Annotated in this window: 39 protein-coding genes and 2 pseudogenes; 12 read left to right on the top strand and 29 right to left on the bottom strand. The window is 61.3% G+C overall.

Features of this window, described 5'->3' with window-relative positions:
* Window positions 1-1,749, top strand: a 1,749-nt coding sequence (locus FE851_RS24990; protein ID WP_145206874.1) for a Tn3 family transposase, incomplete at its 5' end; no start/stop codon positions are given.
* A 247-nt stretch (window positions 1,750-1,996) separates the two neighbouring features.
* On the opposite strand, the gene FE851_RS24985 is transcribed toward FE851_RS24990, so the two are convergent.
* From FE851_RS24985 to FE851_RS24925, 13 genes are all read right to left on the bottom strand, one after another.
* Window positions 1,997-2,746, bottom strand: coding sequence for an HAD-IIB family hydrolase (locus tag FE851_RS24985; RefSeq protein ID WP_145206873.1), 750 nt, complete (start codon window positions 2,744-2,746; stop codon window positions 1,997-1,999).
* Window positions 2,743-5,244 (bottom strand): heavy metal translocating P-type ATPase, encoded by a 2,502-nt coding sequence (locus tag FE851_RS24980; RefSeq protein ID WP_004212886.1) that lies wholly within the window; start codon window positions 5,242-5,244, stop codon window positions 2,743-2,745. Before FE851_RS24980 ends, FE851_RS24985 begins: the two co-directional genes overlap by 4 nt.
* On the bottom strand, window positions 5,241-5,849 hold the full coding sequence (locus FE851_RS24975; protein WP_004212885.1) for a cation transporter: 609 nt from the start codon (window positions 5,847-5,849) through the stop codon (window positions 5,241-5,243). The genes FE851_RS24980 and FE851_RS24975 overlap by 4 nt, the downstream gene beginning before the upstream one ends.
* Entirely contained in the window at window positions 5,846-6,532 is a 687-nt protein-coding gene (locus FE851_RS24970) for a ZIP family metal transporter (protein ID WP_004212882.1), read from the bottom strand. The genes FE851_RS24975 and FE851_RS24970 overlap by 4 nt, the downstream gene beginning before the upstream one ends.
* A 3-nt stretch (window positions 6,533-6,535) precedes the next feature.
* On the bottom strand, window positions 6,536-6,949 hold the full coding sequence (locus FE851_RS24965) for a hypothetical protein (RefSeq protein ID WP_017183574.1): 414 nt from the start codon (window positions 6,947-6,949) through the stop codon (window positions 6,536-6,538).
* A 47-nt stretch (window positions 6,950-6,996) separates the two neighbouring features.
* Window positions 6,997-7,374, bottom strand: coding sequence for a hypothetical protein (locus tag FE851_RS24960; protein ID WP_145206872.1), 378 nt, complete (start codon window positions 7,372-7,374; stop codon window positions 6,997-6,999).
* Window positions 7,371-7,859 carry an SRPBCC domain-containing protein gene (locus FE851_RS24955; protein WP_004212879.1) on the bottom strand — a complete coding sequence of 163 codons (489 nt, stop codon included), beginning with the start codon at window positions 7,857-7,859 and terminating at the stop codon, window positions 7,371-7,373. The genes FE851_RS24960 and FE851_RS24955 overlap by 4 nt, the downstream gene beginning before the upstream one ends.
* Window positions 7,860-7,912: 53 nt before the next feature.
* Complete coding sequence (locus FE851_RS24950; protein WP_004212878.1) at window positions 7,913-11,158, bottom strand: efflux RND transporter permease subunit; 3,246 nt, start codon at window positions 11,156-11,158, stop codon at window positions 7,913-7,915.
* A gap of 3 nt (window positions 11,159-11,161) precedes the next feature.
* Window positions 11,162-12,340, bottom strand: coding sequence for an efflux RND transporter periplasmic adaptor subunit (locus FE851_RS24945; protein ID WP_004212877.1), 1,179 nt, complete (start codon window positions 12,338-12,340; stop codon window positions 11,162-11,164).
* On the bottom strand, window positions 12,340-13,617 hold the full coding sequence (locus tag FE851_RS24940; protein WP_013039111.1) for a TolC family protein: 1,278 nt from the start codon (window positions 13,615-13,617) through the stop codon (window positions 12,340-12,342). The genes FE851_RS24945 and FE851_RS24940 overlap by 1 nt, the downstream gene beginning before the upstream one ends.
* Before the next feature lie 60 nt (window positions 13,618-13,677).
* Entirely contained in the window at window positions 13,678-13,974 is a 297-nt protein-coding gene (locus FE851_RS24935; RefSeq protein WP_007406840.1) for a hypothetical protein, read from the bottom strand.
* A 73-nt stretch (window positions 13,975-14,047) separates the two neighbouring features.
* On the bottom strand, window positions 14,048-16,015 hold the full coding sequence (locus tag FE851_RS24930) for a cytochrome c/FTR1 family iron permease (protein WP_145206871.1): 1,968 nt from the start codon (window positions 16,013-16,015) through the stop codon (window positions 14,048-14,050).
* Window positions 16,015-16,641, bottom strand: coding sequence for a cation transporter (locus FE851_RS24925; RefSeq protein ID WP_004212870.1), 627 nt, complete (start codon window positions 16,639-16,641; stop codon window positions 16,015-16,017). The genes FE851_RS24930 and FE851_RS24925 overlap by 1 nt, the downstream gene beginning before the upstream one ends.
* A gap of 75 nt (window positions 16,642-16,716) precedes the next feature.
* Here FE851_RS24925 and FE851_RS24920 point away from each other — a divergent pair, with 75 nt between their 5' ends.
* A complete protein-coding gene (locus FE851_RS24920) occupies window positions 16,717-17,136 on the top strand; it encodes a MerR family transcriptional regulator (RefSeq protein ID WP_007406847.1) in 420 nt (139 codons plus the stop codon).
* Here FE851_RS24920 and FE851_RS24915 read toward each other — a convergent pair.
* On the bottom strand, window positions 17,130-18,332 hold the full coding sequence (locus tag FE851_RS24915) for an aspartyl protease family protein (protein WP_013039112.1): 1,203 nt from the start codon (window positions 18,330-18,332) through the stop codon (window positions 17,130-17,132). The genes FE851_RS24920 and FE851_RS24915 overlap by 7 nt on opposite strands.
* Before the next feature lie 289 nt (window positions 18,333-18,621).
* A complete protein-coding gene (locus FE851_RS24910) occupies window positions 18,622-19,194 on the bottom strand; it encodes a recombinase family protein (RefSeq protein WP_009824027.1) in 573 nt (190 codons plus the stop codon).
* Between the two features lie 191 nt (window positions 19,195-19,385).
* Here FE851_RS24910 and FE851_RS24905 point away from each other — a divergent pair, with 191 nt between their 5' ends.
* Together FE851_RS24905 and FE851_RS24900 are read left to right on the top strand one after the other, a co-directional pair.
* Entirely contained in the window at window positions 19,386-20,786 is a 1,401-nt protein-coding gene (locus FE851_RS24905) for a Mu transposase C-terminal domain-containing protein (RefSeq protein ID WP_004212864.1), read from the top strand.
* Window positions 20,713-21,591 (top strand): AAA family ATPase, encoded by an 879-nt coding sequence (locus FE851_RS24900; protein WP_009824028.1) that lies wholly within the window; start codon window positions 20,713-20,715, stop codon window positions 21,589-21,591. The genes FE851_RS24905 and FE851_RS24900 overlap by 74 nt, the downstream gene beginning before the upstream one ends.
* Window positions 21,592-21,811: 220 nt before the next feature.
* On the opposite strand, the gene FE851_RS24895 is transcribed toward FE851_RS24900, so the two are convergent.
* The 9 genes from FE851_RS24895 to FE851_RS24855 form a co-directional block, all read right to left on the bottom strand.
* Window positions 21,812-23,299 (bottom strand): efflux transporter outer membrane subunit, encoded by a 1,488-nt coding sequence (locus FE851_RS24895; protein ID WP_050763085.1) that lies wholly within the window; start codon window positions 23,297-23,299, stop codon window positions 21,812-21,814.
* Between the two features lie 7 nt (window positions 23,300-23,306).
* Window positions 23,307-24,812 (bottom strand): MDR family MFS transporter, encoded by a 1,506-nt coding sequence (locus FE851_RS24890; protein ID WP_009824031.1) that lies wholly within the window; start codon window positions 24,810-24,812, stop codon window positions 23,307-23,309.
* 53 nt (window positions 24,813-24,865) lie between these two features.
* Window positions 24,866-26,014, bottom strand: a complete 1,149-nt coding sequence (locus FE851_RS24885) for an HlyD family secretion protein (protein ID WP_009824032.1) — start codon at window positions 26,012-26,014, stop codon at window positions 24,866-24,868.
* A 568-nt stretch (window positions 26,015-26,582) separates the two neighbouring features.
* On the bottom strand, window positions 26,583-27,056 hold the full coding sequence (locus FE851_RS24880; protein WP_009824033.1) for a hypothetical protein: 474 nt from the start codon (window positions 27,054-27,056) through the stop codon (window positions 26,583-26,585).
* A gap of 149 nt (window positions 27,057-27,205) precedes the next feature.
* Window positions 27,206-27,784, bottom strand: coding sequence for a DUF4142 domain-containing protein (locus FE851_RS24875; RefSeq protein WP_225870697.1), 579 nt, complete (start codon window positions 27,782-27,784; stop codon window positions 27,206-27,208).
* A 399-nt stretch (window positions 27,785-28,183) separates the two neighbouring features.
* A complete protein-coding gene (locus FE851_RS24870) occupies window positions 28,184-28,768 on the bottom strand; it encodes an ABC-type transport auxiliary lipoprotein family protein (RefSeq protein ID WP_186378984.1) in 585 nt (194 codons plus the stop codon).
* Between the two features lie 110 nt (window positions 28,769-28,878).
* On the bottom strand, window positions 28,879-29,808 hold the full coding sequence (locus FE851_RS24865) for an MlaD family protein (RefSeq protein WP_009824036.1): 930 nt from the start codon (window positions 29,806-29,808) through the stop codon (window positions 28,879-28,881).
* Window positions 29,808-30,596, bottom strand: coding sequence for an ABC transporter ATP-binding protein (locus FE851_RS24860; protein WP_009824037.1), 789 nt, complete (start codon window positions 30,594-30,596; stop codon window positions 29,808-29,810). The genes FE851_RS24865 and FE851_RS24860 overlap by 1 nt, the downstream gene beginning before the upstream one ends.
* Complete coding sequence (locus FE851_RS24855; protein ID WP_031291247.1) at window positions 30,593-31,702, bottom strand: ABC transporter permease; 1,110 nt, start codon at window positions 31,700-31,702, stop codon at window positions 30,593-30,595. Before FE851_RS24855 ends, FE851_RS24860 begins: the two co-directional genes overlap by 4 nt.
* Before the next feature lie 243 nt (window positions 31,703-31,945).
* Here FE851_RS24855 and FE851_RS24850 point away from each other — a divergent pair, with 243 nt between their 5' ends.
* The 5 genes from FE851_RS24850 to FE851_RS24830 all read left to right on the top strand — a co-directional run bounded on the left by FE851_RS24850 (window position 31,946) and on the right by FE851_RS24830 (window position 37,050).
* Window positions 31,946-32,419 carry a MarR family winged helix-turn-helix transcriptional regulator gene (locus FE851_RS24850; RefSeq protein WP_176482898.1) on the top strand — a complete coding sequence of 158 codons (474 nt, stop codon included), beginning with the start codon at window positions 31,946-31,948 and terminating at the stop codon, window positions 32,417-32,419.
* Window positions 32,412-34,025, top strand: coding sequence for an ABC1 kinase family protein (locus FE851_RS24845; protein WP_009824041.1), 1,614 nt, complete (start codon window positions 32,412-32,414; stop codon window positions 34,023-34,025). Before FE851_RS24850 ends, FE851_RS24845 begins: the two co-directional genes overlap by 8 nt.
* 70 nt (window positions 34,026-34,095) lie before the next feature.
* The gene (locus FE851_RS24840) at window positions 34,096-35,037 is read left to right on the top strand and encodes an MlaD family protein (RefSeq protein ID WP_009824042.1); all 942 of its coding nucleotides are present in this window, start codon (window positions 34,096-34,098) and stop codon (window positions 35,035-35,037) included.
* A 215-nt stretch (window positions 35,038-35,252) separates the two neighbouring features.
* Window positions 35,253-36,125, top strand: coding sequence for an alpha/beta fold hydrolase (locus tag FE851_RS24835; protein ID WP_021245287.1), 873 nt, complete (start codon window positions 35,253-35,255; stop codon window positions 36,123-36,125).
* A 160-nt stretch (window positions 36,126-36,285) separates the two neighbouring features.
* Entirely contained in the window at window positions 36,286-37,050 is a 765-nt protein-coding gene (locus FE851_RS24830; RefSeq protein WP_021245286.1) for a class I SAM-dependent methyltransferase, read from the top strand.
* A 744-nt stretch (window positions 37,051-37,794) separates the two neighbouring features.
* On the opposite strand, the gene FE851_RS24820 is transcribed toward FE851_RS24830, so the two are convergent.
* The 4 genes and pseudogenes from FE851_RS24820 to FE851_RS24805 all read right to left on the bottom strand — a co-directional run bounded on the left by FE851_RS24820 (window position 37,795) and on the right by FE851_RS24805 (window position 45,188).
* On the bottom strand, window positions 37,795-38,967 hold the full coding sequence (locus FE851_RS24820) for a site-specific integrase (protein ID WP_315850639.1): 1,173 nt from the start codon (window positions 38,965-38,967) through the stop codon (window positions 37,795-37,797).
* Entirely contained in the window at window positions 38,945-39,811 is an 867-nt protein-coding gene (locus FE851_RS24815) for a recombinase family protein (protein ID WP_006953933.1), read from the bottom strand. The genes FE851_RS24820 and FE851_RS24815 overlap by 23 nt, the downstream gene beginning before the upstream one ends.
* Window positions 39,812-39,953: 142 nt before the next feature.
* A pseudogene (locus FE851_RS24810) lies at window positions 39,954-42,158 on the bottom strand (Tn3 family transposase); the annotation flags it as partial.
* Window positions 42,159-42,227: 69 nt separating this feature from the next.
* Window positions 42,228-45,188 (bottom strand): Tn3 family transposase, encoded by a 2,961-nt coding sequence (locus FE851_RS24805; RefSeq protein WP_145206870.1) that lies wholly within the window; start codon window positions 45,186-45,188, stop codon window positions 42,228-42,230.
* A gap of 144 nt (window positions 45,189-45,332) precedes the next feature.
* On the opposite strand from FE851_RS24805, the gene FE851_RS24800 reads away from it, so the two are divergent.
* From FE851_RS24800 to FE851_RS24790, 3 genes are all read left to right on the top strand, one after another.
* Window positions 45,333-45,902 (top strand): recombinase family protein, encoded by a 570-nt coding sequence (locus tag FE851_RS24800; protein ID WP_145206869.1) that lies wholly within the window; start codon window positions 45,333-45,335, stop codon window positions 45,900-45,902.
* Window positions 45,903-45,979: 77 nt separating this feature from the next.
* Window positions 45,980-46,246: an antitoxin gene (locus FE851_RS24795; protein WP_145206868.1), complete on the top strand. Its 267-nt coding sequence runs from the start codon at window positions 45,980-45,982 to the stop codon at window positions 46,244-46,246.
* A 14-nt stretch (window positions 46,247-46,260) separates the two neighbouring features.
* A complete protein-coding gene (locus tag FE851_RS24790; protein WP_145206867.1) occupies window positions 46,261-46,650 on the top strand; it encodes a type II toxin-antitoxin system VapC family toxin in 390 nt (129 codons plus the stop codon).
* Here FE851_RS24790 and FE851_RS24785 read toward each other — a convergent pair.
* Window positions 46,625-47,060: pseudogene (locus tag FE851_RS24785) on the bottom strand (hypothetical protein); the annotation flags it as partial. The gene FE851_RS24790 and the pseudogene FE851_RS24785 overlap by 26 nt on opposite strands.

The raw sequence follows: 47,060 nt of genomic DNA, 5'->3' as shown, positions 1-47,060 counted from the left end.
GCCACGGCCTCCGCGCTGACCAACGTGCTCGCGGCCGACCCGCTCAGCCGTGTGCTGGACGGCTATCACCGTTTCCGCCTCTACGCGCCCAGGATGCTGCGCCTGCTCGACATGCAGGCGGCGCCGATCGCCACGCCTCTTCTGGCGGCCGTTGCGATGCTGCGTAACGGGATCAAGGTCGATCCGCCGGTGGATTTTCTACGTCCCAACTCGAAATGGCATCGTCATCTTTGCGCTGAGCCCAGCGGCGACCACCGGCTTTGGGAAATCGCGGTGCTGTTCCACATCCGCGACGCCTTCCGGTCCGGTGACATATGGTTGGCGGGATCGCGCCGCTATGGCGACCTCAAGCAGCTTCTGGTCCCGCCACAGGCGATAGAGCAGACCGCGCGGCTCGCCGTGCCGCTGCGACCCGGCGAATGGCTGGCCGAGCGCAGGGCTCGACTGGATACACGGCTGAAGGAGTTTGGCCGCGCGGCGCGAACCGGCACGATCCCAGGCGGCATCATCGAGAACGGCAAGCTGCACATCGACAAGCTGAGGGCCGACACGCCCGAAGGGGCCGAGGATCTCGTGCTCGATCTCTATCAACAGCTCCCGCCCGCGAGGATCACCGATCTGTTGCTGGAAGTCGATGAGCGAACCGGATTTTCCGAGGCGTTCACGCATCTGCGCACCGGCGCGCCCTGCAGCGACCGGATCGGCCTGATGAACGTGTTGCTGGCGGAAGGCGTCAATCTCGGTTTGCGCAAGATGGCGGCGGCGACCAACACGCACAGCTTCTGGGAATTGCTGCGGATCGCGCGCTGGCATGTCGAAGGCAGCGCCTATGATCGGGCGCTCGCCATGATCGTGGAGGCCCACGCCGCCCTGCCCATGGCCGCCTTCTGGGGACAAGGGCAATCGGCATCCAGCGACGGGCAGTTCTTCCTTGCTACCGAGCAGGGCGAGGCGATGAATCTGATCAACGCGAAATATGGCAACGTCCCGGGCCTCAAGGGATACAGCCATGTGTCCGATCAATATGCGCCGTTCGCAACCCAGGTGATCCCGGCAACGGTCAGCGAGGCTCCCTATATCCTGGACGGGCTGCTCATGAATGACGCGGGCCGCCGCGTTCGCCAGCATTTTGCCGACACGGGCGGCTTCACCGATCATGTGTTCGCCGCCTGCGCCTTGCTCGGCTACAGGTTCGCCCCCCGTATCCGCGATCTCCCTCAGAAAAGACTCTATGCCTTCACGCCCAACGCGACGCCGGCCAATGTGCGAGCGCTGGTCGGAGGTAAGATCAATGAACCGCTCATCGAGCGCAACTGGCCCGACATCCTGCGCATCATGGCGACGATCGCAGCGGGGATCGTCGCCCCCAGCCAGATTCTTCGCAAGCTCGCCTCTTACCCGCGCCAGAATGAGCTGGCCCTCGCATTGCGAGAGGTGGGCCGCATCGAGCGAACCCTGTTCATGATCGACTGGATTCTTGATGCCGGCCTCCAGCGCCAGGCTCAGATCGGCCTCAACAAGGGTGAGGCCCACCACGCCCTAAAGCGCGCCATCAGCTTCCACCGCCGAGGTGAAATCCGGGATCGATCCGGCGAAGGCCAGCACTATCGCATCGCCGGAATGAACCTGCTCGCCGCCATCATCATATTCTGGAACACCATGAAGCTCGGCGAGGTCGTCAATACCCGGGCCGCCAGCGGTACCCATATCGCGCCTGATCTACTCGCCCACGTCTCGCCGTTGGGATAGGAACACATCAATCTAACCGGGGAATATCGCTGGCCCAAATCCTTAGCGTAGGATTCCGCCCCCTCCCGCAAACGCCCCCTACGATTGAGAAGCGCGGCGGCATCTCTTAGATTGATCGCTGGAGGCTTTGTTCGCGGAGACGCGCACATTGCCTTCTTTTCGTTTTAGGAAGCGCTGCCCTAAGCGACAGAAGCCAGAGCTTTGACAATGCGGCATTCCGCGATGGAGCCGACCATGTATCTTGATCCTATCGGTGCAGACACGCGATGATGGCGGTCACGACGGCGGTGGTTTCCGCGACGTCGCGCACCCTCACTGTGTCGAGGCCGATTTCAGCAGCGGGATAGTCATTCCCACCGGGGAATATCGCATCCCCAATGAACAGCATCCCGTCGAGCGGGACACCGCTCTCGGCACTCAGGCGCTTCAGGCCATAGCCCTTGTCGATCCCTGCTCTGGTCACGTCGATCGATGTCGTGCCACCGAGATTGATCGAGAGCTCCGGCAGCTTCGCGCGCAACGTGGCCTGCAACGCGGTCCTCTTCTTTCGGTCAGGATCCCACGCTTCCTTTTCCTTCAGCGGCGCTGCCTGCCCCAGGCCCGAAAAGGTGATCTGGCTGCCCCGGTCCTCGATCCGTTCGCCCCAGATACGTTCGTCGGCGAGACCGGCATCGGTCAGCGCCTGATCGAAGGCCGTGCGGATCTTCGCCTTCTCCGCGTCGTCGAACAGTTCGGCATAGACCGCGCGCCAAGCGCCATTGATGAACCGATAGAGTTTCGTGCCTGTGGTCGGCATCAACCAGAGACGGTCGAGCGCGACGCCGGCAGGAAGGCGCGAGGCGATCTGCTTTTCGAACTGCGGCCAGTCCCCGCCCGAGATCACCGCCACATCCGTGATGGCGAGCAATCGGGCGAGGATTGCGGCCATATCCTCCGATAACGGCTGCTTGCTCTCGGCAAGCGTGCCGTCGAGGTCGAAGGCGATCAGCCACTTCATGCCGCCTTCCCTGCCGGATCGCGGTAGGCGAGCAGCCTGAGCGCATTGATGACGACGAGCAGCGTCGATCCCTCATGAACCGCCACCGCTGGCCCAATGCCGAGGCCGAGGATGGTAGCAGGCACCAGGAAGGCGACGACACCCAGGCTGACGAAGACGTTCTGCCGGATGATTCCACGGGTATGGCGGCTAAGACCGACTGCGAATGGCAGGTGCGCCAGATCGTCGGCCATCAGCGCCACGTCGGCTGTCTCCAGCGCAACGTCCGACCCCGCCGCGCCCATCGCGATGCCGACCGTGGCGCTTGCCATCGCCGGCGCATCGTTCACGCCGTCGCCCACCATCGCGACCTTGTCTTCGCCGGCGAGCTTCTTGATCGCGGCAACCTTGTCTTCGGGCATGAGGTCGCCCCACGCTTCGTCGATCCCGACTTCGTCGGCGATCGCTTCGGCGACTTTCTGGTGATCGCCGGAGATCATTATCATCCGCGACACGCCCATCTCGTGCAGCCGACGCAACGCGGTCTTGGCAGCTTCGCGAGGCGTGTCCATCAGGCCGATCGCGCCCAGGTCGCGGTCCCCCTTGCGGACCACCATTGTCGTGCGGCCGTTCTCGCGCAGCTTCGCGATTGCGTCCTGCGCGCCCTGCCCCAGCGCCGGAATGCCCTCACTTCCGAACATCTCGGCCTTGCCGATCCACACCGTCTCGCCATCCACGCTCGCGGTGACGCCCCGACCGGTCAGGCTCTTGAGGTCGCCGGCAGTCGGCACGGCACGATCGTTCAGACGTTCGCGGCCGTCCTTGACGATCGCTTGGGCCAGGGGATGGTCGCTCAACGCTTCGACGGCGACAGCCAGCGCCAGCAACTCGCCTTCATCGGCGCCATCGACGGGCACGACATCAGTGATGCGCGGACGACCTTCGGTCAGCGTGCCCGTCTTGTCGAAAGCGATCGCTTTGAGCGACCCGAGGTTTTCGAGCGGTGCACCGCCCTTCACGAGCACGCCGCCCCGCGCTGCACGGGCAACGCCCGACAGGACCGCGCTCGGCGTTGCGATCGCGAGCGCGCACGGGCTTGCCGCCACCAGCACCGCCATCGCGCGATAGAAGCTGTCGCGGAACGGCTCGTCGACGACCACCCATGCGAACAGCAGGAGCACTGACAGGACCAGGACGGCGGGCACGAAGATCCGTTCGAACCGGTCGGTGAAGCGCTGCGTCGGCGACTTCTGCGTCTCCGCTTCGCTCACCATCTTCACGACCTTGGCAAGCGCGCTTTCATTGGAACGGCGTGTCACCTCGATCTCGATCGCGCCGCCGCCGTTGATCGTACCAGCAAAAACCCGGCTTTCCGCGTCGACTGCATCGGGCTTGGCGCGTGCCGCTGCGGCATCTGCGACCGGCACCTTGTCGACCGGGATGCTTTCACCCGTGACCGGGGCCTGGTTGATCGCGCTGGTGCCCTTGATGACGAAGCCGTCGGCAGGCAGGCGCTCGTTCGGGCGGACGATGGCAATGTCCCCGACGACCATCTGCTCGACCGGGATTTCGCTGGTCTGCCCGCCGCGTCGCACGGTCGCGGTTTCGGGCGCGAGCTTCGCCAGCGCCTCGATCGCCTTCTTGGCGCGGCCCATTGCATAATGCTCAAGCGCATGGCCGAGGCTGAACAGGAACAGCAGCAGCGCACCTTCGGCCCATGCGCCCAGCGCAGCGGCGCCGGCCGCAGCGACCAACATCAGCGTGTCGATCTCGAACTTCTTCATCCGGAGGTTGTCGATCGCCTCGCGCAGCGTGAAGAATCCGCCGAAGAAATAGGCTGCGATATAGCAGGCGGTCGGCAGCCATTCGGGCGCGCCAGCGACCAGCCTCTCGATCGCGTAGCCGATCCCCAGCAGCGCGCCACAGGCGAGCGCGAAGATCAGCTCGGTATTGGGGCCGAGAAATTCGGCGTGGCTATGGTCGTGGCCATCGCCGGGGCCGTGCTTCTCTTCGCCCGCGCCGTGGCCCCCGGGGCCGTGGTCGTGGCCGGCATGTTCATCGGCAGCGACCCGCTTGCCCACCCTCACCTTCAGCTTGCGAAGCGCAGCGCGCACCTCCTCTTCGGTGGTTTCGCGGCGATCATATTCGACCCGGACAGACCCGCTGGTGCTGGCGCTTGCCTGGACCACGCCGGGCAAGGCGCACAGCGCATCGCTGACCGTGCGCGCCCGACGTTCGTGGTTGATCCCCGTCACCTGCCAGATCGCATGGCCGTAGCGCTCGGTGATTTCGGCACCTGCGGCGCGCACCATTTCGCGCAACCGTGGCAGCGGCAGCTTGGCGGCATCGAAATGGATGCACAGCGCCGCTGGCGTGTTGCCGTCGAGACAGATCACATGCGCCCGCTCGACACCTTCGCGCTTTGACAGGGTTGATACGAGACGGTCCAGGCAGGCATCGGCCGCGTCAGGAAGGTCCGGCAACAACACTGGAATGTCGAGTTCGAGCTTGTCGTTCATGACGACCTCCTTTCGCTTTTCTTGGTTTCGGCGCGCGCGTCGCGCAGGATTTCGACACCGCCCTTGATGGCGATGATGGCGGTGGCGAAGCCGACCAGCAGGTCCGGCCAATTGGTACCCAACCACAGCACCAGCACGCCGGCGATCAGGATGCCGCCGTTGGAAATGAAGTCGTTGAAGCTGAAGGTGGTTGCGGCCCGGAGATTGACGTCCGGATCCTTGAGGCGCTGGAGCAGCCGCAGGCAGAGGTAATTCACGACGCCGGCGATCGCGGACATGACCATCATGGTAGGTCCGATGGGCTCGCTGCCCTGCACGTAGCGCCGTCCGACATCGATCAAGATGCCGCCCGCGAAGATCAGCAGCATGACGCCCGAAGCGACCGCGGCGCGTGTCTTCCATGTCTGGCCCCGGGTGAGCGCCACAAGGCTCAGCGCATACACAGCCGTATCGGACAGGTTGTCGACGCCGTTGGCGATCAGCGCGCTCGAGTCCGCGAAGAAGCCGGAAACGAAGAAGCCCGCAGCGATCGCCGCGTTCAGCAGCAGGACGATCCACAGTGTGCGGCGCTCCTGCCCGCCATTGTTGTCGTTGCCCGGGATCATCCCATCATCTCCTCAAGTGTCAGCAGGGCCAGGAAGCCGACGAAAAACATCGAGCTGATGAGCGGGGTGTCGGGTTTCTCGTGCGCCTCGACCAGCAACTCCTCCGTGACGAGGTAGAGCAGCGCCATCAGCCCGAAGCTGAGGAAGCCGGCGATCATCACCGGCGACAGCGCGGCGACCGGCACGGCAGCGAGCGCGCCGATCGGCAGCAGCAGGGCCAATGCCGAGACGATCACGATGATGCGCAAGCGCGAGCGATAGGTTTCCGCCAGCTCGTCGGTCAGCGTCAGTCCCAGAAATAACACTTCCAGAGTGAGCGCGATCGTCAGCAGGAGACCTGCCTTCTCGCCCGCCACGAAAGCGAGGCCGAGCACCAGGCCGTCCACCAGAATGTCGATGCCGATCGCGGCGAGTAGCGCCATCGGCCCCTTGAAGCGGGCCTCAAGAGCCTTGAGCCCCAGCATGGTCGCGACGCCCGCCGCCCCGCCGATCAACGTCGCGCTGGGCGATGCCTCATGCTTGACCTGCGGCAGGATTTCGGTCGCTGCCGCCGCGAACACGACGCCGGCAGCGAGATGCTGTAGGCCCGCCACGAGGCCAGGTTTCAACTTGGTGCGGCTCGCGACAATCGCGCCGAGCACGACCGCCAGCACAGGCGCAAGCGTATAGAGCAGTGCCTGCATTTCCTAGGACTCCTCCGGGGTTCGGTGGCAGACGCGGATCTTCCCGCGTCGCGTGAACGCGATCGATCCGCCCGCCACGACAGCCCGCGAATGGTCGCCGCGAAACTCGTCACCGGTTCGCTGCGCGCGCAGGATCTCGGTCCTGCCCTTCGGCAGCCAGGTGACGGCCATTTTCAAGCCTTCATCGATGAAGTCGACATCGGCGCGTGTGCCGTCGTCGCAGTACATGATGCGCTGCGCGATTAGTTTCGACGTCAGATGCTTTTCATGCGCCGGCTCGGTAGGCTGGGTCGGCGCTGGATTACACGCCCCTATAACCGCCCCGGAGACGAGAACGACGCCGAGGCGCGCGATCGCCAGACCGGCCCGATTCAGGCCGCACAAGGTTGTCACATTTGAAATCGACGTGTCAGACATCGGTCTCTTCCGACGAAGCGCCCTGTGGCGTTCGAAGGCAGGGCAGTTCATCGCGTGCCTTCCTGCTCGCAGATCCGGGTACGGCCATCGCCTTCCACGATGGAGAGCTGCGACCCCTTGAAGGTCGCGGTGGCTGTTTCGCCGACATATTGCAGGCCCTGCGCTGGCGCGGTCAGCATCATCGGCGGTCCCCCGTTGGAGCGCCGCAAATCGATCTGCAGGCCGTTGTCCTTGTAATCGACGAACAGCGGTTCCCCGTCGGAACAGCGATATCTATGCCGCCCCATTTCCCCGGTCGTCACGGCGCTGTCGGACGAATGGATCTGCTGCTCCGTTGGCGGGGCTGGCGGCTTTCTTTCCGAGCACGCCGCGAGCCCGACAACGAGGATGACGGCGGGCAGCACCCGCTTACAGTGCATCATCATCGCGCCTTCCTCCTGTAGCGGAAGGGGACGCGCTGACGATTGATAGCCCGGGCAGGCTGACCTACCCGCCAGCGGAGATAGGTTGCGAGGCGATCGTCAGATTCGACCATCAGGGATCGCAGGCGGCGCAACATCATCGCCGCGAACGGCAGGGAGAGCGCCCCGCGCAGCGTGCAGCTATGCGTTAGCCTGGTGCCGCCATCGTCCCCCGCCAGCTCGTACCGCTCTTCGAGCGTGAACAGATAGGGGATGCCGCAGGACCAAGCGAAGGCGTGCGGTTTATCGAATCGATCAATCCGTGCTGGCGTCCGAATTGGCCGGGTGATGCCCTGGATCGCAAAGGTGCATTCTGTGTCGCCGAGCCGGGACGGATCATCGAGAAATACGAGCGGACTCCACGCCCGGCGATGATCCGGATCGGTGAGTGCCGACCAGATGCGCAGTGGCCCGCCGTGAAGCATCGAGCTGGTTATGGTGCGAGGCATATCCCCATCTCCCAGAGATGGGCGGGGCGATCGCGGATCGCCCCGCCCATCCATCAGGCCAAGTTGTTCACGAAGGTCTGACCGTGGTCGTCCCCTTCATGCTCCTCATTGTAGTGCTCGGGTTTCTCGATCACTTTCTGCCCGAACCGGGCATAGAGTGTCGGCAGCACGAACAGCGTAAGAAGCGTCGCCGAGATCAGACCGCCGATGACGACCGTCGCCAAAGGCTTTTGAACCTCTGCGCCGGCGCCTTCGCCCAGCGCCATCGGCACGAAGCCGAGGCTGGCGACTAGCGCGGTCATGATGACGGGTCGCAGACGCTGCATCGCGCCAACATGCGCGGCTTCCTCGCGGCTCATCCCTGATCGGATCAGATCTTGGATCGAGCTGACCATGACGAGGCCGTTGAGGACCGCGATGCCCGAGAGGGCGATGAAGCCCACTGCCGCCGAGATCGAGAAGTCCATGCCCCGCAGGAACAGCAACAGGACGCCGCCCACCAGCGCGAAAGGCACGCCGGTGAACACGATCGCGGCGTCGCGGACCGATCCCAACGCCCCGTAGAGGAGCAGCAGGATCAAGATGAAGCAAGCCGGAATGACCAGCTTCAGCCGTTCGCTTGCCGATTGGAGGTTCTCGAACTGGCCGCCCCATTCGAGATAGGTGCCGGCAGGCAGCCGGAGTTGGCTGCCGATCGCCGCCTGCGCATCCGCCACGACGGATCCGACGTCGCGGCCACGCACGTTGGCTTGCACCACCACGCGCCGCTTGCCGTTCTCGCGGCTGATCTGGTTCGGACCATCGACCACCTTGATCTCGGCGACGCTGGACAGCGGTACATAGCCGCCGCCTGCCACCGGCACCTGCACCTGTTGGAGCAGGCCGATGTCGGCACGCTGCGCCTCCGACAGGCGGATCACCACGGGGAAGCGACGGTCGCCCTCGAAGATCTGGCCCGATGTTCGCCCGCCGATCGTCGCAGTCACGGTGTCCTGCACATCCTGAGCCGTAACGCCCAACCGCGCCATCGCGTCGCGGTTGACGCGAATGTCGAGCATGGGAAGACCGGTCGTCTGCTCCACCTTCACGTCCGCTGCGCCTTGCGTTCTGCGCAGCACCGCCGCGATTTGCTCGGCCGTCCGGTTCATCTGGTTGAAGTCGTCCCCGAACACCTTCACCGCGATGTCGCCGCGCACGCCGGCGATCAGCTCGTTGAAGCGCATCTGGATGGGCTGGGTGATCTCGTAGGCATTTCCCGGAATCTTCGCGAGATTACCCTCGATCCGGCTGACCAGCTCCTCCTTGGGAAGCTCAGGATCCGGCCAATCCTTGCGCGGCTTCAGGATGACGAACATGTCGGTCGCGTTCGGCGGCATCGGGTCGGCCGCCAGCTCGGCGGTGCCCGTCTTGGAATAGACGAATTGCACCTCCGGCTGCTTCGACATCATCCGCTCGATCGGCACCTGCATCGCCTGGCTCTGCTGGACCGACGTTGCCGGAATGCGGAGCGACTGGATCAGCAAATCGCCTTCGTCGAGCTGCGGCAGGAACACCGAGCCGAGCGTAGTGAAAGCAAGCGCCGCCACCACAAGGCTTCCCACACCCGCACCGATCGTCAGCGTCGGGCGCTTCATGGCCCGGTCGAGACCGGGTTCGTAGCGCTTCTTCAGCCACGTGATGATGCGGCCGTCCTTCTCCTCGACCTTCTTCGACAGCCAGATCGCAATCATCGCCGGCACGAAGGTGAGAGAGAGGATGAAGGCGAAGGCGAGCGCGATGATGACGGTCAGCGCCATCGGTCCGAACGTTTTACCCTCCACGCCGGTCAGCGTGAGCAGCGGTACGTAGACGAGGATGATGATTGCCTGCCCGTACACAGAGGGACGGATCATCTCACGCGCAGCGGCTGCCACGGTCGCGAGCCGTTCCTTGACGCTGAGCAATCGGCCTTCATGATGCTGTTGCTCGGCAAGCCGGCGCAGCGCGTTTTCGACAATGATGACGGCGCCGTCGACGATCAGACCGAAGTCCAAAGCCCCAAGGCTCATCAGATTGGCCGAGACCCCAGCGCGCAGCATACCAAAGCCTGTCAGCATCATGGTGATCGGGATGACCAACGCCGCGATCAGGGCCGCACGGAAGTTGCCGAGCAGCAGGAAGAGCACGACGATGACCAGCACCGCGCCTTCGGACAGGTTTTTCGCGACCGTCTTGATCGTCGAATTGACCAGCTCGGTGCGGTTCAGCACCGGCTGAATTACGACGTCAGGAGGCAGCGAAGCGTTGATCGTCTTCAGTTTCTCAGCGACCGCGGTCGACACGATGCGGCTGTTCTCGCCGATCCGCATGATCGCCGTGCCGACGACGACTTCGGTACCGTTCTCCGATGCCGAACCCATGCGGATCGCCTGACCCGTCTTCACAGTCGCAACTTGTTCGACCGTGATCGGCACGCCGTTACGTGTCGCGATCACGGTCCTGGCCAACTCGCTGGCATTGCGAACGAGCGCATCCGAGCGAACAGCCAGACCTTCGCCATTGCGATTGACGAAGCCACCGCCGACGCTGGTGTTATTGCGCTCCAGCGCATTTCCCAGGTCCGTCAGCGTGATGCCGAGCGAGGCCAGCTTCTGCACGTCGGGCACGACGAGGAACTGCTTGGCGTAACCGCCAATCGAGTCGACACCGGCGAGGCCCGGTGTGGTCTTCAGAAGCGGCGTCACGATCCAGTCCTGCGCGGTGCGCAGGTAGGTCGCCTTGTCCTCTTCGGTCGTCAGTCGCTCGCCCTCTGGCGTGATGTAGCTGCCATCGGGCTGTTGGCCCGGTTCACCGGGCTTGTGCTTGTCGTCCTCGCGATGATCGAGACGAACGGTGTACATGTACACCTCGCCCAGGCCTGTCGCGATCGGACCCATTTCAGGGTTCACGCCGTCGGGCAGATTCTCTTGCACGCCCCGCAGACGCTCGCCCACCTGCTGGCGGGCGAAATAGATGTCCGTCGCGTCCGAAAAGACCGCCGTGATCTGCGCGAAGCCGTTGCGGCTCAACGAGCGCGTATATTCCAGGCCGGGGGTGCCGGCGAGCGCGGTTTCGATTGGAAACGACACCTGCTTCTCGACCAGCTCGGGCGAGAGGGCAGGCGCGCGGACGTTGATCTGGACCTGATTGTTGGTGATGTCCGGCACCGCGTCGATCGGTAGCCGGTAGAGGGAAAAGGCGCCGATGGCGGCGACGATGACGGTGAGGAGCAGGACTAGCCAGCGCTTCTCGACCGCCCAGGTTACGATACGGGCGATCATGGCTTAATCCTCGTGGCTCGCTTCGCCCTTGCCGATCTCGGCCTTGAGCGTGAAACTTCCGGTGGTGGCGATCTGTTCGTTGCCGGTCAGGCCCGACCGGACGATCACCGTGTCGCCCGACGCATCGCCGAGCTGGACCGGGGTCGCCTTGAAGCCGGTGGGCGTGCGCACGAACACGACCGACTTGCCCTCGAAACTCTGGACCGCCGTCGTCGGCACGCGGACCGCCCCGCTCCCGCCGCTGCCCGTGAGCTGCACGGCTGCCGTCACAGGCTCGCCGACCCGCCATTCGCCACCGCGATTGTCGAGGGTGGCGAGCGCAGGCACGAGCCGCGTCTGCGGATCAAGCGCCGGCGACACGAAGGTCACGCGGGCGGTCGCCTGACGGCCTGCCGCCTTCACCAGCACCGTATTGCCGGGACGCACCCGGCCCGCATCCTCGGGCTTGAGATTAAGCGCGATCGACACCTGGCTCAGGTTGGCGATGCGATAGAGTTCGGCATCCGCCGCGACCGTTTGTCCCAGCGTCACGGGGCGCGCAATGATCTGGCCCGAGATCGGCGCGGCAATGCCGAGCCGGTTGAGCCCGCCGCCGCCGACACCCGCCGCCGAAACCATGCTCTGCGCCTGCGTCAGGGCGATCCGCGCCTCCGTCGCCGCTGTGCGGGCGGCGATCAGATCCTGTTCAGGGGAGACTCTCTGCGCGAACAGCCGCTGTTCGCGCGCGAGGTTCGAATTAGCGAGCTGAAGCCGCGCCCGCGCCGCCTCGACCTCGCCCTTGATCTGCGCCGCCTCGCGGCTTTCGATGACCGCAATGGTCTGGCCGCGTCCGACCGATTGGCCGAGGTTACGGGTGAGCGCGACCACGCGTCCCGCAATTGCGGCCGAGACGACCTGCGTTCCCTGTGGGTCGCCCTCGATGATCGCGGGCAGCTCGATCGTCCCGGCCCCGCCGATGATCGGCCGTCCGACCTGGACGCCCGCTGTGGCGATCTGGTCGGCACCCAATGTGACGACGCCTTCACCGGCATGACCGCCTTCAGCACCGCCCTTTTCCGTGCCCGCTGCCGTCTCATTGGCAGCTGCGCCTTCGGCAGTTGCCTCGTTTCCGCCATCCTTGCCGCCGCAGGCAGCCAAGAGCAGGGCGAGCGACGCCGCGCCCGCGAGATAAAAGCTCTTCATCACTGATTCCCCCCATTGGGCGCACGAGCGGTCAGTCGCTCCACTTGCGCGCGGGCATTCTGGTAATTGGCAAGCGCGTCGATCGCGGCGACCCGCGTTTCGGCGAGCGTGCGTTCAGCATCGAGCAATTCGAGCTGGCCGAACTTGCCCTCGCGATAGCCGATCCGCGCGATGCGGGCGGCCTCCTGTGCAGCCGCCAGCGCCGGCCCCGACGCCGCACGAGCCGTCGTTGCGGCATTGGCCGCCTGCGCCTGCGCGTCCGTGATCGCCTGTTCGATGTCGAGCGCGGTCACGCGGCGCTGCGCATCCGCCTGGGTCCGCTGCGCGGTCGCCTGCGCAATCGCGGCGCGACCATTGTTGAACACCGGGATCGGGATCGACACGCTGAACACCGCCGCCATGTCGTTGGTCGCTTCCAGGCGGCGGATCGACGGCCCGACGTTCAGGTCAGGCACGCGATTGGCGCGCGCGAGCCGCACGCCGGCTTCGGCAATGGAGAAATCCGCGTTGGCTGCCGCCAGCGCGAGTGTGCCGGTCGTGTTGACCGGTGCCAACGGCCCATAGACGTTCACATCGGGAAGGCGATCGAGCAGCGTGTCATCGAGCAGGCCGTCGATCGGCCGTCCGATCCGACGCGCCAGATTGGCGCGGGCCGCCTCGGCCAAGCGAAGCTGCCGCTCCACATTGGCGTCGGCATTGATACGCGCGACATCCGCGCGCTGTTGCTCGAGTGGCGATGCCCGCCCTGCCTGCACGCGAACGCTCGCGGCCCGCAGCGCATCGCTGGCGATCCGGGCCTGATCGCGGGCTGTCATTACCCGGCGATCGGCCGCGACCGCTTCGACATAGAGCTGCGTTACCTGAAGCCGGACATCCGCCGCGATGATCGCGGCCTGGATCTCGGCCCGGGACAATTGCGCATTGGCGACCGCGACGCGGGCGCCGCGCTTGCCGCCTAGCTCGATCGGGATCGCAAAGCCGACCGTGGTTTCCGCGCTGCGGACCCCCCGATACGGCCCGGAGCCGATGACATTCTCGACTTGGCCTTGAACCACCGGATTGGGCCGCAAGCCGGCGACTGTGCGACCTGCACGGGCCGCGTCGATTCCAGCTGTCGCCGCTTCCGCAGCAGGGGCCGAACCGCCCGCTGCACTGACCGCTTGGTCAAGCGTGTAGACCGGCGCATCCTGCGCAACAGGCGCGGACGGTCCGACCTGCGCCTGCGCCATCGTGGCGCAAGACGCTGCGGCCAGCATGGCCGCGAGGATACGATTCATGAAAATAGGACTCCTGACGATGATCGACAGGGGCGCGCCAACGCACGCCCAAATCGGACGTCAGGCTTGGGGGGGCCTCAAATGGACCATGCCGGTGCGGCCGTCGAGCGACGCAGAGGCGGAGATTGTCGGCTTGGGCACTGTGAGGACGGGGGTATATTCCATCGTCGTGCGCGCAGGCGCGCCGACGTCGTGTCCGTGACAATAATTGTGATGATGCGGGACATTCTTGTCCGAGTCCGATGGCACCTGATCGATGTCACCGGCGGTATGGACCGTGAACTCAACGCCCGCGATGCTTCCCCCCGCCAGATCGGCGGCATGGGCCATGCCGGAGAAGCTGGTCAGGACCAGCATCAGGCATGTCAGGAAAGGCAAAAAGGCTCGCACTAGCTTGCCTCTATCACGGAAGGGTTTTCATGTCATTGCACTAATTCGAACCAAGGGTCACTGAGCCGGAACCCGAGCGGGATCGGTCGCGCCCGTTCCAGGCGAACCCGACCGCAATGGCGACCGCCATCAGGAGTTGCGCCAGCACCGATTGCCAAGTGGGAAACACGCCGAGCATCGACAGCCGTGGCACGTCCGCGAGCGGTGCGATGTTGATAAGGCCGGCTTCCTGGAGCGCGGCGACGCCTTTACCCGCCAGCACGACGGTCAGGACCGCCATGAGCCAGGAGCTATAGCGGAAGAACTGCGCGATCGGCAGCTTGCGACTGTAGCGAAGCATGGCCCAAGCGATCAGGCTGAGCAGTCCAATCGCCGACCCGGCCCCCGCGAGAAGCATCCCGTTGTCACCTTGCGCCGAAAGCGCGGCATAGAACAGGATCGTCTCGAAGACCTCGCGATAAACTACGACGAACGCCAGCCCGAACAGGAACCAGCCCGACCCGCCCGAGAGCGCCCGCGACATCTTCTCGCGAATATAGCGCTGCCACTGATCGGCCTGCGCCTTGCCGTGCATCCAAATCCCGACCGAGAGCAGCACGACCGCGGCGAACAGCGAGCCAAACCCTTCCGTCAGCTCCCGGCTCGCACCGCTGATCCCGATCGCATAGGTGGCGACCGCCCAGGTGATCCCGCCCGCGATGATCGCGCTGACCCAGCCGCCATGCACGTACCGCAGCGCCTCGCCGCGCTCGGCTTTACGCAGGAACGCGATCATGGCGACAACGATGAGCAGGGCTTCGAGCCCTTCACGCAGCAGGATCGTGAACGCGCCCAGGAACGTGGACGCTTCGGTGGCGGCATCAGGCGCGAGCGCCGCTTCCGCATCGTCGAAAAGGCCGCCCAGTACTGCGACCTTCTCCGCGAGATCATCGGGCGACGCGCCCCGGTCGATCGAGGCGCGGAACTCCCCCATCGCGCCCTCGATTCGACCCATCAGCGTCGCGTCGCGCGCGGTGAGTGTTGGCTCGATCGGCTCGAACCCATCGAGATAGGCCGACAGCGCCAGCTCTTTCGCCATGCGCGCATCGCCGCGCCGCGCAGCCGCCACGCTTTCGGCGAGTTTGGCGCGGGCGACCGCGAGCGAGCCGGGAGCCTGTTGTATCACCTGTTCGGGATGACGACGCAGGAACGCGAGCACTGGGTCAGCCTTGGCGTCGCCGATCGCCGCGCCGAGCGCGGCCGGGGTGAGCGCGACCAGGGTTTTCAGGTCCGGAATGCGCCGGCGAAGGGTCGGGTCGGATTTCCAAAGCCGCTCGCCTTCGCGCGCCTGCGCATCCGTGAAGGCGAAGCTCCCGGCTCGGAATGCTAACGCCCAGCGCTGATCGTTGGGCAGATCGGCGAAGCTCTGCATCGCGGTCCCGTCGATGCCTTGCGTCACCACCTGATAGAGCGCGAACACGCTGCGCTGGCGCGCGCGCTCGGCATCGGTGAAAGCAATCGGGGGCGTAGCGAGCTTGGCGGCGTCAGGGCCACGGCCGTTGCCCGTCATCCCGTGGCAGGACGCGCAGGATTGTCGGAACAGTGCATCGCTGGAGACGAGGTTCGGAGCCTTATCGGGCGCGAGCGGCACCGGGTAGGCGCGCAACAGATCGGCCGCGAGCCCGTGCGCCAATGTTGCCACCTGTTCAGTCGGTCCCTTTTCCGCGATCACCGCCTGGAGGTTGGCAGCCCGCTGGATGAGGGCTTGACGCTCCGGCTTCGCCGGCAGGCCCCGAAGCCGTGTCGAGACCGACGCGGCGAACTCCGTCATCTCGGCATATTCCGACGTGCTCTTGATCCGACCGTTGGCGACCGCGCCGCCATAATCGACGGCCATATAGTCGAGCAGCCGCCATGCGGTTTGCACGTCGCCGGGTTCGGCGATTGCCGCAGCAGGGATCAGCAGCGCCGCGAGCGCGGAGAGCAGCCGCAACGAGAGCATTGCCCGGATCAACGCGAGCAGACGCACTACCGCTCTCCCAATTCGCGCCGAGCGCCAGTGACGATTTCATAAGCGGAGTGGAGGAACAGGAGGGCGATGAGGCCGGCGACGGCGAGGTCCGGCCAGGCGCTTCCTGTCCACGCCACCAGACCGGCCGCGGCGATCACCGCCACGTTGGCGAGCGCGTCGTTGCGGCTGAACAGCCAGATCGCGCGAACATTGGCGTCCCCTTCCCGGAAACGCGCAAGCACCAAGGCGGACACGACATTGATCGCGAGCGCGACAACGCCGATTGTGCCCATCAGTTCGGCATCGGGCGCGGTTGCGTTCAGGGCGCGCCAAATCGCGAAACCGATTACGCCCACGCCAAGCGCACCGAGAAACAACCCCTGCGTCAGCGCGACCTTTGCCCTCGCCCGTGCGGACCAGGCAAGCGCGAGAAGACCGATAAGGCTGATCGACCCGTCCCCGAGAAAATCGAGGGAATCCGCTTTCAGCGCTTGGCTATCGGCGATGAACCCGCCGAACAGCTCGGCGACTCCGAAGCCGAGGTTGAGCACCACGACGGTCAGCAGCGCACGGCGATAGGCCGGATCGGTTTGCGCGCGCGCGGGCTCCCCGTGGCACCCGCAGCTTTCGGTAGAAGCATTCATGCGGCCTTCCTTACCACCTCCAGTCGCTGTAGAAGCAAGCGAAATGTGCGACACGTTCGCATAAGCAAGGATGGCATGATGAAGCCGGTGATGATTGGGCAGCTCGCCAGCGAGACCTCGACGAAGGTGACGACGATCCGCTTTTATGAGTCGATCGGGTTGCTCCGATCCGCCCCTCGCACGGCGTCGGGTCGCAGAACCTACGATGCCAGTGACATTGAGCGTTTGCACTTCATCCGCAACGGTCGCCGGCTTGGCTTCTCCGTCGACGAGATCCGTTCGTTGATGGGGCTGGCGCAGAACCCGGACCAGGATTGTGGTGCCGCCTCAGCTATCGCTGCTCAGCACCTCAAGGATGTGGAGGAGAGACTGGCGCAACTCGCGGTGTTGCGGGATGAGTTGGCAATGCTCAGCCAGAGCTGCACCAAGGCGCGCATGGCCGATTGTCGGATCATGAAGGCGATCGGCAAAGGCCACCCTCAAGCCGATCAATAATAATCGGCCAGCCTGAGCTCGCGCACATCACCCGAGGCCATCGTCAGCTTTACGAGGGTGCCAGCAGGCCGGGAGCGCACTTGCCAGAGCTCCCCACGCGTATAGTTCGCATCGATCGAATGGCCGTTCACCGCCACGATCCGGTCGCCGACCGCCCAGCCAGCCTTTTCCGCGGGACTGTTCGCCGCCACATGAACAACGGTGAGCGCCGTTGGTGAGGCTGCGAGGCCAAGGCCGCTACGGTCCTTCAGCATCGGCAGGCGACGACGAGGACCGAGTGGCCGGAGCCACACGAATCCGGCGGTCACGTCGAACACCACGTCGAATTGAGCGATCAGCGGTAGGCCGACATTGCCAACCGTGCTGGTGGAGAGCCAAGCTCTCATCCCGAGTGTGGGGACGTTCGAGACGCCAAGCCCTTCGATGTTGATGTTCTGGATCGTGAAAGCATCGTTGATACGCACACCATCGACGCCGCCGATCGCCGCGGTCGAGACGAGCTTCCCGTTCAACAGCCCTTGATCGCGGGCATAGGCCGACGAGAGCATCAGCGCGGCCGAGCTGCCAAGATCGATCATCAAGGGCACGGGAGGCAAACCCGAGACGGAAGCTCGAATGAACAGCTCCTGCTTGGCACCGCGCCCGAGCGCGACAGCGCGCCAGTCGGGACCGGCGAGAAACGTGCCTGACTTGACGACCGCCATACGCCTTTTCGCGAAATCGAGCGCGATGCAGCTACCCGTGAACATATCGGCACCGAGGAGGATATCGATCGGTCGTCCGAAGGCCGCCGACACTGAACTCAGATCACCAACGACGGCAAAGGGTAAGCGACGGGTTTCGCGGGCGAGCTGTACGTCGATGTCGCGGACCAGCAGCACCGGGGCCTTGGCGCTCAGCCCGCTAATCATGCGCCGCTCACCATCGTTCAAGCCGAGCTTCGCCGCGAGCGCCGTGCTCATGATCGACGCGCCGCTGCCACTGTCGAGCACCGCCCGCACCGGCACTCCGCGCACTTGTGCCGAAACAAGGAGGGTATCACCCGTGCCGACTTCCAGCGGCTCCCATTCGAGGTGAGCCGCACCGAAGTTCCACGAGCCCGCAGACCGGGAAGTCTGTCGCGCGAGCGTTGGAGAACCGAGCACCAAGCCGGTTCCACAGGCCACCAGCCGCGCCACTAATGAGCGTCGAGACATACCGATTGCTTCAACACGGGCCGTCAAAAAGCCACCTCCAGCCCCCCGTCCGCAGGAGAGCAAATTGCGGTTACATGCTCCAGCCACTGGAGGAGCAAGTGCTTTTGGTGCGCCCGAAAATCCTCAGAAGCGCTTGGAGAACTTTAGATGAAGGATGGTGCAGACCGCTTAGATGCCTTCCCGATAACGAACGGTTCCGGGGGACGCTGGGCCGATCGGGACCGCGAACGGTGTAAACGCTCGCGCTAAGTGGCGGCATTCTGATCGCGCTATTTGTCGGCGAGCGTCGCTACGCGGCTACCGGCTTGGTCTCGGCCGATCGCACATAGGCGTAGAGTTTTGGCTTGGAGATGCCGAGCATCGAGCAAATCTTGGCGATCGGCATCGTGTTCTCGTGGTAGAGCCTGACGGGCAGGTCGCGCTTGTCCTTGCCGAGTGCGGCCGGCCGGCCACCCTTCTTGCCGCGAGCGCGGGCTGCGGTGAGACCGGCCTGGGTCCGCTCGCGGATCAGGTTGCGCTCGAACTCCGCCAATGCCCCGAACAGGTGGAAGGTAAGCTTGCCCGACGTGGTGGTCGTGTCGATCGCCTCGTGCAGGCTCAGCAGCCCGACCTTTTCCTCGTCGAGGTAGGTCATCCATCCGATCAGATCACGGAGCGAGCGGCCGAGCCTGTCGAGGCGCCAGACCACCAGTGTGTCGCCGGCGCGAAGCAGCTCCTTCACCTTTTCCAATCCAGGGCGAGCGGCAGTCGCCCCGGAGGCCTTGTCGGTGATGACCTTCTCGCAGCCGGCAGCCTTCAGCGCATCACGCTGGAGGTCCAGGTTCTGCTCGGCGGTCGATACGCGGGCGTAACCGATTTTCATGCGTAGGGCCGGTGGCGCCCCGATCGGGCGCGGTTTGGGAAGAAAGTCGTCATCGGCAGGTCTATGTTGCCCTAGTTTTCTTTACCGGGTAGATTTACGTCGAACAGGCCGGTTTGGCAACGCGAGCGGACTCGCATGGCGATGGGCAGGCAAATCTCCGTTTTCCTTACCTGCGACACGGACCGTCGGCGGTGACGCATCCGGCGCTTGTCCCGCCGCTGGCGATCGAGCGCTACCGCGTCCTTGAACCGCACCTCGCCGATGGCATCCCGCTCGCGGACCTCGCCCGCACCGGCACGCTGAGCGAGCGGACGTTGCAGCGCTGGCTCGGGCGCTACCGTGCCGAAGGACTTGCCGGTCTCGCGCGTCTGCCGCGCAACGATCGGGGCAGGCTGCACCTGCCGGAACATCTGGTCGAACTGACCCGCACTCTCGCCACCAAGCGCCCGCGACCCCCGGTCGCCGCCATTCACCGAAAGGTGCAGGAACTCGCCATCGCGCATGGACACCGAACCCCCAGCTATGCGGCCGTCGCGCGTGTCGTCAGGGCGATACCGGCAAGCCAGATCGCCGCAGCCTCCGATCCGGCCGTCTACCGCGACCAGCACGAGCTAGTGCATCGGCGCGAAGCCGCGACCTCGAACGAGATGTGGCAGGCCGATCATACCGTTCTCGACATTCTCGTGCTCGATGATGCCGGAACCCCGGTGCGTCCTTGGCTGACCGTCATCGTTGACGATCACAGCCGAGCCATCGCCGGTTACTTCCTCAGCCTCGATGCCCCCAGTGCCCTCAACACGGCGCTCGCCTTGCGGCAGGCGATCTGGCGCAAGCCCAATCCCGAATGGATCGTCAGCGGCATTCCCGAACAGCTTTACGTCGACAACGGCTCGGATTTCATCTCCGAGCATATCGAGCAGGCGTGCATCGCCCTCAAAATCCGCCTCATCCATTCGCTGCCGGGGCGTCCTCGCGGGCGCGGCAAGATCGAGCGGCTGTTCCGCACCATCAACGACATGTTCCTGCCCGACCTGCCCGGCCACCTGATCGCGGGCAAGCCGCTGTCGGCGCCAGTGCTCACGCTCGACGAGCTGCGCGCCCGCTTCGAGGCGTTCGTGTGCGGCGTCTATCATCGTCGCCCGCATGGCAGCACCGGCGAACCGCCGATCACGCGCTGGCAGAAGGGCGGGTTCCTGCCCGCAATGCCCGACAGCCTTGAACAGCTCGACATGCTGCTCGTGCACGTGCCCAAGCCCCGTAAAGTGCTGCGCGACGGCATCCGTCTGATGGGCAGGCGCTATGTCGAACCCACGCTCGCGGCCTTCGTCGGCGAGCAGGTCGAGGCGGTCTATGACCCCCGCGACCTGACCGAGATCCACGTCTACCACCAGGGCCGGTTCGTCTGCCGTGCGCTCAGCTCCGAGCACGCTGGGCACCCGTCGTTGCGCGCGATCCAGCGCGCCCGGCGCGGCGCGAAGGAGCGCGACAAGCAGGTGCCTGCCCCCACGGAGACCTTCGATGGCGACCAAGAGGATACGGCTTCCCGGCCCACCACCTACCGAGGGCTCCGGCTCTACGCCGCTGACGATTGAGTTCCTGGTCGAGCAGCCGTTCCTGGCGACCCGCGAACATGCCCGGTTCGTCGAGTTTGCCGAAGCCTGCGCGCACTACCGCTATATCGGCGTGTGTCATGGCCGGCCGGGCGTCGGAAAGACGCGATCGGCGCGCGAGTTTTCCAGCTTCCCCGACCTGGGGGAATATGCCGCGCTCCGTCCCATTGCCGCGCTCCTTGGCGAAAAGGTCGCTCGCTGCCGCGCCGTCTTCTACACCGTGTCGGTCAGCAACACGCCCAAGACGATCGACGCGGTGTTGGGCCTCAACCTCATTAAGCTGGGCTATGCCCGGCTGACGGTCGCGGGCGGCTCGCAGGACGAAATCACCCATGACGCCGCCCGCATCGCCTGCCCCCTCGTCATCGTCGACGAGGCCGACCGCCTGACCATAAAGTCGCTCGAACATCTCCGCGACATGGCCGATCGCCACGGCTTCGGGCTGATCCTGATGGGTATGCCGGGCTTGGAGAAGCGCCTCGCCCGCTATGCCCAGCTCTACTCGCGGATCGGCTTCGTCCACGAGTTCAAACCGCTTACCGAGACCGAAATGCGGCTGCTGCTCGCGACCCACGCCGGCGATTTCGGGATCAGCTTCGACCCGGCCCAACTCGACGCGATCGAAGCGCAGGCAGCCGTGATCCGCATCACGCGCGGCAACTTCCGGCTCATGGAGCGCCTGTTCGCGCAGATGCGGCGGATCATGACCCTCAACCGCGTCGAGGAGGTCACCGCTGACATCGTTCAGGCCGCGCGCGATTGCCTCGTCATCGGACCCGGCAACTGACAAATAGCGCGATCAGAACGCCGCCATTTAGCGCGAGCGTTTACACCCCCGTCAAACACATCGCAATCGCCCCGGGGCGCGTTACCCCGCGAAACTCTGTATAATCGCAAGGGCCGCAGGATGGATGCCGAACAGGCGGGTTGCCCTGTGCCAAAAGTCATCATTGGCGGTGGGCAGGGCCGCCGATTCTTGTATTGGCAAGTCCGGACAGATACCATCATTATTTGCTCATAAGGGCTGAGGCTTGACTCCCAGCTTCTGTCCATCCCAGTCCAAGCGACTTCTGTATGGCAACATAGCTGGCGGTGAGGGCCGCAACCGCACTGTGCAGGTTTGCCTCTGCAAGCCGCTGCTGGCGGTCAGCCTCAAGAGCGTCGCCTCTCGAAATGACCTGCCGCGCATAGCGCTGCCGCATCAGCGTTGCCGCTTCATCTGCTGACCGCTTGATTTCGGCAAAAGCGGCGACGTTTCGCCTTTGCTGTGCAAAGCGCGCAAGCGACGTCTCCGCATCCTCAAGCGCGCCGAGCACTACCTGCCGATATTGTGCCTCGGCTTCATCGCGACCAGAGCGTGCCTGTGATATCGCCGCTGACGTTCGTCCAAAATCGAGCAAGCCCCATTGCAGCTGAGGGACGGCGATGTTGGAAATATTGCCCAGATCTACCAGGTCTCCGATCGACGTGCCGCCAATCCCGAGAATCCCCATGAAGCTGATTTTCGGAAAACGAGCTGCTTCCGCGACTCCTATCCGGGAAGTTGTGGCAGCGAGACTGCGCTCCGCAGCGCGGATGTCGGGACGGCGACGCAGGAGCGCCGAAGGGTCTCCGATCGACACCCGCGCAGGGGGCATCGGGATATCGCGCCGTGGCGTCAATAGCGGATCGAGAGATCCCGGCGCTTCACCGGCGAGAACCGCTAGCGCATTCATATATATTACGATCTCAGCATCGGCTGCGGCGAGATCGCTGATCGTGGCCTGAACCGCGCGGTTCGCTTGGCCGACAGTAAAGGCCGGGATTGTGCCTTGCCCGAAACGCTGCCGGGCTAGGGCGAGCTGCTGCCGCTGAATGTCGAGACCTTCGCGAAAAGCGGCGGCGCGCTGCTGCCGGTCACGAAGATTGGTATAGGTCTGCGCGACTTCAGCGCTGAGCTGGACCTTTGCGTCTGCAACATTATACGCCGCTGCCGCCGCCAGCGCGTTTGCCGCTTCGATTTTTCGCACCTGCCCGCCCGCGAGATCTATTTCCCAGTTTGCGTTCAGACCAAGGTTGTAGAAACGCAGAGACGTGTCCGCATCCTGGGCGGATGAAGGCGCCGGAACAGGTGTGGGTGTAGTACTTCCTTGACTGGTCTGGAGATCGATCCCGGGAAGATCGGCAAATATGGCCGTGCCCTGAGCACCAGCCGTCGGCAGGCGGTTTGCTCGCTCCTGGCGTACAGACGCACGGGCTTGGCGAAGTCGGGCCTGCGCAACATCAATCGAGGGATTCGCGACAAGAGTGCGCCGCTCGAGCTCATCGAGAACCGGATCTTGCAGCGTCGCCCACCATTCGGCGAGTTCAGGCTCGCTGGTCGATGCATCTGCTGGTTGACGAACGAATGTTGGCCGCGGCGCGGCTTGGCCGAGCTCTGGTGGTCCGGAATAGTCCGGGCCGACCACACATCCACCAAGGAGCAGCGGAAGGATGAGACCACTTAACTTTGCCATTACCACCTCAATGCATCGTCAGCGACATCCCCTTGGGGAGCGGGCGAAGGAAAAACACGAACGGGAGCGTCACAAAAGTCGCTACCGCCATCGTCAAAAATATGTCGTTATAGGTCATGACGAACGCCTGCTGCTGAATAGTGCCAGCGAGCGACTGAAGGCCGGCGTCCATATTTCCCAGAGTATGAGACATCCCCGCGATATACTCCTGCACGCTTGGATCGTTTGCCCACAGCGTTTCCTCCATCCGTCGGCTGTGGAGTGACATGCGCTGGTCCTGGAACGACGTCAGGGCCGCCAGAGCGAATGAGCCACCGAGGTTTCGCGCAGCATTGAAGATGCCCGAGGCATCTCCAGCATCCTCCTTGCTGACTGAGGTAATGGCGGCTTGGTTCAGAAAGAGCATGACAAAGATCATCCCCACCCCGCGCAGCAGCTGACCGGTAGTAAAGGCTTCGCCTGCGGATTCCACTGTGAGACTGGTGTTCACAAAGCAGCTAGCAGCCATAAGCGCGAGGCCAGCACCAACGGCCAGCCTGATGTCGACAAACCGCATCAGAAACGGTACGAATGGCATCACAAAGAAGGCAGGAACGCCCATGAGAAAAATGACCTGTCCGGTCTCGAGGGCATTATAGTCGGCGATAAGCGACAGGAACTGCGGGATGACGAAGGTCGATCCGTACATCACCATGCCCAGCGCTAGCGCCATTATAACGACGCTGCCGAACTGTCTGCTCATGACGATTCGCAACTTAAGGACGGGCTTTGTTGCCCGGATCTGTCCGATCCCCAACATCACAAACCCTGCTACTGTTATAAACGTCAGCCGGATGATAAGCGTCGATTCGAACCAGTCTTCACGGTGCCCCTCCTCGAGCACGATCGTCAGTCCTCCAAGGCCAAGGATCAGGCCTATAATACCCAACCAGTCGGCCTCGCGAAGATAGACCCAATTCGTACGTTCGTGCGGCAGGCCGAGCAACAGGAGCAAGAGGAGTATCCCGCAGACCGGCACATTGACGAAGAAGGCATAATGCCAGCTCAAATTTTCCGTCAGCCAGCCACCGAGCAAGGGGCCAAGAACGGGCCCCAAGATTACTGTCATTCCGAAAAGGGCCATCCCGATAGGCTGCTGGGGTGGCGGGAGTCGCTTTGCGACAATCGTCATGGCGGTCGGTATCAGCAGCCCTCCCATAAGGCCCTGCCCGGTTCGTCCGATGATCATCGTCATAAGGTCGGTGGCGATGCCGCATAGGATGGAGAACCCGGTAAAGGCAGTCACGGAAATGAGAAGGAGGGTTCTCAGTCCCAAAAGCCGCTCCAGCCAAGCGCTCAGCGGAATGACGACGATCTCGGCAACGAGAAAGGCGGTGGCGATCCACGTTCCCTCAGTGCCGGTTGCTCCGATTTCGCCTTGGATCGTTGGCAGTGCCGAGTTGACGATCGAGATGTCGAGGGTCGCCAGCAGTGCGCCGAGCGAGCCGGCAGCCACAGCGATCCAAGCGGTCAAGTCCGCACGCGCGGAACGAGCTGCGTCTGGAGATGCTGTGACCGTGACCACTGTCAACGCTTCCGGCTTACGGCCTGACGGAGTCGATCCATCTCTCCTCTGGCTGAACGCGTATCGACCGTTACTCCAACCGACATTCCCGGCACAAGGAGCCTGCGCACTTCGAGAGGAGCATCGATTGCAATGCGTACAGGCACGCGCTGTACGATCTTTGTGAAGTTTCCGGTCGCATTCTGGGGGGGGAGCACCGAGAACTGGGCGCCCGTGCCAGGAGCGACACTGGCAATACGCCCGGTCAGTTCGACGCCAGGGAGCGCATCGATTTCGATGCCAACAGGCTGGCCGACGCGCATAAGCCCCAGTTGAGTCTCTTTGAAATTCGCCTCTATGAACAATCGATCGACAGGAACCAGTGTCATCAGGCGCGTACCGGGCTGCACGAATTGCCCGACACGGACAGCCAGGTCGCCCACACGGCCATTGATGGCAGCCTTAAGCACTGTCGATTCGACGTTGACGCGCGCCACCTTGAGTTGGGCACGCGCGGCCTCTGCTTGCGACTGGGCCTGACGTACCTGCGCGCTCAGTGTACCGACACGCCGTTGCGCGGCAATCAGCGCGGCATGCGCAGCATTGGTTCGCTCGCGAGCTTGCCGTGCCTGCGTCTGAAGCTGCGCGAAACGCTCCCCTGGCTCGGCGCCGGATGCGGCAAGCGGCTGATATCGCGTAACCTGCTGTGCGGCGAAAGCAGCCTCGGCGCGCGCCGCGTCGAGCTGGGCTTGCGCTTGCGCTATGGTTGCCTGTTGTTCGGAAATCTGAGAGCGCGTCGTATCCCCCGCAGCCGTTGCCGTTTCGATCTGGCTGGTAATCTGTTCAGTCTGCGCCCGATATTCGCGGGGATCGAGTTCAGCTAGAGACTGCCCCTGCCGAACCGTCTGATTCTCGATAACGAACACCCGTTCAACATATCCGGCGATCTTGGGCGCTGTGATGACGGAATCCGCCGCAACATAGGCGTTGTCGGTCACCTGCATGTATCGGCCCCGGTTCTGATGATCCAAGTACCAGACAAGGCCACCAATGAGCAGCAAGATCGCGCTAATGAGCATCGCCAGGCGAACGCGTGGCGATTTAAGCGGGGACGCTGCCGATTCGCCGAGGCCCTCAGGATCCGCCGAAGCAGTGGCCGACTTGTCCGCCATATAAATTACAATTCCCCATGATGCGCGGTGCGGTTCTGCTCTTGCAGCATTAAAGGGCGCTCGGCAATTGCATATTATATGGAACCTCAGCGTTTACGCCCCTATCATTCGCTCTTGCCCGACGCCGCTGGACCGGTACTAACCATCAGCCGCCCTATCAGGCTGTAGCTCCCCCCAACTTCACGTCAGAATCAGAATATACCGAGGAACGATTTGTTAAGCTGGGGCACAAATACAGAAGCTGAACGCGCATGATGCCCACCATTTCGGCGAGAAGATTACTGGTGCCTACAGGACGGTCGATAAAAACTGAGCCGAGATCCGATGTCCAGGTTCAATCCGCGCAACGATGGGCTATCGTGATATGAGCAGCGCCATCCGAAAATTGCCGTGCCACTTTGATTGGATGGGTGCCGTCACCTTGTCCGACAGCGATATTATGGGCGGTCTCGACCGCTAGTACTTTCTTGTTAGTCTCGCCGGAGTTATTGCCCTGCAATGCCAAGCTCACGAGATAATGCGCAGCCTCACACAGCGGCATTGAATTCAATAGCGTCAGCTTTCGTCGTTAATTTTTACTACCCGGACAGCGCCGTGCGAGCGCTGTTCCACGAAGAAAGCCGCGGCGCGCGAAGCCGGCGTCGATTGCTGACGCCAGGCGTCTTTCGGCCGGAGCTGCGCCCGAAATCTCCCGAACTAAGCCCCGAAACGGTATGATTGTGTTAACAATAGTTTTTCCTCCAGCCTCGGCTAGCCGACCAGGCCTGTTCTCTTTTTTGTTGTTGCCGACGGCAAAATCAGGTCCGAGGACGCTATCGAGCTCCGTGGTTGCGGCCTTGATCTGCGCACAGGATTTCAAACCGGAGAGGCCATATGGATTTTCTTGCGCTCTTTCCAGAATAACTGGAATTTCAGTTTTGGCCGCGCCAATATCTTTCGCCGGCTGAGTGACGATTTCCCGACCGCGGTCAACTGTCTCATCTTTTCTGGCGGGTTGCTCGGGGCTTTGTCCAAGAGCCGCCATGGCAAAAATAAGTATCATCATCCGCCAAATATCCTGAAGACAAGGTTGAAAGCATAAACACGACCGCTGTGGGGTTCACTGTTGCCGCGCTTGAAATAACAGCAGATGCCCACAAGGGCATGACGATCACATTGAGTGGCGCCCGTGAAGAACGGGCGCCACTATGATCATTGACCGCCGGTCAATGCTGAAGGAAGAAGTGCCTTCCCGTTGGTGAGTTCTTGCTCAAGTGTGGGAACGGCGGTGCCCGCGACTTGCTTCAAGGCTGGGTCGGTGCCGTCTTGCGCATAGCCCTTGTTGATGGCCCATGCCGCCTGCAGTACCTGGGCGGACTGGGATAGATAAAGATTATCGAAGCTGCCGCGCGGCGTCTTCTGGAGCAGCTTCACGAGTGCGGCTCTGTCGGAGGAAAGCGATGACGATGGCGCTTTTATCGTCCGCTGATCGTTGCGCAGCGCCGCCATGAGAGCTTTCTGGGCGATTTGCGCTTCTGTCTGAACACGTTTGGCATAAGCCTTCACATCGTCACGCTGGGCCTTGGTCACGGCGAGCTGCGCCGCTTTTATTTGATAGAGGTTCGCATCCGATGCAGCCATCACAAACGCTGGCTCATTCTGTCCAGCTATCGGTGTCGTGCCGGTATCCATGCTCGACATTGAACCTGTGTTCGTTGGCGAAACAGCTTGGGCAAGAGCCCCTGAACCTGAAAGCGCTAGCGCGCCCGCGGCCATAATGACTTTCAGCATAGTACCTTCTCCGTAGAATAGATTGCGAGCGGTCAAGTGGCCGCATCACGTTAAACGTGACCACGTCGTAACGATGCTGTTGGATAATCGTTCCACCATCACCCGCATTGCATAAATTGAATTGTCAAATCAATAGCAATTGAATCGGCAGCAGATTCCATTGGCTAATCGGATAGAAATATTAGGAATTGCAAGATTTGACTTATCACATGGTCGATATGCTATCGCTTATTAAGACCTGGAACCCGATATTCACTATCTTACTTAATTTGGCTCCGATCGGGTCGGTCCTTCAAATAAAAACAAAACTCGTAGATACCTACGAAGGTATCCGGCGCATGGCGATTTTGTACATGCAATTACGCCCGAAAGTTGCTGAGATCGGCGACAGGCTCATGATCAATTTATCTCCTGCTTGCGATCCATCCGATCCTTGGATGTATCTAGCGCGCGCTCTGTGGAATGCTTCCGCGCTGTATCCGCGGACCAATCCGTCAATTCTGTGGTTGAGCGAGCTACTGCACGATCGAAAGCGGCGACTATCCCACTTGTGGTATTTGCGGAAGCTGGCTCCTGCACCAAGAAGCGCTTGGCCTCGACGGGACGACGATCAGAAAGATCAAACAGGGTTGCATCGCCTTCGATAATGACAGTGGGCGGTGCTTTTTCACCCCCATCTAGGGCATACCTTGCTTCGAATCGCTCGATATCAATCTGCAGCGCATGCGATGCCCCGGTGGCGTTTCTCACGCCCGTCAGGCGCACGTCAGGTGCCCGCGCCGCATATTGACGCATCAGCGCCTGGGTGAAAAGATCGGGGACCGGCGCCACCCAACGAACCCCCTTGAGGTAGAGCGCACGCTCCCCCCGCGTGGTGAGCATGCGATCGCCCTCCACCTCCTGCGAGAACCGGGGGCGAAGCAGAGATACAGAGCGAGTCGGGAGCGCACCCTGCATCCCGGTGACGGGCGTGGGGTCAACCACGCCAAACCTGAAAAGGTCAGCGCGCTCGCCGCCGCCTAGCAGGTTTCCACAGCTAGCCAGCAGCAAGGCGCTCGACAGAAGTGCAAAAGTCCGATTCCTGGTTGATAATGTCACTTAGGCAACTCCAGTTCAGTACCCCGGCTTTTGGCCAGAGCTTCGCGGGGACTTTGTCGGATCCCGCGAATTAGCCCGTCCAGCGATTCAGCTGTTTCTTGCAATGTCAGCATAGTCGCATTGATATTAGGGATCGTGGTCGTGCCGATATCGGCGCTTTGCGTGTCGAGTTTGGCGATCACGCCGCGAGCCTCATGAACTGCCGATTTGAGCTCGTTTGCCGCTTGGGAGATGTCGGCGAAGGCGCGCTTGCCATCGCCATCGGCAATCTGCCGAACGGACGAGGCCGCGCCCTGAATATCGTCAGCCGCCCGATCCAGTTTGGCGAGCGCAGAACCGGCATGGGCGAACATGGTCCGATTGGCCGCCAGTTCCGCCGTAGTCATTCGGACATCGCGAATGGCGCCGCCGATGTTGGCGATATTACGGTCAGACAGGACCTTGTTCACACGGCTCAGTGCCTCGGTCGCGCTTGCCACCACCTGTCCGCCGCCTTGCAGCAACGAAGACATAGCGTTGGGCTTGCTGGGGATGACAGGTCGCTTACCGTGATCATTGGTCTTGAGAAGGGGCTTGCTCGGCGTGCCAGCGCTGATTTGAACGATGCTGACCCCTGAGATGCCCTGACTTTCAGAGGATGCGACCGAATCTTCGCGGACCGGTGTCCCGCGCGTCAGTTCGATATCCGTGATAACACGGTTGGGGTCGCGTTGGTCGAGGCGGATTCCGCCGATTTCCCCGACCTTGATGCCGTTGAACTGCACTTCGCCTCCAACGCTTAAGCCTCTGACCGGCCCATGAAACACGATCTGGTAAGAATCACTTCCTTTGGCCGAACCGCCGAGCCAGACAACAAAAACAAGCGTGGCGATAAGCAACGCGATGGAGGCGGCGCCTACCAGAGCATAGTTGGCATGGCGTTCCATCAGCTTTCTTTCTCTTTTTTGGCGGCACGGCCTCGCGGTCCCAGAAGATAGCTCCGGATCCACGGGTGATCTGACCGTTCAAGTTCTTTGATCGTTGCAACAGCGGCGATTTTCTTGTCAGCGACAACCGCAACGCGGTCGCAAATCGCGTACAGAGTATCGAGGTCGTGGGTGATTATGAACACGGTGAAGCCAAGAGCATCCCGCAATGTTCTGATAAGATCATCGAATTCGGCTGCAGCAATTGGATCGAGGCCGGCAGTCGGCTCGTCGAGAAAGAGGATATCCGGATCCAGCGCGATTGCGCGGGCTACCCCCGCGCGCTTGCGCATTCCGCCAGATAGCTCGGCAGGCTTCAAGCAGCCTGCATCTTCCGGCAAACCAGCAAGCTTGATCTTCAGCCTTGCAAGATCGTGCACATACTCATGTGTGAGTTTCGTATGTTCTAGAAGTGGCGCCTCGACATTTTCCTGTACGGTGAGAAAGGAGAATAATGCGCCTTGCTGGAACATCACCCCAATCCGACGCTCGACTTCACTGTGCGCTTGCGGATCGCGGATGTCCTGCCCGAATATCTCGACGGATCCGCCATCGGGCTGCTTGAGGCCCAGGATAGTGTTGAGCAGCACCGACTTACCGGAACCCGATCCGCCAACCACACCCAATATCTCACCGCGCTTGACCTCAAGGCCGAGATCCTCATGGATGACCTTGTCGCCAAAAGCCGTGCGCAGGCCTTTGACGCGAATGGGCACGTCTTCGGCATCGGTTTCCAGAGGCGCGCTCACAGATCGAGCGCCATGAAGATCACCGCGAAAATCGCATCGAACATAATGACCATGAAGATTGACTGGACGACCGCGGATGTCACATTTTGACCAAGGCTTTGGACATCGCCGCCGACCATAAGGCCATGCCGACAGCCCGCAGCAGCGATGATCAGAGCCAGAAACGGCGCTTTGCACATGCCTATCCAGAAATGCTTAATGTCTACCGTTTCGAGCGTACGCTGGATGAAAAAGACCGGGCTGATATCAATCGTCACCCAACTGACCAACAGTCCGCCAGCAAGACCGCCGATATCCGCGCAGAAGGTCATGAGAGGCATCATGAGAAGCGCGGCTAATATGCGCGGGATTACCAGCGCATCGAAACGGTCCACACCCATAACCTGCATCGCATCGGTTTCCTGGTTCATCCGCATCGAACCGATCTGAGCGGCAAAGGAAGATGCGGAACGTCCAGACAGAAGGATGGCGGTGATCACTACGCCGAACTCGCGCAGGATGGCCACGCCCACCAACTGGATCGTGAACACCTCAACGCCAAGCGTTGTCAAAAGGTTGGTGCCAACAAGCGCAATGACCGCGCCGATGAAGAAGGTCATGATAAAAACTATCGGAAGCCCATTAATGCCCGCGTCCTGCATGAAAGCGACAAGCGGCGTCATGCGCAATCGGCGAGGATTGCCAAGCGTACGGCCGAGCGCGATAATAAGCTGTCCAGTGAACACCAGCATCTGGTAGGCGTCACCGGCGGTCCCGATTACCTGACGGCCGAAGCGCTCGAAAAATCCTAGAACACCAGTGACGCCAGCCTTACCGGACGACTCTTGTTCAAGGGCAGGTCGAACAAGGTCTATCAGCCTTTGCAAATCCTCTCTTTCGCCAAAGTCAATTTCGGCGCCTGGAGCCATGGACCGCAAAAGTAGGAGGGCACCAGCAGTGTCGATCCGCCCTAGAGCAGAAAGATCGAGACGCTGCACGTCTAGACTCCTGGCCGCCTGGGCATCCAGGCGCCCTTCCGCATCGCCCAAAGCAAGCGAAGTCCAGTCACCGCTCACATGCAGAGTCTGGCCGCCACCCTCGTCAATATGCCAATCTGCCGCGATCATCGCACTGGCAGCATGGGAATTGAACAGCGGACGATTTCGGCTGCTGCTGGCATCAACGCCACGCAGCGCATATCTTGAACTACGCCATGGTCAAGCATTGGGGTCTCACGATGACGATCGAGCAATGGCGCGCCAAAGGCCAAGAGCGGTCAGCTTCGTCGCAGTCATAACTTTATCCTCTCCTCTTGCCATGCCATCAAAGATTGAGCAAGGACATAACATATGGAACCTCAGGAAGTTCATTTGCGCGCGCTCGCGACGGCCTTTGGCTGGACCTGGTACAGAATGCGGCGGCTGATCGACGCGCACCTTGCGTCCCAAGGTGCATCGATGGCCCGTCTTAAGCTGCTAGTATATCTCGCCGAGCAACCCAGCCGCTCAACCGATATTGCAAGCTTCTTCGATCAGGCCCCGCGCACGGTAACCCAGGCGATTGACTGGTTGGAGCAGAATGGTCTGGTCACACGCTCGCCCGTTGAAGAGGACCGCCGTGTAAAGCTCGTGGAAATCACGGACGCAGGCAGGGCGATGCTGGAGCAGGCCCTGCCACTCTACGATGGCATTGTGGCAAAGACCTTCGGCAGCTTGACCGCGGAAGAACTGGAAGCATTGGATAGGGCGATCCTTCACCTCGACAAGGTCGTGGATCAACTCGAAACGCAAGCTGGCTTCCGCCAAGGTCGGGTCCCCACGCTCAAGGCACATAACGATGGCTGATCCTCATTTGATGGACGGGCCTGAAGCGGTCGCATTGAAGGAGCGGGAGCGGTTCGCACAAATCCTGCTTCTGTTCGGGCGACATGGCCTCAAGGGAATGGCCTCCCGGCTAGGTCTCAGACTGGGTGGTGAGGAACCATTTGATAGCGCTCGACCAGAAGCAGTCGTTGCGCTGCTGCAAGATATCGGTCCTGCGGCGGTCAAGTTCGGGCAGATTCTTGCAATGCGAAGTGATCTGTTGGAGCCCGATTGGATCGATGCGCTTTCGAAACTTCAGGACCGGGTTCCGCCGCTGCCGTTCGCCACCGTGCGACCACTTATCGAAGAGGCGATCGGCGGAACTGTGGAAAGCTATTTCGCCTCGTTTGAAGACGAAGCGATTGCGGCCGGCTCGATCGCTCAGGTCCATGCAGCAACGCTGCTCGACGGCCGGGACGTTATCGTCAAGGTCCGTCGTCCCGGGATCGAGCGGATTGTCGACGCCGACCTTCGGCTGCTGCGCCGCGTCGCCCGGATCGCAGAGCGCCGCATCCCCGAGATCGCGCGACTCAAGCCGGACGAACTGCTGCGCCACTTCGCTGAAAGTATCGATCGGGAAATGGACCTCGGCGCGGAAGCTCGCGCCAGCGATACGATCGGAGAGTATCTCAAAGCTTTCGGCGTGCGAACGGCTCGCTTCGACTGGGAGTTGTCCGGCAGGCGTGTCAACATACAGGAGCGGTTTCGAGGCCTCGCGGCAAGCGATCTGGAGGCGGCACGGCAGGGCGACCTTGATCTCACGAGCCTCGCCAGCACCTATGCGCAGGCGATCCTCCACATGATCGTCATCAATGGTCATTTCCACGCCGATCCCCACCCCGGCAACGTCTTTTTCCTGGAGGACGGAACGCTGGCGCTTATCGACTTCGGAGCGGTGGGGACGCTTCTGCCGAGACGCCGGGAGGAATTGGTACGGCTTGGCCTGGCGATCGCGGCGGCGGACACAAGCGGGGTCGTCGATATTCTGCTGCTTTGGGCGGGCGACCCTGATGTTGACCGTGTCAGGCTGGAAGAGGCCCTGGACGAACTGATCAACCGTTTCAGCAATGTTCTGCTGGAGCAAATTGACCTTACCGACATTTTCAAGATGGTCTTTGCGATACTGCGCGACTTTCATCTCGCGCTCCCGCCCGATCTGGCACTGGTGCTCCGGACGCTGCTCACAGCAGAGGGATTTGTCCGGCGCATCGATCCGACATTTGACATCACTCGAGAACTGGCTCCGCTGGCAAAGGAACTGATGCGCGAGCGAACGAGTCCTGCGCGATTGCGTGGCGAAGCGGGCAAGCTATTTGCAGCGCTTGGAAGAGCCGCCTTGTCAACGCCGAGCCTGGTGGGACAGATCGAGAGAGTTGCGCGTACCGGGTCTATCACCGTCAGTATCGCACCCAGGGATCTTGAACGATTGCGCGGCGATGAGCGCAACAGCAGAGCCACTCCCCAGCTCTACCCCGCAGCATTGGGAATATGTGCTGCAATCCTTTTCGCCTCGGAACCGATGATCGCCGGGCTGCTGGCGGTGCTTTCCATTGCCCTGGCAATTGGCGAACGAGTGAAGCGGCGATGATCACGTTCCAAATCTCGCGAAAAGTCAAAGCTTATTTGTCGCGCTGCCGGCTCCAGGATTTCTAGGTCGCATGGAAACGCGTTCGAACTGGTTGAAGGTGAGCCTTGTTGTCGGCCTGCTCATAGCCGCCGTCATTGGGTTCACCCTGTGGCTCATCCAGTCGCGTGAGGCTGACGGGGCCACGTATGAGGTGCAGTTTAAACAATCGGTCGACGGCGTTCAAATCGGATCGGGCGTCAACCTTCTTGGTGTTCCCGTCGGGAAAGTAACCCAGGTCCGGCTCCAACCTTCAAATCCGGGTACGGTGATGGTCCGGTTCGTCCTTACCAAGGACATCTTACTCCATCGCGGCGTGACAGCGTCGATCGATAAATCATTCTTCGATGGATCGGCAGAAATAAGCCTGGCGGGAAGCAACAAGCGTGAACCGGCACTTACAGTTCAAGCGGGACAGCCATTCCCGCTTGTGCCAGTGAAGACCGGCGGTCTCCTGAGCGGTGATCTCAATCCAGGCGAGATGATCGCCAAGATATCGTCAGGTGCCGAGAGCATCTCAAAGAAGCTGGACCCTGCCGGTCAGCGATCAATCGAGGAACGTCTTGGCCAACTCGCGCTGCGCTCGCGGGACTGGAAAAGCGATGCCAGTCAAATCGCGGCGGAGGTCCTGCAGGAAGACAGGATCCATTCTCTAGGGAATGTGATGGCTCGGGCGGGAGACGACGCGGAGAGGCTTCGCCTGAGGCTCGAGGCATCGCGGGGCGGTCTTCGCGACAGCCTCGGCCGGCCCTTGCATGATGCCGAAGGCAAGGCCCGGTCTCTGGGCCTATCCATTGCACACGCACGGCCCCGGATCAGGCAATTGGAAGGGGATGCGCAACAAATCGCCGAAACCGCCCGCTCCGTTCGCGAACCAGTTCGACGCGTGGGCGATGCGGCCAAGAAGATTGACCGGGAAGGCTTGGGATCTCCCAAACTACCTGACTACCGGCCCACGACTGAGGAACGGAAATAGATGATCGCGATCGACCGCTCAGGAACGGACCAACCCTCGTCTTCATGCACAGGCGCGCAATCAGCTTCTGTGAAGCACGAAGTCAGGACGATAGAACGACCCTCTCAATTCTTCGCGCGTGTGTGGATGCAACGTCCTGAAGTGGCGCAAAGGCAACGCCAAAAATGGACTAAGGGGTTTATCTTCAATCGGGCCTGCAAGACCGAGACTGGTGGATGACCGGGAAGAATCGCACAATCGATGGAGCCGCTGGTATCAGCCTGGCTGTTGAAGTGAAGGGCGAGTGCGGGGCGATGCCCGTCTTGCTTGCCCACGGGGCGGGTCAGACTCGCCGCGCCTGGAAGCGGGTAATGCAAGATCTGGTCGAGGCGGGGTTTCGCGCTATCGCTATCGACATGCGTGGGCATGGCGACAGCGACTGGTCGAGCGCAGGTGCCTATGACGTGCGCGACTTTGCGGCCGATCTCGTCGCGGTAGCATCAAGAATGGATCGCAAACCGGCTCTGGTAGGCGCCTCCCTTGGCGGCCTTGCCGGAATGATAGCCGAAGGAGACCTCGCCCCAGGCAGCTTCGCGTCGCTCACTCTTGTAGATATAGCCCCGCGTATCGATCCGGGCGGCGTGATGCGGGTGGTCAGCTTCATGCAAGAACATGTCGAGACTGGCTTTTCGTCTCCGGAAGAAGCTGCACAAGTCATTGCGCGCTACATGCCTCATCGTCGCAAGCGCAGAGCGGGTGATGGCCTGCGGCACTATCTCCGGCATAAAGAGGATGGCCGCTATTACTGGCACTGGGATCCAGCATTTATTAGCAATATGGTGGCTGCACATTGCAGCGATACCGCGCATCAGGAGCAGCAAGTCAATATATTATACAAGGCTGCCGCTAATTTGACGCTACCGCTTCATCTGATCAGGGGCGGATCTAGTGATCTTGTCTCGAAAGGCGCTGTCGAACATCTACGCGAATTGGCGCCGCATGCTGAATATACCGACATAATCGATGCCACGCATATGGTCGCAGGCGATGCAAACGACGCCTTTTCTGCCGCAATTCTCGGCTTTTTAGGGCGCCAGTCGACCTCCTAGAGGGACGAGCATGGGAGAAGAGATTTTGCTCCAGATCATCGAGGGTCGGACGACTTGCTGTGCAGAGCGCCATACATTGGTGGGTTTGCCTAAGATGACACTCGGTAACTGGCTGCTGCCTCGCTCACTGGACTGCTATCCATAACGAAGGTGACGAAAGTTGACGACCAAAAATCTGACCGGCATGCTGGCCAAAAAGATGCCGCAGGAAACAGGCACCGCGCGCACAAAGGGCGAAACCCTGTTCCAGCTATTCTTTGCGCTCATCCAATGGCCTTGGCTGTTGAAAAGCCTTTATGGGGGAAACAAAGCTGAAAAAAATGCTGTTCTTGAGCGTATAAACCTTGAACAGGACGCCTTGCCTCATCTTGGCAGCTGGAAAGCAGACACTTACCTTCTTCACAGGATTGTTGATGAGATTGAAGTCCGACAACCGAAAAATGTTGTGGAATTAGGTTCCGGAGTAACTTCGCTGGTTATCGCCAAAGCATTGTCGCTTCACGGTGGCGGGCATTTATACAGCTACGATCAGTATGAACCGTTCGTTGAGCAGATGGGCATTTGGCTCGCTGAGCACCACCTGTCGGCAAGTTTCAGCCATGCTCCGCTGAACTTTCGGGACAAGGCCTGGCCTGGATTATGGTATGTCTTGCATCACCTTCCAAAGACAATTGATCTGCTTGTCATAGATGGACCGCCTTGGTCAATACATCCCTTTACCCGAGGAATGGCGGAACGCCTTTTCGAACGTATCGCACCGGGAGGCCTTATCATGCTCGATGATGCAGCAAGACCAGGAGAAAGATACGTGGCGCGACGCTGGAGGAAAACCTGGAGAGACTTCGAGTTCAAGTTCGAAGGCAAGGGCGCCAAAGGCCTGCTAACGGGACGGAGGATCGACGGATCAGATAATCGCCAAAAGTGACGCTGCAATGCATTATCGACTTCCGTTGCTGATTCGGTTTGATCATTCCCAAGGGTTCCGGACGAGTCTTTGAAGGGCACGTCCGGAGCCTTTTGAGCACCAATGCTGCATTGGAGCGGATCATCTTGCCCATCCTCGAAGCATGGCGCAGCATGCGCAGCCAGACCGCAGAGCTCGGGAAGCAGCTCGTTTGCGGGGCACCAGAGCGACGCGTGCAAGCTGGCAGTCATAATGCATCAGATGCTGAAGACTGGCGAGCTGTTCGACAGGTCAGCAAACGCAAAGCCTTAAACCAGTGCACGAGGAAGCTAGAAGGAAAAACCATAGCCGATCACGCCGGTATCCGGCGCCCGGTCGTCTCGTCGGGACGTTGGTCAGGCCATTCCGTCCAACAACGTTCCAGTTGCAATTACTGTCGGCAAAATGCGCGCACCACACTGGAAGGCCTCTCTTGCGAAACCCATCATGCGGCGGAACATGTCGACCGCGCAGACAACCATGCTCCTGGCAGCGCCCACCTTAAAGGCGCCAGGGTACCGAGCCTGTCGATCTTTATGACTGCAGCTGCCTGTCATCCCGCCACGGCAGCCCAGTGATGTTGCGAAAAGGTGCTTGCTCAGCGGTTCGCGATTAGACAACACCTTGGGCACAATCTAAGAAAGCCGTTGCACCGCCCCGTGCTGGCACCAAAGAAGGCCTCGAAATACAAAGGGGCTAGGGAGCAGCTGTCGATACCGGGCGCGGTCATTTCAACCTGTCCATCAGGCGGCCGACGGCGCCCGCTTCGGCGGCCAAATTACGGTTGTAGCTCAGTGGCATTCGTGGCGACTTCCACCGCAAAGCATCCATGATACCCGCGAGATCCTCGCCACTCGCGAACAAATCCTGGTTCAGCCCGATCCGTGTCGAGTGCGCGCTGATCCCTTTTAGCAATCTGGCCAAATCCTCGGCTGTCAGATCGGGCAGCGCGCCGAGGTCGAACGCCCGCTTGATGATCGACCGGAAAATCGGCCCGATCGAGCCCGGGTGGAGCGCCAGGCTGCCGATGTCATATTCGACGCGCGCCTTCACGGCAGGCTTCGAGAGTGTCTTGCGCAGGTCCCAAGCCTCACGACCTGAAATGCTGTCGATCGCCCGACCGCGCACGGCGGCGCGCGCCTTGTAGCGCCGCACCTGCACCCGCCGGAACAGCGGCCCGGCCGATAGCTCGGCAGCCTCGGTCCAGGCCATGATCGCCGCGACGGTGCGGGGGCTAAGATAGGCGGTCGCCCCCTCCCCGTCCTGATCGCCCTTACTGCGCAGGATCTGCAGCAGGCGTGACTCGGGGTCGATCGCCTCCTCGATATGCTCGACGGCCACCGCCACGAGTTCGGAGGCTCGCAGGCCGGTATCATAGGCCGCCGACAGCAATGCACGATCGCGAAGGCCCGGCAGATCGTCTCCGCAGCTCTCTAGCAGCGCGCGGATGTTGAGCCCACGCGCCTTGTCACGCTCGACGTCGCGCACCGGGCCCTTGAACCGCAGCGGCCGCGCCTGCTTCTGCGCCGTCCCCTTCTCACGGCGCACGGCCTGCAGCCGCAACTTGACCAGCGGCGCCGGCGTCGGATCCTGGCGGTCGAGCAGTTGATGAATCTTGGCGATCGACGCCTTGTACCGGGATAGCGACGCTGGACGGCTCCCCTTCCCCGCCCGCGCATCCAGATAATCGGCCACGGTCTCAGCCGTCGCCGGCAGCGCGATCCGGTTGGTGCGCCGACACCAGCTGTCGAATGCTTCGATGTCGGACTTGAGCGCGCGGATGCTGTGAGGCGACGAAGCGGCCTGATAGGCCCAGTCGGCCCGAAGCTGCGATTTTGGCCAGGTTGAAGAACGAACACTGAACGCTTGATTGATTCTACCAGGACCGTTGCTGACCACCGACCTCGTAGATATCGGCTTCCATGGAGCAATTGTAGCTCTCTGCGATGTTGAACATCTCGGAGAGGAGGCTTTGGATTTCCTCATCAAGGGAAATGCCATCCGGATCGGGGTCATAGGCGACGGTCAGTTTGTAATCACAATTGCCGTTTTTTACCATGGCGTAGTCGCGTTCCAGCATCGCCTCAATCCGCTCCCGAGCGGGTTTTCTACCTCTTCCACGCTTGTTGAAGTTCTCGATAATCAGATGCAGGGCGATGCTGGCAGTGGGCGGCTTTTCCGGCAGTTTGGTCTGTGACGGAATAATGTCGAGCGCCCGATAGACGGTCATTCGTGAGACCTTCAGGTCGCGGGCAACGCGGGCCTTGCTGGCGCCGGCGGCAAGGCGACGGCGGATTTCATCGTCATCGACGTTCTTCTTCCGGCCTTTGTAAACGCCTTCGGCGCGCGCCGCTTCGATCCCGGCGCGCTGACGATCCTTGATGAACTTCAGCTCCATATCGGCGACCATGCCGAGTATGGTGATGACCATTCGCCCCATGTCGCCCGCCGTCGTCACCTCTGGCTCAAGGATGCGCAGCGAAGCTCCCTTTTCATCAAGCTCATGCACCAGGTTCAGGACATCGCGCGTGGAGCGGCCGAGCCGGTCGAGCCGCAGCACGACCAGCTCGTCGCCGGTGTGCATAAACTGCATGATCGTTTCCAGTTCCGTGCGCCCGCTCCGCGAGGCCCCCGATCCGGTCTCGGAACGGATAATTTCGCAACCTGCATTCTTGAGGCGGCCAATCTGGATATCCAGATCCTGGTCCGTGGTGCTGACGCGGGCATATCCGATACGAGCCAAGTGCAAAATCCGTCACATTAGGGTGGCTCTTGCAGTGTATCGTCACATTGAGCGCAAACCCACCCTTTTGTGACAGACGAATGGTGTCACTCGGCCCTATCACTCTGGGGTGTACCCAAATGTTATAGGCCGATCAGCCGCCTCACGCTGCAAGCCGTCCAAAATCAATCCGGTCGTTCAGGTCGAGGTCGAAGCGGCCATAAGGGTTCACATGACTGTAGATCAACGGCGTGAGACCACGATAATCTTCCGGCGTCATCCGCCCCGCCCACTTCGGCTCAACCAGTACGGTCTGAAGCATGCGGGTGTTCACATACACCAGCGACGCTTGCAGGAGGTGTAGCGCCAGAACGGAGATTTCCTGCTCATGGATGCGGTTGGTGGCGATCTCGCCGCCCTTGCCGAAGAACACGAAACCATTAGCGCCGTTCCAGTTCTCAACCACATTCAGCCCTTCGTGGATCTCGCGGCGGAATGCCTCCTGACGCAAATACCGGCATAGGAAGATTGTTTTGACCGCGCGGCCGAGTTCACTCAGCGCCTTGTAGGTCGGGTGCATCACTTCGGCTCTGGCAAACCGGAGCAGGATCGCTTCCGGATCGGCGGTGCGCGATTGCATGGCAGCGGCATATTTGACCATTTCGTCATATTGTTGCTCGATCTCGTCCCAGTCGATCGGGCTGGAGAGGATCGGCAGTAAATTGGAAAGCCGCGTGCGCATGCCGGCTTGGGGAAGGGCCAGTTTCTGGCGTGCCACTGCTTTCAGCCGCGGGGCAAGCTCAAATCCAAGGAGTCGGCAGAACGCAAAGCCGACTGCGCTCTGGCCGTGGCTATCGACGTACTGGCGCTGGATTTCCATGTCGGTGCAATGGCGTAGCACGCCTTCGATCATGGAGGCGACCTCCGAGGAAGAGCACCGCTTGAGCTGGGAATAAACGCAGGTCGCGCGCTTCTCCACATGCCAGTAGATCATGACGCCACGGCCGCCATAGCGGGCGTGCCATTCCGTCATCAGGTTGCGGTCCCACGCGCCGAACTTCGTTGAATCGGACGCGCATGCCGTGCCCGCATCTCCCCATACTGCGGCATTGCGGATTGCCAGTGTCGCGTTTGCTACCCGCGCGCACGCCTCCCTCAGCGCTGGCGCGTGGATGAAACGGCGATGGACATGCAGCAATTCCTCGTAACTGACATCGGGTGTTGCGCCAGCGACCCGCTTGAGCCCGGCGTTCGTGCCCAAGCCATAGAGACACAGCAAAAGACGCTGAGCCAAGGCTGCTTTCGACAGGGTAACCCGCGAGGCCGACGTTTCGAAAGCATCCATCAATCCCGTGTCCAGAGCAGCCTCTTTCAACACGTCCAGCAGTCCGGTCATCGGCCAGCGCTGACCGATCTCGCTTTTGATCGAAGCGAGACCCTTCGGTTCGGGCAAGGGCTTGAACGGTGTAATCGATATCCGGTTGTCGCCGCGCCACAGGAGCCGGACCTTGTCGTTTTGTGGAATATTGGCATTGAGGAGCAACAGTTCCCGTTCAAGCTCCTCCCGGATCGAGGCGCAAAACGCCTGCGCATCTGGCGTCAGGCTGAGGCCGGAATAGTACGCATCTCGCCTGATCTCGAAGTCCTTGGGAAGATCGTCATCGGGATTGCGATAGCGATCCGCCCCGACCACCCAGATTTCTTTGGAGCGGATGCGGTCGCGCAGTTGCGTCAGGACGCAAAGCTCATAGCTGATCCGGTTTACCCGCCCATCGTCATCAATGACGGAACTGCGCCATCGCGCTGGAATCACCTCATCGATCGGAACATCCTGCAATGGCACGAAGCGGCATCCGCCATCCACCTTGCTCCTGATCCAGTCGAGGGCCGCCAGGACCGGCCGCCACACCGCGTTGTTCGACCGGAACTCAAGTACGGAAAGCAGGCTTGGCAGCATGCGCCGGTAATGATTGGCCCAGGAACCACGCATCACCTTGTAGATGCGCCGGTCCAGAGCGCCCTTCGCATGGCTCTCCTTGACGATCGCCGCCAGCTTGGCCTTACCGGCGATCGGGAAAATGACATCGCAGATGCGCCCCGATGGTTCATTGATCGAGGCGCTGGCGATCTCGACCAGCAGGCGCTCCTTTCCATAGACCCGCTCGATGTCTTTCGCGATATCGCCCACCACCTTGCGTTTCGAGCGCGTTCCGATCTTGTGAACGGTTTCGATCAGCAGGTCGATCATCGCGTCAGTGAGTTGCGCCTCCCGCGACATTAGATAAATCGCATAAAGGCCGAGCTGTCGCGCCGGCGCATGCCGGCGCATCTCCGAGGCCTTTTCACCGGCAACGCGGCGAACAATCTGAGGCTACCGCAACCATTGCTCCGTAAACAACGCTAAGGAAGAACGTTAGAGGAACGCGCTTCCTGTTGCTCAAGCCGCCCACCGATTTTCAACGCGGTTGAGCGGCCTACGGCCCTTCACAGCCGTGGTGGCAGCTCGATCCCAGAGGAAATCGCCCGAAAACGCGATATGATTCCATTCCACGGGTGAAGTGTGGGCCAGGAGTTCGTCCGGGATAATTTCACCCTGGCTGCGCAGATGCCCGACGGCATCCGCAAAATAGGTCGAGTTCCAGTAGACAATAGCCGCGATCACCAGATTAAGTCCGGAAGCCCGGAACTGCTGGGCTTCATGCGACCGCTCTGCAATGCGCCCTTGCTTGAACGTGCAGATCGCCTGGGTCAGTTGATGGCGTTGCTCGCTCTTGTTAAGGCCAGCCTGACACCGCTGCCGCAATGCCGGGCTTTCGAGCCAATCCAGCATGAACAGTGACCGCTCAACCCGGCCAATTTCCTGAAGTGCCAGATCGAGCTGGTTTTGCCGTTCATAGGCGGCGAGTTTGCGCAGCATCACCGAGGGCTGAACCGTTCCGGCTTTGAGCGATGCAACAAGCCGAACCACGTCATCCCAGTGTGCGCGGATCACATCGAGTTTCACACGGCGGCCCATCAAGGGCTTGATGGCTGCATAACGGGTGATCGGCTCGAACGAAGCAAAGCGCCTATCGGGAAAATCGCGCAATCGTGGGCAAAATCGGAAACCCAGCATGTTGCACAACCCGAACACATGGTCGCTGGCACCGCCTGTATCGGTATAGTGCGTGTCGATTGGCAAGCTCGAACCGTGATGGAGCAAACCATCAAGAACATAGGGTGCTTCGTGCGTGGCCGCAGAGATGACTTTGACATTATAAGGGCCGTGCTGATCGGAGACATGGGTGTAGAACGAAAAGCCGGGATCAACGCCGTAGCGCGCGTTGAAATCACCCGCCGCACCGCCGCGTTTGCCTGACCGGAAAAACTGTCCATCGGACGATGATGTCGTCCCTTGACCCCAAACACTGGCAATTGGCAGGGCGTGGTGAGAATTGATAATCTTGGCGAGTGCGCCTTTGTATGTGTCCTCGCGCATGTATGCCGATTGCGTCCACAGCAATTGATCGGGCGTTACGCCCTGGCTGGCTTCCGCCATGCGCGCGAGGCCGAGGTTGGAACCATCGGCGAGGATGGTTGCGAGCAAAGCGCTTTCGCTGCTGTGTGTATCGCGCGTGCGCAGGTTGGTGAACGCCGATAGAAACCCGGTCTCATTCGCGACTTCATGCAAAAGCTCGGTGATCCGGACACGCGGCATCAACGCATCGATTTTTGCCGCGAGAATATCGACATCGGCGCGTTCGCCACCACGAACCGGCGTGATTGACAATTTGCCGTTTTCAAACCGGACCCCTTCGAGCTTGCCTTTGGCCAAACGGGACGCGAATCCCTTCAACCGCCAATCCAGTTCTGCTGCACGGGTTTTGATCCATTCGTCGGCACTCCCTGGAAGGCCCAACGTGGCTGCAACAGGGGCAACCTTGTTCTGCGGGAGCAGATAGCTATCGAAACGGCGGTAGTTGCTCGATCCTTCGATCCAGATATCGCCAGATCGCCATTTATTGCGGACATGCGCCATCGCGGCAGTCTCGAACAAGCGGCGATCAATCTTACCGCTCGCGGTGATCAGCGAGCGCCATTCTTTCTTGAACGGCATCGGAGTATTTTCGGGGATGTCGCGCCGCCCAGTCCGTGCGTTTTCACGAAGCACCTCGATCAAATTCAGTGTCGGTGACGAACCCGGTCCCGCCTTGAATTGGATTGCTTCGAGAAGTGCGGGCGCAAATTTGCGCAGTGTTACCCAACGATCCGAAGCCCGCACCAGCGGGTCCTCTTCGGCAAGGTCGCCAATTGCCTTCACCTCCGCCTTCGCAGCAAGCAGTTTGTGCCAGCCCACCGCTTCATCAACCGCGTCGAAGGCGTCAATCTGCCCGTCTTGCGCCAAGGCCAAGGCATCGATTGTCCGCGAGAACATTCGCATCAGTCGTCCAACATCGCGCGTTGTCGCAGCATAGACCCGCTTCTTGGTATTGCCGCCCCGTGTAAAGCTGCCCGCGATCATTCGATCCGCCATGTCGAGCGCCGCGTCGATCAGGCGGGCTTCCAGGTCGATCATCAGCGCGATCAGGATCGCACGCCGTCGCGGCTGCGTATAGCGACCCAGAAGATGAGCAGGTGTAACCCGGCCCTCGCGCGCGAGCTGGCGGAACCGCTCAGTATGAATATTGTCGGCAGCGGCGCTCGCAATGCCGATGCCGCGCACAAAGTTCAGCCGGTCAATTAGGCCTCGAACATTGTCAGCCTTTGGCGCTGTTGTCATTTCGCGCACCCATGCCAACGGCGTGATGCCCGTTTTCGGATCGACGATCAGCAAGTCGTCGAGCTTGGTGAGCTGCTCGGCGGAAGCATCCAACAGCAATGCCGCATAGGATTGTTTTCGCGCGCGGGCGCGGCCAGCGATTCCGGTTCGTTCGATTCGACCCGGTGTGGGCAAAAGGATGCCGCCATCGCGCAAAGCAGCGACGATGCCACCCGCTATGTCAAATCCATTTTCAGTGCTCCAGGCAGCTCGGGCACCTGCCTCGATCATCAACCCGAGGTCAGACTCAGCCGGGTGGCGAAGCCCAAGCACGTTCATCAATTCCAGCGCGTGGTCGGTCGCCGTCTGGATGCGCTTGGCATAGTCATTGAACTTGTCGTCGGGCACTCCCAGCTGGTCAGCCATGAAGGCGATAAGCTGCTTGGGCACTTCGCCAAAAGTAGCCAGCGAAAAACCGGGATGATTGAATAGAGCCATTTGGACAGCAAAGCCCAATCTGTTCGCTGCCCCGCGCCGTGCATAAACCAGGGCACCGTCTGATGGCGACAGCGTATAGTGCTTCACCAAGCTTTCGCGATCCACAGGGACCCCGAACAGCAGGTGGCGCTCGTCCTCGTTCAACAGGTCCCGTCGCGCCATGACTTTTCTCCGATTCGTCCATAAAAGGGGTATAATGATAGTAGACAAAACCGAGTTGGGGGACGTATTTTATGGACTGGTTCTGGGCATCATCCTGGTTCCGCGCTATCCCGTCCACAGAACGGACGTTTGGAGGACACCCATTTGAACGATATATTGGGATATGCGCGCGTCAGCACTGGTGATCAGGATGTCGCCGGGCAAACCATGCGGCTTGAAAAGGCTGGCGCCATTCGTGTGTTCACAGATGTCATATCAGGCAAAAGCATGGATCGGCCTGGCTTAGCTGATCTGCTCGGCTTCGCCCGCAAAGGTGACACATTGGCTGTCGTAAGGCTCGACAGACTTGGGCGTTCTCTCAACGAACTGCTAACTTCTGTTGAAACGCTCAAAATGCGCGGCATCGCCTTGCTCAGCCTGGAAGAGAAGATCGATACCTCGTCGGCTGCCGGCGAGCTCATCTTCCATGTGTTTGGTGCTATCGCTCATTTTGAAAGACGCCTGATCTCGGAGCGCACCAAAGACGGGATCGCAGCGGCAAGAGCCAAGGGCAAAAATCCCGGGCGGCAACCGCTCGACCAAGGTAAGGTCGAAGCCGCGATCAAGCTTGTGGAATCCTGTGTCTCTCCCGCCGAAGCGGCCAAACAGCTCGGACTTGGCCGATCTACGGTCTATCGAGAAATGCGGCGTTTGGGGGTCCAACGCCCTGCGTGAATTGCACATCGGCAAACACCCTTATTGACTTGGGGGCGCAATTGGCATATACATAACCATATACAAAGGAGGTTCTGATGGCCCAAGCATTGCCCGTGTCCGCCGCAAGGGAAGCAAAACTGTTCCGCAACAATCGCAGCCAGGCAGTCCGCATCCCTGTGGAGTTTGAACTGCCCGGAGAAAAGGTGCTCATTCACCGCGAGGGTCACCGGCTGATTATCGAGCCTGCGCCGCAGAAGAAGCTGCTCGACATCCTTCGCGGCCTTGAACCACTTGGCGTCGATGACTGGTTCCCGGATGACATTGACGCCGGACTGCTCCCGGCAACAGAAGTCAATTTGTGAGCACAACCCGTTATATGCTCGACACCAACATCGTGTCGGACCTGGTGCGCAACCCTCAAGGCAGGGTTTTCGAGAAGATTTCTGAACTCGGCAGCGATGCCCTGAGCATCAGCATCATCACCGCCGCCGAATTGCGCTACGGTTGTGCCAAGCGTGGATCGGAGAAATTGCAACGCCAGGTGGAAGCCATCATGGAGGGGTTTGAGGTCTTGCCCTTGGACGTGCCTGCGGACACAGAATATGGTGCGATCCGGTCTGCTCTGGAAACAGGCGGTAAACCTATCGGCCCCAATGACCTCCTGATCGCCGCCCATGCGTTGGCATTGGGTGCCGTTCTGGTCACCGCAAATATTGACGAATTCAGCCGCGTCGCCGGCCTCAAGATCGAAAACTGGCTCTCTTGATCGCGAGCCAATGGCCAGCTCCCGCTTGAGAATTCCAAAATCTGCTTTTGTTCTTGCTTAGCGTTGCATACGGAACAGTGGTTGCGGTGGCCTCAATCTGATCGACCCATGGCTTGCCCGTAGCCGTCAGGAGATCATGGGGAAGATCAAGTCTCTGGATAAAGGCGAGTTTCTCGGTCACGTCGAGAATGTTGTCGAGCGTTGCCTGTCCGGCGTCACCCTTCATCCTGTTGAATCCGGTCGAGCTGTCCGGATCGGCAAGCGAGGCTTCCAATAACGCCACCGCATCTGACGAAAGCCGATCACTGGTTCCGATCAGCCAGGTGTCCAGATAATCTTGCCGTTGTGAGCGAACGACACGTTCAAGCTCCTTGCGCGACGGCCCATAAATACGCCGGTCCCGGCACCAC

It is taken from the genome of Sphingobium sp. B2 (assembly GCF_007693735.1).
Classification (GTDB): Bacteria; Pseudomonadota; Alphaproteobacteria; order Sphingomonadales; family Sphingomonadaceae; genus Sphingobium; species Sphingobium xenophagum.
The sequence above is the reverse complement of the archived record's forward strand: the minus strand, read 5'-3'. Positions and strand labels throughout refer to the sequence as shown.

Excerpts from the sequence above, each read along its gene's own strand:
- FE851_RS24935 (WP_007406840.1), bottom strand. The coding sequence starts at position 13,974 with ATGCTGGTCCTGACCAGCTTCTCCGGCATGGCCCATGCCGCCGATCTG.
- FE851_RS24835 (WP_021245287.1), top strand. The coding sequence starts at position 35,253 with ATGACCGGGAAGAATCGCACAATCGATGGAGCCGCTGGTATCAGCCTG.
- FE851_RS24910 (WP_009824027.1), bottom strand. The coding sequence starts at position 19,194 with ATGAAAATCGGTTACGCCCGCGTATCGACCGCCGAGCAGAACCTGGAC.
- FE851_RS24970 (WP_004212882.1), bottom strand. The coding sequence starts at position 6,532 with ATGCAGGCACTGCTCTATACGCTTGCGCCTGTGCTGGCGGTCGTGCTC.
- FE851_RS24885 (WP_009824032.1), bottom strand. The coding sequence starts at position 26,014 with ATGGCGGACAAGTCGGCCACTGCTTCGGCGGATCCTGAGGGCCTCGGC.
- FE851_RS24980 (WP_004212886.1), bottom strand. The coding sequence starts at position 5,244 with ATGAACGACAAGCTCGAACTCGACATTCCAGTGTTGTTGCCGGACCTT.
- FE851_RS24975 (WP_004212885.1), bottom strand. The coding sequence starts at position 5,849 with ATGATCCCGGGCAACGACAACAATGGCGGGCAGGAGCGCCGCACACTG.
- FE851_RS24940 (WP_013039111.1), bottom strand. The coding sequence starts at position 13,617 with ATGAATCGTATCCTCGCGGCCATGCTGGCCGCAGCGTCTTGCGCCACG.
- FE851_RS24920 (WP_007406847.1), top strand. The coding sequence starts at position 16,717 with ATGATGAAGCCGGTGATGATTGGGCAGCTCGCCAGCGAGACCTCGACG.
- FE851_RS24945 (WP_004212877.1), bottom strand. The coding sequence starts at position 12,340 with ATGAAGAGCTTTTATCTCGCGGGCGCGGCGTCGCTCGCCCTGCTCTTG.
- FE851_RS24845 (WP_009824041.1), top strand. The coding sequence starts at position 32,412 with ATGGCTGATCCTCATTTGATGGACGGGCCTGAAGCGGTCGCATTGAAG.
- FE851_RS24955 (WP_004212879.1), bottom strand. The coding sequence starts at position 7,859 with ATGCCTCGCACCATAACCAGCTCGATGCTTCACGGCGGGCCACTGCGC.
- FE851_RS24875 (WP_225870697.1), bottom strand. The coding sequence starts at position 27,784 with ATGCTGAAAGTCATTATGGCCGCGGGCGCGCTAGCGCTTTCAGGTTCA.
- FE851_RS24950 (WP_004212878.1), bottom strand. The coding sequence starts at position 11,158 with ATGATCGCCCGTATCGTAACCTGGGCGGTCGAGAAGCGCTGGCTAGTC.
- FE851_RS24855 (WP_031291247.1), bottom strand. The coding sequence starts at position 31,702 with ATGATCGCGGCAGATTGGCATATTGACGAGGGTGGCGGCCAGACTCTG.
- FE851_RS24840 (WP_009824042.1), top strand. The coding sequence starts at position 34,096 with ATGGAAACGCGTTCGAACTGGTTGAAGGTGAGCCTTGTTGTCGGCCTG.
- FE851_RS24790 (WP_145206867.1), top strand. The coding sequence starts at position 46,261 with ATGCTCGACACCAACATCGTGTCGGACCTGGTGCGCAACCCTCAAGGC.
- FE851_RS24895 (WP_050763085.1), bottom strand. The coding sequence starts at position 23,299 with ATGGCAAAGTTAAGTGGTCTCATCCTTCCGCTGCTCCTTGGTGGATGT.
- FE851_RS24795 (WP_145206868.1), top strand. The coding sequence starts at position 45,980 with ATGGCCCAAGCATTGCCCGTGTCCGCCGCAAGGGAAGCAAAACTGTTC.
- FE851_RS24960 (WP_145206872.1), bottom strand. The coding sequence starts at position 7,374 with ATGATGATGCACTGTAAGCGGGTGCTGCCCGCCGTCATCCTCGTTGTC.
- FE851_RS24805 (WP_145206870.1), bottom strand. The coding sequence starts at position 45,188 with ATGGCGCGACGGGACCTGTTGAACGAGGACGAGCGCCACCTGCTGTTC.
- FE851_RS24965 (WP_017183574.1), bottom strand. The coding sequence starts at position 6,949 with ATGTCTGACACGTCGATTTCAAATGTGACAACCTTGTGCGGCCTGAAT.
- FE851_RS24900 (WP_009824028.1), top strand. The coding sequence starts at position 20,713 with ATGGCGACCAAGAGGATACGGCTTCCCGGCCCACCACCTACCGAGGGC.
- FE851_RS24865 (WP_009824036.1), bottom strand. The coding sequence starts at position 29,808 with ATGGAACGCCATGCCAACTATGCTCTGGTAGGCGCCGCCTCCATCGCG.
- FE851_RS24880 (WP_009824033.1), bottom strand. The coding sequence starts at position 27,056 with ATGATACTTATTTTTGCCATGGCGGCTCTTGGACAAAGCCCCGAGCAA.
- FE851_RS24925 (WP_004212870.1), bottom strand. The coding sequence starts at position 16,641 with ATGAATGCTTCTACCGAAAGCTGCGGGTGCCACGGGGAGCCCGCGCGC.
- FE851_RS24915 (WP_013039112.1), bottom strand. The coding sequence starts at position 18,332 with ATGTCTCGACGCTCATTAGTGGCGCGGCTGGTGGCCTGTGGAACCGGC.
- FE851_RS24985 (WP_145206873.1), bottom strand. The coding sequence starts at position 2,746 with ATGAAGTGGCTGATCGCCTTCGACCTCGACGGCACGCTTGCCGAGAGC.